Origin of the sequence: Streptomyces sp. NPDC014894 (assembly GCF_043080985.1) — a bacterium.
In the GTDB taxonomy this organism is placed as follows: domain Bacteria; phylum Actinomycetota; class Actinomycetes; order Streptomycetales; family Streptomycetaceae; genus Streptomyces.
The window spans coordinates 1-40,686 of the sequence record NZ_JBIBWD010000026.1; the positions used below are offsets into that span (position 1 = coordinate 1).

Here is a 40,686-nt window from a genome sequence, read left to right on the forward strand (position 1 = left end):
CCTTCCCGCCCGCACCCCGCCGCCCGGCCCCCGGGCCCGCGCCTTCCCGCCCGCACCCCGCCGCCCGGCCCCCGGGCCCGCGCCTTCCCGCCCGCACCCCGCCGCCCGGCCCCCGGGCCCGCGCCTTCCCGCCCGCACCCCGCCGCCCGGCCCCCGGGCCCGCGCCTTCCCGCCCGCGCCCGCCCCCGGCCTCCGGCGGCGCCCCGGCCGCGCGCTCTCGCCCCACGGCCCCAGGAGCCCGGATCGCGGCGCGGGCCCACCGGCGGTCCTGGCGGAGAATCAATTCTGGCGAACTCGGCGCGCGGGCCGCGCCACGGGCTCCTCGCACCCCACGGGCCTTGTCCCGACCGGGGCGACGGGCCCCGAGGAGCGGCGACCGGCCCCGGAAACGACGGAGCGCCCACCAGGGAAAAGCGGCCTTTGTCGTGTTGATACGGATTCCCCGAGGGCTGCGCGGCACGACGGCTCGTACGCCGCGAGCCGCGCGCGGGCCGGAGCCGATTGGCCGTGCGGCGGCGGCGCGCGATAGGCATGGACCCGGTCCCGCACCCCGCCGCGAGCGCGCCGGGACCTCCCCGTACCCGGATCCGCTGGAGGAAGACCGTGCGAGCCCGCGCCGCCCGAAGCCGTACCCCCCGGGATCTCTCCCGGCTGCCCTACGCCCACCGGCTGGAGCCGTTCACCGGGGAGATCGAACGCGAGGGAAGCCATGAATGGCTGCGTTTCGACGGTGGGGAGCTGGCGGAGGCGGACGGCGGCGGGAGCGACTTCACCCAGTGCGCGTTCTCCGGGGTGACCTTCACCGGGGGCCGCTACCGGCGCGCGCGCTTCGACGAGGTGTGGCTGCACTCGGTCCGGGTGGTGGGCGCGGATCTCGCGGACAGCTCCTGGCTGGACGGCGAGTGGGCGGAGAGCGTGCTCGCGGGCGCGGAGCTGTCCGGGGCGCAGCTGCGCCGCGTCGTCTTCCACCACTGCAAGTTCGACTCGGTGAACGCCCGGACGGCCCGGTTCCGGGAGGTCTCCTTCGTCGGCTGTCTGCTGCGGGACGTCGATTTCGGCGGGGCCGCGCTGACCGATGTCGACTTCCCCGGCTCGACGCTGGACCGGGTCCGTCTCGACCGGGCGACGCTGACCGGGGTCGATCTGCGCGGGGCGGCCGGGCTGGGCATCGCCTCCGGGATCGAGGCGCTGCGGGGCGCGACGGTGAGCACCCCCCAGATCCTGGATCTCGCGCCCGCGCTGGCCGGGGTCATCGGCCTGACCGTGCGGGACGACGACTGAGCGCCGTCCCGCACCGTGACGGCGCTCAGCCGCCGTCCGTCCCGCACCGTCCGGCGCACGGATTCACGGATTCACGGACTCGCCCGGAGTCGCGGACTCGCGGACTCGCGGATGCAGCGGGTCACCGGGTCACCGCAGCGCGGGCTCCTCCAGGGTGAGCGTGCCCGCGTCGGCGTCGAGGACGGCCGTGACGCCCAGCGGCACCGTCAGATTGACGTCCCCGTGGCCGAAGCCCAGCTCCTCCACCACCGGCACGCCGAGGCCGCCGAGGCGGTCCCGCAGCACCTCCCGCACCCGCTCGTACGGACCGCACTCGGCCCAGGAGCCGAGCGCGACGCCGGTGACGCCCGCCAGCAGGCCGCCGCGCAGCAGCTGGGTGAGGACGCGGTCGAGACGGTAGTCGCTCTCCCCCACGTCCTCCAGGATCAGCAGTCCGCCCTCGGCCGAGGCGCGGGCGTGCGGGGTGCCGGCGTCGGCGGCGAGCAGGCTGGCGCAGCCGCCGAAGGTGACGCCCCGGGCCCGGCCGGGGACCAGGGCGCGGGCCGTCGGCCGGCCGATGACGCGGGCCGTCCCGGGCTCGAAGAGGGTGGCCCGCAGCGACTCCCGGGTGGTCTCGTCCTTGAGGAAGGTGAGCGTGCCGACCATCGGTCCGTGCAGGGTGGCCAGCCCCGCGCGGAGGGCGAACGCCTCGTGGAGGGCGGTCACATCGCTGTAGCCGACGAACGGCTTGGGTCCGGCGGCGCGGATCGCCGTCCAGTCGAGACGGTCGGTCATCCGCTGGACGCCGTAGCCGCCCCGGGCGCAGAGCACGGCGGCCACCGAGGGATCGCACCACGCCTCGGTGAGATCGCGGGCGCGGTCCCCGTCGTACGCGGAGAGATAGCCGAACTGCCGGTGCCGGCCCCGGACATGGGGCATGACGACGGGGTCGAGGCCCCAGGAGCGCAGGATCTCCAGGCCCTCGTCGAGCCGGTCGTCGGGGACGGGTCCGCTGGGGGCGACGACGGCGACCCGGTCCCCGTGGCGCAGCCGCCGGGGACGGGTGAGCGGGGCGAGGGTCACGAGGTCAGCTCCAGGGGCGGGACGTCGGTGCGCGGGACGCCGAAGGTCCGCGCGTACAGGGCGAGTTCGGCCTCCAGGGCGCGGATCATGGTCTCCGCCCTGCGGAAGCCGTGGCTCTCCCCCTCGAAGGCGAGGTACGCGTGCGGAATCCCGCGCCCCGCGACCCGGGCGAGGAAGCGCTCGCTCTGCGCGGGCGGGCAGATCACGTCGTCCAGCCCCTGGAGGAGCAGGAAGGGGGCGGTGACCCGGTCGGCGTGGAGCAGCGGCGAGCGGGTGCGGTAGCGGTCGGGGAACTCCCCGGCCGGTCCCAGCAGCGAATCGAGATAGCGCGACTCGAAGTCGTGGGTCTCGTCGGTCGCCCAGCTCTCCGGGTCGAGGACGGGGTAGAGGATGGTGCCGCAGGCGTAGACGTCGTTCGCGATCAGCGAGGCGGCGGTGGTCCAGCCGCCCGCGCTGCCGCCGCGGACGGCGATCCGGTCCGGGTCGGCGGCTCCCTCGGCGGCCAGCGCGCGGGCGACGGCGGCGCAGTCCTCGACGTCCACGACGCCCCACTGTCCGCGCAGCCGGTCGCGGTACTCCCGGCCGTAGCCGGTGGATCCGCCGTAGTTGACCTCGGCGACGCCGATGCCGCGGGAGGTGAAGTAGGCGATCTCCAGATCGAGGACGAGCGGGGCGCGGCTGGTGGGCCCGCCGTGCGCCCACACCACGTACGGCGGCAGCTCCTCCTCGGGCGCGGTCCACTCGGGGTGGCTCGGCGGATGGATGTGGGCGTGGATCTCGCGGCCGTCGGGTCCGGTGAAGACGCGCGCCTCGGGCTCGGGGTAGTGAGCGGGGTCCACCGGGTCGGTGTGGGCCGCGCCGACGACCCGGGTGTGGCCGGTGCGGGTGTCCAGCTCCACGATCTCGTAGCCGCTGCGCGGGGAGGCCGCGACGCCGATCACCCGGTCGCCCTGGACGGCGAGGGCGGGCGCCCACTCCGTCCAGGGGCCCACGGCGTCGGCCACCTCGCCGCTCTTGGGGTCGAGGATGCCGAGCGCGGTGGTCCCCGTGCCGTGGATCACGGCGATCAGTCCGTTCTCCAGGGGGTGGCACCACTGGAGGCCGATCTTCCAGAGGGGGCCGCCGAACTCCTCCTCGCGGCCGGGGCAGAGCGGGGTCCCGAACGCGCGGCGGGCTGCGGGGCCGGCCGGCCGGTCCGGGTCCGCCGGGGCCCCGGCGGACAGCCGGTCCGCGTCGACCCGGTGCGGCGCCCACCAGCCGTCGGCGTCGGTGAGCAGGAGCAGGGAGCCGTCGGGGGCCCACTCGACCTGGCAGACGGACTCGTCGGGGCCGCCGGGGACGGACCGGACGCCGGCGAACGTCCCGTGCTCCGTCACATCGGCGAGCATGACCTCGGTGCCGTCCCACGGCATCGCGGGGTGGTCCCAGGCGATCCAGGCGGCGTGCCGGCCGTCCGGGGAGAGCCGGGGGCCGGTGACGAAACGGCGCCGGTCGTCGCAGAGTTCGCGTACCGCGCCCCGGTGGTCGGCGGCCGAGCCGTCCAGGGGGACGGCGGCGATCACCCGGCGCACATCGGTGGGGCGGGGGCCGGTGAACTCCTCCAGTACGCCCCAGACCTCGCCCCGCTCCGGGTGGATCCGCAGATCGGCCCAGCGCAGCCCGTCGCCGACCGGCGAGAGGGGGGTGAGGGGGCGGGGCGCGGACCCGGGCCGGTCGGGTTCCACCGCGTACAGCCGCTGGTCGGGGAAGTGGACGAAGACGACGAGCGGGCCGCCGTCGGCGCGGTCCGCGGCGGCCCAGGGGTGTCCCCCGTACTCGATGACGCGGCTGCGCACATTCCAGGGCTCGGGGAGCACGGACTCCTCCGTGCCGTCGGCCCGGCCGCGGATCAGCGCCCGGCGGCCGCCCTCGGCGGGGCGGGGCGCGGTCCACCAGACCTCCGCGCCGACCGTGCCGAGGTATTCGGGCCGGCCGTCGTGCGAGGCGGCGAGCGCCGCGTCGATCGGCGACGGCCAGCTGCCGTACGCGCCGGTGGATGCCATGTCCGTCCTCCCGTGTGACGCCCTCATGCCGAGCGCAGATAGTGGTCGAGCACCTCGACGCCGAAGTGGAGCGCTTCCACGGGGACGCGTTCGTCGACTCCGTGGAACATCGCGGCGTAGTCGTAGCCGACGGGCAGCTTCAGCGGCGAGAAGCCGTAGCCGGTGATCCCGAGGCGGGAGAACTGCTTGGCGTCGGTGCCGCCGGACATGCAGTACGGCACGACGTGCCCGTCCGGGTCGAAGCGCTCGATCGCGGCGCGCAGTTTGTCGTACGTGGGCGAGTCGACGGGCGCCTGGAGGGGCCTCTCGCGGTGGTGGAACTCCCACTCCACGTCGGGTCCGGTGAGCCGGTCCATGGTGTCGTGGAACTCGTCCTCGGCGCCGGGCAGCATCCGTCCGTCGACATAGGCCGTGGCGTGCTCGGGGATCACATTGACCTTGTATCCGGCGTCCAGCATCGTCGGGTTGGCGCTGTTGCGCAGGACCGGTTCGACGAGGGAGGCGGCCGGGCCCAGCTTGGCGACGAGCGCGTCGGCGTCGAAGTCCTCGGCGTGGACGTCGGCGTCGATGCCGTGCAGCGCGGCCATCTCGGCGAGGGCGGCGCGGACGGTGGGGGTGAGCCGCAGGGGCCAGCGGTGGTCGCCGATCCGGGCGACGGCGGCGGCGAGCCTGCTGACCGCGTTGGCCCGGTTGACCTTGGAGCCGTGGCCGGCCCTGCCGCGGGCGGTGAGCTTGATCCAGGCGGTGCCGCGCTCCCCGGCGGCGACCGGGTAGAGGGTCATCCCGCCGCCGGCGTGGAAGGAGAAGGCCCCGGACTCGCTGATGCCCTCGGTACAGCCCTCGAAGAGGCCGGCGTGCTCGGCGGCGAGGAAGCCGGCTCCGTCGGCGGCGCTGTCCTCCTCGTCGGCGGTGTAGGCGATCACGATGTCCCGGCGCGGCCGGACGCCCGCGCGGGCCCAGGCCCGGACCACGGAGAGGATCATCGCGTCCATGTTCTTCATGTCGACCGCGCCGCGTCCCCAGACGACTCCGTCGCGGACCTCCCCGGAGAAGGGGTCGACGCTCCAGTCGGCGGGGTCGGCGGGCACCACGTCCAGATGGCCGTGGACCAGCAGCGCGTCCGCCGTGGGGTCGGCGCCCGCGATCCGGGCCACTACATTGGCGCGCCCGGGGGTGCGCTCCAGCAGGACGGGTTCGAGGCCGGCGGCGGCCAGTCGCTCCGCCGTGTACTCGGCCGCCGGGCGCTCCCGGCAGTCCCCGCCGCCCCGGTTGGTCGTGTCGATGCGGATCAGCTCGGAGGTGAAGGTCACCACCTCGTCCAGCGCCCGGGCGTCGATGGGACTCGTACCGCCGTCGTGTCGGCTCACCTCAGCCATACTGCTCCTCCACCGCTGCCGAGACGATCGTGGTGACCGCCTTGAAGGTACGAATCGCCTCGTACATGGTCTCGCTGGTGTAGCCGACCCGCCGTTCGCCGCTGCCCGCGACTCCGGGCACGACGGTGGCGGCGGCCGCGAGATGCTCCGCGTCGAACTCCAGCTCCATCGCGAACGGCCCGCCCCGCACCGGCTCGTGCCGGACGGCGAGCGCCGCGGCCTCCCGGGCCGCGGACCGGATGTCGGCGGCGGTACGGGTGGGGGTGCGGCACACGGCGGCGTAGCGGGAGACATGGTCCTTGACCGCGACCATCCGGGCGTCCGGGGCGTACCCCCGGGCGTCCACGCAGGTCAGATCGTCTCCGGTGACGAGGATGACGGGGACGCCGTACTCGGCGACCACATGGGCGTTCAACAGCCCCTCGGACGCCCGGACCCCGTTGAGCCAGACGCCCGTGAGCTGGTTGGCGAGATAGGTGTGGGCGAGGACGCCCTCGGCGCCCGCGCCGGTGTGGTAGCCGATGAAGGCGATGCCGTCCACGTCCCCGTGCTGGACGCCTTCCACCATCGAGAGCGATTTGTGCCGTCCGGTCAGCATCTGAACACGTTCGTCCAGGTGTTCCAGCAGCAGATTGCGCATGCTCCAGTGGGCCTCGTTGATGAGGACGTCGTCCGCGCCGCCGTCGAAGAAGCCGAGCGCCGCCGCGTTCACGTCCGAGGTGAACATGGACCGGCACCGCTCCCACTGAGGGTGGCCGGGCAGCACATCCGCCGGCCAGGTCACTCCGGTCGCGCCTTCCATGTCGGCGCTGATCAGGATCTTCATGATTCACCCTAACCCTCCCGGTTCGACCGTCGCCGGGGCACCCCGCCACACCGGCCGGTACGGCGCTGACCTGCGGGGGCAAGGTTTCGCCACGGTTCGCCGCAGAGCGGGGGCCGAGGCCGGTCCCGTTCCCCGGCCACGGGGCATCGAGCGGGACGGGAGCGGCGCGGCGGCGTCCGCGCGCCGCGCGGGCCGGGCGTTCGACGTCGATGCGGGCCGAGTCCGCCCGCGACCTCGCCGGACAGGCCCGGGGGCACGATGCGCCGACCCGGGCGTGGGCCCGGCGGGACGAGGACCGGCAGGCGCTGACCCGTGTACGCCACACCCTGCGGCTCCAGCGGCTGGGCGGGGACCGTCTCGCGGAGGCTGACGCGCTCGACGCCGTCGGCCGGTACGGGGCCCGGCTCGGCGGGCACGGGCGGGCGCCGGCCCACCGCGGGGAGGCGCTCGCGCCGCACCGGGCGAGCGGTTTCCGTGACGGCGAGGCGTGCGCACCGGCCGGTCCGGGCTTCGTCGCCGGTCCGGCGGGCAGGCCGACCGAGGCGCTCGGCCACTACCGAAGGGCCCGCGCCCTCTTCCAGGAGCTGGGCGACATCTCCGAGAAGGCGAACACGCCGGAGCGCGTCGGGGAGGCCCTGCCGCGGCTCGGCCGGGACGAGGGGGCGCGGTCGAGCCGGCGGCGGGCCGCCGTCCTCTTCCGCGCGCAGCACCGCGAGGAGAAGGCGCAGCGGCTCGACGCGCTCTGAGCCGCTGTTGGACGGTCCGAGGGGTACGAGGGCTCGCGGGCCGGGCGGCGGTACGGGCGGGTCATCCGTCCCGGCCGACCACCAGCCACCGCGACGGGAGTTCGACGCGGGAGCCGTCGGGCTCGTACTCCGTGGTCGTCAGCGGCAGCTCCCCGGAGGCCAGCACGGAGAGCCCGGCGGCGGTGAAGAGGCAGGGCGGATCGCACTCGGCCGGCGCGCCGGGGACCAGTCCGTGCCGGAGGAGCGGGCGCAGCTTGGGCGGCGGTCCGGAGGGCTGTCGCGCGAGGTCGGCCAGCCGGCGCGCGGCGGCCTCGGCCGGTTCGACGGCGAAGGCCCGGCCGCGCGTGCCGACCAGCGCGGCGACCGCGTCGGCGAAGGGCTGCCGGTCCTTGGGGTCGAGGTGGTGCAGCACCCCCCGTACGTAGATGTTGCAGTCGTCGCCCAGTTCCTCGCGGAGCTGGGCGACCATCGCGGGGTCGACGATGTCCAGCCGCCGGAACCGGGGGGTGCCCGAGGGGGCGTCGCCGTACCGCCGGGGCCGGACCTGTCGGCGGGCGAGCGCGAGCGCGGCGGGCGAGAGGTCGGCCCCCAGCACCCGGGGGAAGCGGTCGGCGAGGAACCAGGTCTGGGTGCCGTTGCCGCAGCCGAGGTCGACCAGGGTGAGTCCGGGGTGGTCCACATGGGGTTCGTACAGCGCCAGATGGAGTCCGGCGGTGAGTTCGGGCTCCGCGTCCCAGAAGATCTCTCCGGGGACGCCGGTGGCCTCGGCCCAGAACCCTTCCCAGGCGGCCGCGTAGCGTTTCGTCACGCTCATGACTTACTCTCCATATGATATGACACAGCGTCATGAGCGGTCTATCGTCTGACCGTTGAATCGGCAAGCAGTTCGGTCGACCCGGCCGTTCTTTCCACGGCGGCGCCTCGAACCGGACGGTCTTCCCGCCCGCCGTCCCCGCGCCCCGGCACTTCGCCGTCGCCGGTCGGGCCGTACGCGTCCGTCTCCCCGAACCGGGCGGCGTCGGCGGCGAGCACGAGCAGCCGTGCGGGGCCGGGCCCGGCCATCGGACACGCCCACCAGATCACATCGATCCGCTCGCGTCCCGGCGTGAAGAGCCGGGCCCGGCCCGCCGCGAGGGACAGCCGGGCGTCGAACCCGGGGCCGCCGTCGTACGCCGCGTACTCCCCCTCCGGCGCGAGCGCGCCCGCGACCGGGAGGAGGTCGAGCGCGGGCCTGCCGACGGCGTCCTCGCGGGCGGGGCCGAAGAGCCGTCGCGCGCCGGCCGACCAGTGCGACACCAGACCGTCACCGTCCACGACCACCGCGGCGAGGGGGATCGGGCCGGGCGCGGGAGACCGCTGGGCCCTGGGCGGCGGAACACCACGGTGCATGGGTGGAAGGCTCCTTCCCCGCCGCCGGTACGCGCGGTCTCGCACCACGGTACGGCGCTGCGGAGGTCATGCGCCGGGCAACGGCGGAACAGGTCGCGCGCGCCCGCGCACAAGCCGCGCGCGACCCGGTCTCCGCGCCCCCCGCCGCACTCCCCCGTCACCCGGACGACCCGTCGGCCGGACGACCGGTCGGCCGGACCGCCCGCCGGCCGACCGTGCGACCCTCGCCGGACGCCGCCGCTCCGCCTACTTGCCGGCGTTCTCCCCGGCCGCCTTCTCGGTCTCGGCCGCGAGGTTCGCGAGCACGACGTCGTAGATACGGGCGAGCCCCTTGGGGGCGAAGGTGCGCTCGAAGAATCCGCCGATGCCGGTCGCGCCCTTCCAGACGGAGGTGACGACGGCCTTGGACCTGCCCTCGCCCGCCGGGGTGACGGTCCAGGTGGTGACCATGGACGAGTTGCGGTCCTTCTCGACCAGCTGGCCGTCGACGGGCTCGGTGACCTCCAGCAGGCAGTCGCGGACCCGCTTGCTGGTCGCCTGGAGCTTCCAGTGGACGAGGGTTCCCTCGCCGTCGCCGCCCTCGCGCACCTCGTACTCGCTGAACTGGCCGGGAAGGAGCGACGCGCGCGTGTTCGCGTAGTCGGCCAGTGTGTCGATCACGGTCTCCGCGTCCGCCGCGATGATCCGTTCCGTCGTGGCCTCGACCTGCGCCATAGCTGTTCCTCCAGCACTCGGTTGTTCGGGGGTGCCGCTTGGGCCTGGCTTAGCCAACCACCTCGGGTGCGGGGGCCCAAATCCGGGGCCCCGGAGCCCGGGACCGAGACGATCATGGGAACAAGTGTTCTAATCTGTGCTCAGTCCTGTTCGAGGAGGCGACCATGCGCTGGGACCATCTGGCCGAGAACCCGTCGACGCCGCAGTCCACCGGGGACGCCGCGCTCTTCGGTGCGTCCGCCGTGACCACGAGAACGTTCGACACTCCTGAATTCCGAGGCATCACCTTCCACGAGGTACGGGCGCGTTCGATTCTCAACCGGGTGCCCGGAGCCTCCCGTATGCCGTTCGAATGGACGGTCAATCCCTACCGGGGCTGCACCCACGCCTGTGTGTACTGCTTCGCGCGCAAGAGCCACAGCTATCTGGACCTCGACACCGGCCTCGGCTTCGACTCCCAGATCGTGGTGAAGGTCAACGCGCCCGAGCTGCTCCGCCGCCGGCTGGCCGCCCGGAGCTGGCAGGGCGCGCATGTCGCGATGGGCACCAATGTGGACTGCTACCAGCGGGCGGAGGGACGCTACCGCCTCATGCCCGGGATCATCGCGGCGCTGCGCGACCGGGCCAATCCGTTCTCCATCCTCACCAAGGGCACCCTGATCCTGCGCGATCTCGATCTGCTGGTCCAGGCGGCCGAGGTGACGGACGTCGGCGTCTCGGTCTCGGTCGGCTTCACCGACGAGACCCTGTGGCGCACGGTGGAACCGGGCACTCCGGCGCCCGAGCGGCGGCTCGACGTCGTCCGCACGCTCACCGGCCACGGCATCGGCTGCGGCGTGCTGATGGCGCCGGTGATCCCCTTCCTCGGCGACAGCCCCGACCAGCTGCGCGCCACGGTCCGCGCGGTGGCCGCCGCCGGCGCGACCTCGGTGACGCCGCTGGTGCTGCATCTGCGGCCCGGCGCCCGCGAATGGTTCATGGCCTGGCTCCGCGAGCACCACCCCTCGCTCGTCCGGCGGTACGAGCGGCTCTACGCGGCCGGGGCGTACGCGCCCACGTGGTACCAGCGCCGGATCACCCGCCAGGTGCACGAGCTGGCGACCGAGTTCGGGATCGGCCCGTCGGGTCCCGGGCTGCCCCGCCGGATCGGACGGCCGGGCGCCGGCGGGCCGGGCGGTGAGCGGCCCGAGCAGCCGGAACAGCCGGAACAGACCCAGCTGACCCTGCTCTGAGCACGGCCGCCCCGGGGGCGCGGGCGGCTCAGGGGCCCTCCGGAGCCCCGGACCCGGACTCCACGGCCCGCGCCGCGTACGTGCCGGTCCCGTCGGCCCCGCCGGCCCCACCAGTCCTACCGGCCCCGCCGCCGTCGGGGCTCCCGGTGCTTCGGGGATCCGCGCCCTCGCCCTCCGCCGACGAGGCCTCGACCCAGCGGCGGGTGACGAGGTCGTACTCGTGCGCGGTCGCGTCCCGGATCCCGCTGGTGCGGAAGGGCCGTCCGCCGTCGTCGACGCGCACCGCGCCCGAGCGGTCCCCGCTGCTCCACTCCAGCTCCAGGTACCAGTCGCAGTCGCAGCCGGCCGTGCGGCCGGTGACCAGCAGGACCTCCGGGTCCGTGGCGGAGACCCGGTAGGGGAAGGAGACGGCGGGGATCTCCACCCCGGAGTCGCTGCCCGCCACCGGCCGGGCGACCGGGCGCGGGCTGTCGAGACCGACGTCGAACATCCGGGGGGTGAGGGAGCCTCCGCAGCCCAGACTCATCCGGTAGGCGTTCCACCGGACCGGCGCACGCCGGGCGACCACGCGCACCCGCAGCGCCTGGAGGACGACGGCGCGCTCGCTCCGGCCCTGCACGGTGAGCCGCACCCTCGTGTCGCCGCCGTGCACCGCGCCGAGCGAAGCGGCCCACGGCCGGGCGTCGGACTCGGCGGGCGGCGGCGGGACGGCTCCGGGGGCGCGGCCGACGAGATAGGTGTGGTCGCAGGCGTTCTGCCAGACGTGCTGATCGGTCGTCACGGTGAACGGCGGCGTCCGGCCGTCCCCGGCCTTGGCACCGGGTTCGGTCTTGGGCTTGGTCTTGGGCTTGGGCTCGGGCTCGGCCTTCGCGGTGGCCGACGGCCCGGCCGGGGCGGCGGCCCGGGACTCCGAACCCCCCGCGCGGGCGGACGACTCCGGCGTACCGAGCCCGGGCGCGGAGGACCCGCGTTCCGTCGGTACGGAGGGGGACGCGCCGGCCGAGGGCGTGCCGGCGTCCCGCCCGGACGCGGAGGGCATCGCGCCGCGGCCGTCGGGGGTGAGCCCGGCCGAGGTCCGCCGGCCGTCCACGCCGGACGGCGGCGGTTCGTACGACAGCAGCGCGACCAGGGCGGCCAGCGCGGTCACGGCCGCGCCGACCGCCGCCCCGGCCCGCCGTCGACGCCGCCGCGGCGTTCCCGTACCTCCGGCCGCCCTTCCGAGCACGACCGCGCCGTGGGTCCCTTCCGGCGCGGGGGCATCGCCGCCCGCCCTCCCGGAACCGTCCGACACGGGGTCGCCACCGGGCCCGCCGGACACGGCCGTGACGCCCGGCCCGCCGTCCGGGGCCGCGAGGCCGGCACGCGGGGCGCCGGAGTCCGCCGCGCCGGGCCCGGTCACAGCAGCCCCTTCCGGCGCACCGGTCTCGCCGCCCCTGCCCTCTCCCTCCGCGCCGGAGGCCATCGCGTCCGGCCCCTCCGGGACCCCGGGCCCACCCGAAGCGGCCGCGTCGGACCCCGGGGAGACCGCCGGAGGACCCGAGCCCGGTACCGGCACAGGGGAAGGGGAAGGGGAAGGGGAAGGGGCTCCGGCCGCCTCCTGGCGTCTGCCGCGTTCCGCGTCGGCGAGCAGCCAGAGGCGGTGCAGCGCGACGAGTTCCTCGCCCCGGCAGCCGCAGAGCCGGGCGAAACGCTCCACGGGAGCGAACTCCACCGGGACGGTGCGACCCGAGCAGTAGCGGTGCAGCGTCGAGGCGCTCACCCCGACCCGGCGCGCCAGCGCGCCATAGCTGCGCCCCGAGCCCTCGCGCAGCTCGCGCAGCCGTCGCGCGAACGCCTCGGTGTCGGACTCTCGCGTGCTCAACCGCCCCAGCTCCCCCGCCCGTTCCGGGGCGGCGTTCCACCCCTCCCGAAGAACCCCACGTCAGCGGGGGTGGAATGGTTCCACCGTTCCATCGGCGCCCGGATCGCTTGTCCCGGGCCCGCCGCCCCGCCCAGGCTGTGGATCGTTCGGCGGACGTCCGAACGACACGATCCAGCAGGGGGAAGCACCACCATGAACACACTCCGCGCCGCCGCCGCGACCGCCGCGGCCGCCGCCATGGCCCTGGCCCCGCTCTCCGCGGCGGGCGCCGCTCCCGCCCCGGCGCCGCCGAAGCCGGCGTTCCTCGCGGCGAAGGAGCTGCCCGGCTCCCTCACTCCGTGGACGGCCCAGAAGGTGCGGCCCGGCCGGGCCGACGACCACTGCGTCGGCACGGTGCTGCCGAAGTCCTCCAGCTCGTACCGGGTCTTCCGGACCGAGCTGGACACCTCGGCGCACCAGACGGTCACGGTCGCCGCGTCCGAGGCCGGGGCGAAGCGGCTGGTCACCAAGGTCCGTGCCGCGCTGGACAGCTGCCTGGACCGGCTCAAGGAGCGGTACCCGACGCTGGAGGGCACCGCCGGGTACCACGGAAGGATCGATGTGGAGGAGGGCGCGCACGTCTACAGCGTCGACACCGCCGATCCGGCGGTCGGGTCGAGCGATGTCTCCCTGCACTCCGTCGGCCGGGACGGCAGGACGGTCACCGTCGTCGGATGGGGGCAGCTGGGCGATCTCGGGGGCGCGCCGCTGAAGGGCTTCCAGAAGACCGCCCGTACCTCGGTGGCGAAGCTGTACTGAGCCGGGGAGGGGCGGGGCGGGAGAGGCGGTGGCGTCCGGGGGCGGGTCCCCCGGACGCCACCGCCCCCGTTCACGCCCCGCGCGCCCGTGCGGTGACCGCCGCCGTGCGGTGACCGCCGCCCGGGCCGAACCGCGCCGCGGCCCCCGCCCGAAAGCACACCCCCGCAGCACGCCCCCGCAGCGCGACCTCGCAGCACGTCCCCGCAGCACAGCCCCGCAGCGCGGCCGGGACCGGCCGCCCCCGCTCACCCCAGCCGCGCCCGGGCCGCCTCCGCCGCCGCCGCGAGCCGGGGGTGGTCCCGGGCCGCCGTCAGCACCTCCTCCGCCCGCCGGTCGCCGAGCGCGCCCAGCCCCTCCACACAGGCCAGCGCCACCCGCCCGTGCGGGTCCCCCGGCGCGAGCCGCCGGCGCAGGACGGTGATCAGCGCCGGTACGGACTCGGGCGCGCGCAGCCGGATGAGCAGCCGGACCGGCACGAGGGCGTAGGCGACGCGGAGTTCGTTGGTGGCGAGGGCGGCGGCGGCGCGCGCGGTGCGGTGGTCGGCCAGCTCGAAGAGGGCGTGGGCGGCGGAGACGCAGCGCTGGGGATCGCGGTGGTTGAGCAGCAGGACCAGGGATTCGAAAGCACGGGAGTCCCCGGCGCGGCCGAGCCGGAAGGCGGCCAGCTCCCGGGCCCAGAGGGGGCGTTCGGGCGCGGTGAGGACGGCTGCCAGCTCCTCGTGGTCGGCCGTCGCCAGCAGTCGTTCGTACGCCGGGGAACCGCCGGACTCGCCGCGCAGCCGCTGGGCCAGTGACCGTAACTCCTCGTCCATGTGAATCAGCGTAACGAGGCGGACGGGCCCTGGAACCCCGGCGATTCAGATCACACTCACACGGGTCTGGCGCGCTCGTTACTCGCGAGTTAACCTCACATGAGCGGGTTACCCCCGCACAGCTCGCGGCGGCCTGGTGACGCAGCCTCCGTGGGCGCGCCGTCGGTTCGGCGAACAGTTCGGTGCGCGGATCGCTCGCGTACCGCGTACCGCTCGCGGTGCGGCCCCGGGACAGGGTCCGCCGCCCCCGCACCACGTCTTCCGCCGCGACGCGCGGTCGCCGTCCGGGCGTTCCGCGCTTCCCGGCCCGTACGCACCTCGGCGCCTCCGTATCTCGGCGTCCCCCTGTACCGCGCCAGCACTCCCCCCATGCTCCCGCTGCACTCCCGTGCCCTCTTCGCCCCCGCGCGCCGAGGCGCGTCCGCCTCGCGCGGCCGTGCCGCCGAGGGGCCCTCTTCCTCCGTCGTCACTCACCCTGGAGTCCCCGATGGACACTCCGCTCCACACCATCGCCGTCGTCGGCCTCGGCACCATGGGCGCCGGTGTCGCCGAAGTCCTCGCCCGTGCCGGGCGCGAGGTCGTCGGCATCGACATCAGCGAGCCGGCCGCCCGCCGGGCGGTCCTCTCGCTGGAAGCCTCCACCGCCCGCGCCGTGGAGCGCGGCCGGATGACCGGGGAGGAGCGCCGCGAGACCCTCGCCCGGTTCCGGGTCTCCGGCGATCCGGGCGCCGCCGCCGAGGCCGATCTCGTGGTGGAGCTGGTCCCCGAGTCGTACGAGGTCAAGCAGCGGGTGATCGCCGCGCTGGACGGCGTCGTCCGGCCCACCGCGATCCTGGCCACCGGGACCAACGCGCTGTCGGTGACCCGGCTGGCCGCCGGTTCGGCCCATCCCGGGCGGGTGCTCGGCCTGCACTTCTTCAACCCGGCCCCGGCGATGCGACTGGTCGAGGTGGCCTCCTCGGTGCTGACCGACCCGGCCGCCGTGGCGGCGGTCACCGCGCTCGCGCGCGAGCTGGGCAAGGAGCCGGTGGCGGTGGGCGACCGGCCGGGGTTCGTCGCGGACGGTCTGCTGTTCGGCTATCTCAACCGGGCGGCCGCGATGTACGAGTCCAAGTACGCGTCCCGCGAGGACATCGACGCGGCGATGCGGCTGGGCTGCGGGCTGCCGATGGGACCGCTCGCCCTGCTCGACCTGATCGGGATCGACACCGCGCGGACCGTGCTGGAGGCGATGTACGCCGAGTCCGGGAACCGGCTGCACGCGCCGGCCCCGGTGCTGGGACAGCTCGGCGACGCGGGGCTGACCGGCCGCAAGGCGGGGCGCGGTTTCTACACCTACGCGGCGCCGGGGACGGCGGCCGTGGTGACGGACTCCCTCACCCCGCTCCCCGCCGGGCGCTCCTCGTCCGGCCGGGAGGTCCGCTCGGTCGGAGTGGTGGGCTCCGGGACCATGGCGAGCGGGATCGCCGAGGTCTTCGCCAAGGCCGGGTACGAGGTGGTGCTCGCGGCCCGGTCGCAGCCGAAGGCGGAGGCCGCCCGGGACCGGATCGCCGCCTCGCTGGCGCGCTCGGTCGACAAGGGGCGGATGACGGCGGAGGCGAGGCGGCGGACGCTGGACCGGATCTCCCCGGCCGGCTCGCTCGACGCCCTCTTCGACGTGGATCTCGCGCTGGAGGCGGTCGCCGAGGACCTGGCCGTCAAGCGGCGGCTGTTCGCCGCGCTGGACACGGTCTGCAAGAAGGGGGCGGTGCTCGCCACCACCACCTCCTCGCTGCCGGTGGTGGCGTGCGCCCGCGCCACCTCGCGCCCGCAGGACGTCATCGGGATGCACTTCTTCAACCCGGCCCCGGCGATGAGGCTGGTGGAGATCGTCCGTACGGTGCTGACCGCCGACGACGTCCACGCCACCGTCCGGGCGGTGACCGCGACCATCAAGAAGCACCCGGTGGACTGCGGGGACCGGGCCGGATTCATCGTGAACGCGCTGCTCTTCCCGTATCTGAACGACGCGGTCAAGATGGTCGGGGAGCACTACGCCTCGCTGGACGAGATCGACACGGCGATGCGGCTGGGCGGCGGATATCCGATGGGGCCGTTCGAGCTGCTGGACACCGTCGGGCTGGATGTCTCGCTGGCGATCGAGACAGTGCTGCACCGTGAGTTCCGCGATCCCGGGCTCGCGCCCGCGCCGCTGCTGGAGCAGCTGGTGGCGGCCGGCTGCCTCGGCCGGAAGTCCGGGCGCGGATTCCGCGAGCACACCCGGCGCTGAGGGCGGCCGAGGGGGTGCGCGCACGGCCCGGACGCGCGCCCCCTCCATGATCGCCCCGGGTGCGGCCGACGCCCCCAAGGGCGCGCTCTCCTGCGCGAATGCAGTACGTTCAGGGCATGCCGCAGCCCGCAAAGGCCCCCCGCCAGAAGACGACCGCAGGCGCTCCCGCGAGCGCCGCGGGCACCCGTGCCGCCGCCCAGCGGCTCAAGATGCGCCGGGAACTCGCGGCGGCGGCCATGGAGCTGTTCGCGACCAAGGGGTACGAGGCGACGACCGTGGACGAGATCGCGGCCACCGCCGGGGTCGCGCGGCGCACCTTCTTCCGCCACTTCCGGTCCAAGGAAGAGGCGATCTTCCCGGACCACGACGACACGCTGGTGCGCGCCGAGGCGGTGCTGAACGCGGCTCCGGCGCACGAACAGCCGCTGGACACGGTGTGCCGGGGCATCAAGGAGGTCATGCGGATGTACGCGGCCTCCCCCGCGGTCTCGGTGGAGCGCTATCGGCTGACCCGCGAGGTGCCGACGCTGCGGGAGCGGGAGATCGCCTCGGTGGCCCGCTACGAGCGGCTGTTCACCCGCTATCTGCTGGGTCACTTCGACGAGCGCGACCACCACGACGGCTATGACGATCCGCTGCTGGCGGAGGTGGCCGCGTCCGCCGTGGTCACCGCGCACAATCATGTGCTGCGGCGCTGGCTGCGGGCCGGCGGCGAGGGCGATGTGGAGGCCCAGCTCGACCACGCCTTCGCGATCGTCCGGGACACCTTCGGCGGCGGCATCGGCATGGGCGGCCCCGGGCCCTCGGGCGAGCCGTCCGAGGCGGTCCGGGAGAGCGCGGCCCCGGCCCCGGCGGCCGTGCGGGCCCCGGCGGTCTCGGTGGACGGCGACGACGGGGTGCTGGTGGCCGTGGCCCGGACGGACGCGCCGCTGGACGAGGTGATGCGCACCATCGAGCGCGCGCTCAAGGAGCGCCGGGGCTGACGCCCAGCTGAGATCCGCCGCGAAGGGCCGCCCCGCCACGGGGCGGCCCTTCGCGCTCATGCGTGCCCCGCCCCGGACGGATGAGACAACTTCTGGCACGCAGTGTCTTGTCAGCTGACACGCAGTGCCATACGTTGAAGCTGTCCGGGCGGCCGGCGTGCAGAGACCTCTCGTACGCCGGCTGTCCCCGCAAGCCATCGCGCTCGTGCGCCCGGACGCCTGCGTCACAGGCTCTCCACCCGCGCCCACCGGCGCCGCAGTGAGCACCACCGCCGAACCGACGGCACACCTCCACAGCAGCAAGCCCGACCGTCATCCAGCGCGGGCGCCCGCAGGGGCCCCGACGCGCTTCGCCGGAGGCAACACCGTGAAGGAAATCCTGGACGCGATCCAATCGGCGGACAGCACGTCCGCCGACTTCGCCGCGCTGCCCGTCCCCGAGTCCTACCGCGCCGTCACCGTGCACAAGGACGAGGCCACGATCTTCGACGGCCTGGAGAGCCGGGAGAAGGACCCCCGCCGCTCCCTGCACATCGAGGACGTCGCGGTGCCCGAACTCGGCCCCGGCGAGGCGCTGGTGGCCGTGATGGCCAGCTCCGTGAACTACAACTCCGTCTGGACCTCGATCTTCGAGCCGGTGTCCACCTTCGGCTTCCTGGAGCGCTACGGCAGGCTCTCCGACCTGGCCCGACGGCATGACCTCCCGTACCACGTCATCGGCTCCGACCTGGCGGGCGTGGTGCTGCGCACCGGCCCCGGGGTCAACGCCTGGCGGCCCGGGGACGAGGTGGTCGCCCACTGTCTGTCGGTCGAGCTGGAGTCGTCCGACGGGCACAACGACACCATGCTCGACCCGGAGCAGCGGATCTGGGGCTTCGAGACGAACTTCGGCGGTCTGGCGGAGCTGGCGCTGGTCAAGTCCAATCAGCTGATGCCCAAGCCGGACCATCTGAGCTGGGAGGAGGCGGCCGCGCCGGGGCTGGTGAACTCCACCGCCTACCGCCAGCTCGTCTCGCGCAACGGCGCGGGGATGAAGCAGGGCGACAATGTGCTGATCTGGGGGGCGAGCGGCGGGCTCGGCTCGTACGCCACCCAGTTCGCGCTGGCCGGCGGCGCCCAGCCGATCTGCGTCGTCTCCAGCGAGCGGAAGGCGGCGATCTGCCGGGCCATGGGCGCCGAGGCGGTCATCGACCGGGGGGCCGAGGACTACCGCTTCTGGAAGGACGAGCGCACCCAGGACCCGCGCGAGTGGAAGCGGTTCGGCAAGCACATCCGCGAGCTGACCGGCGGGGAGGACGTGGACATCGTCTTCGAGCACCCGGGCCGGGAGACCTTCGGCGCGTCCGTCTATGTCACCCGCAAGGGCGGCACCGTCGTCACCTGCGCGTCCACCTCGGGCTACACCCATGAGTACGACAACCGCTATCTCTGGATGTCGCTGAAGCGGATCATCGGCTCCCACTTCGCCAACTACCGGGAGGCGTGGGAGGCCAACCGGCTGGTCGCCAAGGGAAGGATCCACCCCACGCTCTCCCGGGTCTACCCGCTGGAGCAGACCGGCCAGGCCGCCTACGACGTGCACCGCAATGTCCACCAGGGCAAGGTCGGCGTGCTCGCGCTCGCCCCCCGCGAGGGACTCGGCGTGCGCGACGAGGAGACGCGCGCCCGGCATCTCGACAAGATCAATCTGTTCCGCGACGACCGTGACGTCTGAGGAGCCGCGCCGATCATGACGGAACGCCAGAAGGACCGGCCGTGGCTCATGAGGACCTACGCCGGCCACTCCACCGCCGAGGCCTCCAACGCGCTCTACCGGCGCAATCTCGACAAGGGACAGACCGGCCTGTCGGTCGCCTTCGATCTGCCGACCCAGACCGGGTACGACCCCGACCACGTCCTCGCCCGGGGGGAGGTCGGCCGGGTCGGCGTCCCCGTCGCCCATCTCGGCGACATGCGGCGGCTCTTCCGGGACATCCCGCTGGAGCGGATGAACACCTCGATGACGATCAACGCCACCGCGATGTGGCTGCTGGCGCTCTACCAGGTCGTCGCCGAGGAACAGGGCGCGGACCCCGACCGGCTCCAGGGCACCACGCAGAACGACATCGTGAAGGAGTACCTGTCGCGCGGCACGCACGTCTTCCCGCCCGGCCCGTCGCTGCGGCTGACCACCGACATGATCGCGTACACGGTGAACCGCATCCCCCGGTGGAACCCGATCAACATCTGCAGCTACCACCTCCAGGAGGCCGGGGCCACCCCCGTCCAGGAGGTCGCGTACGCGATGTCCACCGCGATCGCCGTGCTCGACGCGGTGTTCGCCTCGGGACAGGTCCCCGAGGAGCGCAGGGGCGAGGTGGTCGGCCGGATCTCCTTCTTCGTGAACGCGGGCGTCCGCTTCATCGAGGAGATGTGCAAGATGCGGGCGTTCTCCCGGATCTGGGACCAGGTCGCCCGTGAGCGGTACGGGGTGACCGACGCCAAGCAGCGGCGCTTCCGCTACGGGGTCCAGGTCAACTCGCTCGGGCTGACCGAGGCGCAGCCCGAGAACAACGTCCAGCGGATCGTCCTGGAGATGCTGGCCGTCACCCTCTCCAAGGACGCGCGGGCCCGCGCCGTACAGCTTCCGGCGTGGAACGAGGCGCTGGGGCTGCCCCGCCCCTGGGACCAGCAGTGGTCGCTGCGGATCCAGCAGGTGCTGGCGCACGAGTCGGATCTGCTGGAGTACGAGGACATCTTCGCGGGCTCCCACGTCGTCGGGGCGAAGGTGGACGCGCTGGTCGCCGAGTGCCTGACGGAGATGGAGCGGATCGAGGGGATGGGCGGCGCGATGGCCGCCGTGGAGTCCGGCTATCTCAAGTCGCGGCTGGTCTCCTCGCACGCCGAGCGGCGGGCCAGGATCGAGAGCGGCGAGGAGAAGATCGTCGGGGTCAATGTCCACGAGTCGACCGAGGAGAGCCCGCTGACTGCGGACCTCGACGCGGCGATCATGACGGTCGACCCGGCCGACGAGGCCCGGGTGGTGGCCGCCCTGCACGCCTGGCGCGAGGAGCGCGACGAGGCCCGGTCGACCGCCGCGCTGCTCGAACTGAAGCGGACGGCGGCCGGCGACGGCAATCTGATGGCCGCCACCGTGGAGTGCGCGCGGGCGGGCGTCACCACCGGGGAGTGGTCGTGGGCGCTGCGCGAGGTGTTCGGCGAGTTCCGCGCCCCGACCGGGGTCTCCGGGGTGCCGCTCGCGGTCGCCGCCGAGCCGGGCACCCCGCTGGCCCTGGTCCGGGAGAAGGCCGCCAGGACCGCCCGCGAGCTGGGCTGCGGCCGGCTGCGGCTGCTGGTCGGCAAGCCGGGGCTCGACGGGCACTCCAACGGCGCGGAGCAGATCGCCGTACGGGCCCGGGACGCCGGGTTCGAGGTGGTGTACCAGGGCATTCGGCTCACTCCCCGGCAGATCGTCTCCGCCGCCCTCGCGGAGGATGTGCACTGCGTGGGTCTCTCCATCCTCTCCGGCTCGCACGCGGAGCTGGTGCCCGAGGTGCTGGAGCGGCTGCGCGCGGCCGGGGCGGGAGCCTCCGGCGGCCCCGGCGACCGGGCGGACCCGCCCATTCCGGTGATCGTCGGCGGGATCATCCCGCCCGCCGACGGGGCCGCGCTGCGGGCGGCCGGGGTGGCCGCCGTCTTCACCCCGAAGGACTTCGGCATCACGGAGATCATCGGCCGTATCGTCGACGAGATCCGGAAAGCGAACAAGCTCGACCCTCTGGAGGTTTCCGTATGACCCGCCCCGCAAGCCGTCCCCGCCGCTCCTGCCTGGCGGTGCCCGGCTCCAACCCCCGGTTCCTGGAGAAGGCCCAGGGGCTCGCCGCCGACCAGGTCTTCCTCGATCTGGAGGACGCCTGCGCGCCGCTCGCCAAGCCGGAGGCCCGGCACACCGTGGTGAAGTTCCTCAACGAGGGCGACTGGACCGGCAAGACCCGGGTCGTGCGGGTCAACGACTGGACCACCGAGTGGACCTATCGCGACGTGGTCACCGTCGTGGAGGGCGCGGGCCAGAATCTGGACTGTGTGATGCTGCCGAAGGTCCAGGACGCGCAGCAGATCCAGGCGCTGGATCTGCTGCTGACCCAGATCGAGAAGACGATGGGCTTCGAGGTCGGCCGGATCGGCATCGAGGCGCAGATCGAGAACGCGCGCGGGCTGGTGAACGTCGACGCCATCGCCGGGGCCTCGCCCCGGCTGGAGACGATCGTCTTCGGCCCGGCGGACTTCATGGCGTCCATCAATATGAAGTCGCTGGTCGTGGGCGAGCAGCCGCCCGGCTATCCGGCCGACGCCTACCACTACATCCTGATGCGGATCCTGATGGCCGCGCGGATGCACGACCTCCAGGCCATCGACGGCCCCTATCTCCAGATCCGGAACGTCGACGGCTTCCGCGAGGTCGCCGGGCGGGCCGCCGCCCTGGGCTACGACGGCAAGTGGGTGCTGCACCCGGGGCAGGTGGAGGCGGCCAACGAGGTCTTCTCGCCCTCCCAGGAGGACTTCGACCACGCCGAGCTGATCCTCGACGCGTACGACCACTGCACCTCGGAGGCGGGCGGCAGGAAGGGCTCGGCGATGCTCGGGGACGAGATGATCGACGAGGCCAGCCGGAAGATGGCGCTGGTCGTCTCCGGCAAGGGCCGGGCCGCCGGCCTGAGCCGCACCTCCTCCTTCACCCCGCCGGAGGCGTGAGATGCAGTTCGGCCGCACCTACGAGGAATTCACCGTCGGGGACGTCTACAAGCACTGGCCCGGGAAGACGGTCACCGAGTACGACGACCATCTCTTCTGTCTGCTGACGATGAACCACCACCCGCTGCACCTGGACGCCCACTACGCCGGGTCGGGCACCGACTTCGGGCGGAACGTGGTGGTCGGGAACTATGTGTACTCCCTGCTGCTGGGGATGTCGGTGCCCGACGTCTCCGGCAAGGCGATCGCCAATCTGGAGATCGCGTCGCTGCGGCACACCGCGCCGACCTTCCACGGGGACACGATCTACGGCGAGACGACCGTGCTCGGCAAGACGCCGTCCCGGTCCAAGTCCGACCGGGGGATCGTCGAGGTGGAGACCAGGGGGCACAAGCAGGACGGGACGCTGGTCTGCGTCTTCCGGCGCAAGGTGATGGTCCCGACCCGGGTGTACATCGAGGAGCGCGGCGGCGAGCAGCCCGGCCGCCCGGACGTCGCGGAGCGCTCGGCGGCGAGCGCGCCCGCGCGGAAGACGGAGAAGTAGCCATGGCGCGACTCGCCCAGACCGACGGACTGACGGACGTTCAGCGGGAGATCCTGGCCACGGTCAGGGATTTCGTCGACAAAGAGATCATCCCGGTGGCCACCGAGCTGGAGCACCGGGACGAGTACCCGGCGCGGATCGTGGAGGGCCTGAAGGAGCTGGGCGTCTTCGGGCTGATGATTCCGGAGGAGTACGGCGGACTCGGCGAGTCGCTGCTGACCTACGCGCTCTGCGTGGAGGAGATCGCCCGGGGATGGATGTCCGTGTCGGGCATCATCAACACGCATTTCATCGTCGCGTACATGCTCAAGCAGCACGGCACCCGGGAGCAGCGGGAGACCTTCCTGCCGAGGATGGCGCTGGGCGAGACGCGGGGCGCGTTCTCGATGTCGGAGCCGGGGCTCGGCTCGGATGTGTCGGCGATCACATCCAAGGCCGTGCGCGACGGTGACGACCATCTCCTGCACGGCCAGAAGATGTGGCTCACCAACGGCGGCACGTCGAATCTGGTGGCCGTTCTGGTGCGCAGTGACGAAGGACACCCGGAGGGGACGGCTCCGCACCGCTCGATGACGACCTTCCTCATCGAGAAGGAGCCCGGGTTCGGCGAGGTCCGGCCGGGGCTCACCATCCCGGGGAAGATCGACAAGATGGGGTACAAGGGTGTCGACACCACCGAGATGATCATGGACGGGGTGCGCATTCCGGGAAATCGGGTGCTCGGCGGGGTCACCGGCCGAGGGTTTTACCAAATGATGGACGGCGTCGAGGTCGGCCGGGTCAATGTGGCCGCACGGGGCTGCGGGGTCGCCCAGCGCGCCTTCGAGCTGGGCGTCTCCTACGCTCAGCAGCGACACGCCTTCGGCCGCGCGATAGCCGGTCACCAGGCCATTCAGTTCAAGCTGGCGGAAATGGCCACCAAGGTCGAGGCCGCTCATGCGATGATGGTGAATGCGGCACGCAAAAAGGACTCCGGGGAACGAAATGACCTGGAGGCAGGGATGGCGAAGTACCTCGCCTCCGAATACTGCAAGGAAGTCGTCGAGGACGCCTTCCGGATCCACGGCGGCTACGGCTTCTCCAAGGAGTACGAGATCGAGCGCCTCTACCGGGAGGCCCCGATGCTGCTGATCGGTGAAGGTACCGCCGAGATCCAGAAAATGATCATCGGCCGGCGACTGTTGGAGGAGTACCGGATCCAGGGCTGATTGTCGTATTTAAGGTGTTTTCATCGCGAAGAAGATCACACCCTGTCATCCGCTTCCGGCCGCCGACTCGGTTCCTGGCTTTCCCAGTTGCGGCCCGCACCCGATAGCATCGACGGAAAGCCGCCAGTCCCCGTCAACCAGCGCGGCATCGTCCGCTACGAAGGTCATCCATGCCCCACAGCCAAACCTCTGCACCTCGCGGCCGTGTCCGCCTCGCGCGCGGAGCATCGCCGTGGCTCCTGCCGACCGTCGCCACCGCCGCACTCAGCCTGGCCGGGGCGCGCCGTTCCCGCCGGGCTGCGGTCATCGCCGTACCCGCCACCGCGCTCGCGGCGGGCATGCTGTGGTTCTTCCGCGACCCCGAGCGCGAGATCACCCAGGGAAGGGTCATCTCGCCCGCCGACGGAGTGGTGCAGAGCATCATGCCGTGGAAGGACGGGCGCACTCGCGTCGCGATCTTCATGAGCCCGCTGAACGTCCATGTCAACCGCGCCCCCCTGGCGGGCACCGTGACATCGGTCGAGCACGTCCCCGGCGGCTTCGTGCCGGCGTTCAACAAGGAGAGCGAGAACAACGAGCGCGTTGTCTGGCACTTCGACACCGAGCTCGGTGACATCGAGATGGTGCAGATCGCGGGTGCCGTCGCCCGGCGCATCGTCCCGTACCTGCCCCAGGGCACCAAGGTCGAGCAGGGAGATCGCATCGGTCTGATCCGCTTCGGCTCGCGCGTCGACATCTACCTGCCGGAGGGTGTCGAGGTCGCGGTCGAGGTCGGTCAGACCACGACCGCGGGGGTGACTCGCATTGACCGTGATTGATCCTGAAACACAGGCCGGCTGGGCAGCCGAGGCGGTGGCGGAGACCGAGGACGAAGCCGAGGAGATGCCCCTCTCCCTGCGGCTGTCGATAGCGGACACGCTCACGCTGGGTAACGCGACCTGCGGATTCATGGCGGTGTACTTCACCACCACCGGAATCCTCATCCCGCACCTGGAGAGCACCCAGGAGTCCGGCATGGCGCGGCAGAGCGCCGCGACCGCCGTGATCCTGATGCTTCTCGCGGCGATCTTCGACCTCTTCGACGGACTGGTGGCGCGGAAGCTGCGCAGCTCGCCGATGGGCGCGGAGCTGGACAATCTCTCCGATCTGATCAGCTTCGGGCTGGCTCCGGCGTACTTCGTGCTGGTGTACGGCATGGTCGCGGCCGACGCGGTGGAACAGGTGTCGGCACTCGCCGCCATCGTGGTGCTGCTGGCGGTGGTGCTGCGGCTCGCGCGGTTCTCGTGCGTGACGATGAAGGACGGCATGTTCCAGGGCATGCCGAGCCCCTTCGGCGCGCTCACGGTCGTCTCGATCGTGCTGCTGGAGCTTCCCTTCGTCCCGACCCTGCTGGCGATCATCGGCACGGCGTGGCTGATGGTGAGCCGGGTCGAGTACCCGAAGCCGCGCGGCATCCTCGCGGTGGCGATGCTGGGCTGGATCGTCTCGGCGATGGGGCTGCTGGCGGCCTGGGCCTTCGACGCGCCCGGCGGGCATCTGCTGCTGCAGACCGGCTGTGCGCTCCAGGTGGTGCTGGGCGCGGTGATCCCGCTCTTCGCCACAGCGCGGCGCGTGAACACGTTCCGTGACAATCGCCGAGAGGCGCGGGCGGCACAGCTTCCCTGAGGATCTTTTCGTACGAGGGCCCGGACGCGCATGGCGTCCGGGCCCTCGCGCGTTCCCGGCCGTGTGCGGGCCGGTCCCGCCCGGTCCTGCCCGGCCCGTCCCGGCTTCCACGCGGCCCGCCCCTCGGCGCCCGCGCGGCCCGTCCCGGGTCCGTGCGGGGCAGAGCGCCGCTCCGCGCCCGGCGCACACGGCGCGTCCCCCGGTCGAACAGACCGCCGCCCCGTCAGGGCCCTCTCCGTCGAGTTGGCGGACGGACCACCCCTCGCCGGGGTAAACCAGAACGTATGGGTCTACATCACTCGGAGCTGACCGACCGGATCCTCGGCGGCTGGCTGGGCAGGGTCGCGGGCAACATGCTCGGCAAACCCGTGGAGCGCGGCGGGTACTGGACGCGTGAGCGCATCGACCGCTATCTGCGCCGTACGGGAGCGCTCCCGCTCACCGACTATCTGCCCGCTCCCCCGCCCGACGCCCAGCCCGGCGAATTCGAACTGCGGCCGGAGTGGCCCCAGTGCGTACGCGGCCGGATCCACGGCAGCTGCCGCGACGACGATGTCGACTACGCGATCCTGGGGCTGCATCTGCTGGAGGCGCACGGCTTCGCGTTCACCACCGAGCAGGTGGGCGAGATGTGGCTGCGTCGGCTGCCCTATCTCCAGACCTTCACCGCCGAGCGGGCCGCGTACCGCAATCTGGCCAACGGTCTGAAGCCGCCGCGCACCGCGCTGTACGACAATCCGTACCAGGAGTGGATCGGCGCGCTGATCCGCGCGGACGTCTTCGGCTGGACCTCCCCCGGCGATCCGCACCGCGCCGCCGCGCTCGCCCGCCGTGACGCGGTCCTCTCCCACCAGGGCAACGGCGTCTACGGGGCGATGTGGGCCGCCGCCCTGATCGCCGCCGCGTTCACCGCGCGGGGCCCGCGCGAGGCCGTCGACACGGCCCTGGAGCACATCCCGGCCAACAGTCGGCTGGCCAGGACCGTACGGCACACCACGGCGCTGCACGAGGCGGGCACGGACTGGTCCGGCACGCTGACCGAGCTGGAGTCCCGCACCGCGTCGCTGCACTGGATCCACACCGTGCCCAACGCCGCCGTGATCACCGCCGGGCTGCTGTACGGCGCGGGCGACTTCACCCGCACCATCACCCTGACCGTCCGGGGCGGTCTGGACACCGACTCCAACGGCGCGACCGCGGGCTCGGTCGCGGGCGTGCTGTACGGGGCGCGCGCCATCCCGGCCGTGTGGACGGATCCGCTGCACGACCGGGTGCGCAGCGCGGTGTTCGGCTTCGACGGGGCGCGCATCAGCGAACTGGCCGAGCGCACGGTGCGTCTGGCGGCCACCTCCTGAGCCTTCCGGCGCTCGGTAGGCTGCCGGTGTGACCATGGAATACACCGCGTACATCGCCTCCCTGCCCAGAATCCTCGCGGGCGCCGCCATGCTCTTCCGCGACCGTGAGGGACGGGTCCTGGTGGTGGAGCCCAACTACCGCGAGGGCTGGACGCTGCCCGGCGGGACGGTGGAGTCGGACGCCGGGGAGACGCCCCGGGAGGCGGCCCGGCGGGAGACCCTGGAGGAGATCGGACTGGATGTGGAGCCCGGCGCGCTGCTGGCGCTGGAGTGGAAGCGCGGCGACCAGCGGCCCCCGATCTCCCTGTTCCTGTACGACGGCGGGGTGCTGACCGGGAGCGAGCTGGAGTCGATCCGGCTCCAGGAGGAGGAGCTGCTGTCCTGGCGGCTGGTCTCCCGGGAGGAGCTGCCGGGGCTGGCGCCCGAGGGGTTCGGGACCCGGATCGTCGCGGCGCTGGACGCGCTGGCGGCCGGGACGGGTCCGGCCGAGCTGGTGGACGGCCGGCCGGTCGGGTGAGCCGGGCGGTCGGGTGAGCCGGCGGGCGGTCCCGCCGGGCGGGTGAGGCCGGCGCGCTCCGGCCGGCGGGTCCGAAAGCGTTCGCGGGGACGGGGCGGCCGTGCCTAGGCTCGCCGTATGACTCTCGTCGCGATCCTCAGCGGCGCCGGCGTCTCGACGGACTCCGGCATCCCCGACTACCGCGGGCCGAACGGTGTGTGGCGGCGCGATCCGGAGGCCGAGAAGCTCGCCACGTACGACTTCTACATGGCGGACCCGGAGATCCGGCGGCGCGCCTGGCAGGTGCGCCGCACCGCCGTGACCTGGCGGGCCGAGCCGAACGCGGCGCACCGCGCGATCGCGGAGCTGGAGCGCCGGCCGGGGGTGTCGGTGCGGGTGATCACCCAGAATGTGGACGGTCTGCACCAGCTCGCGGGGACGCCGCCGCGCAAGGTGCTCGAACTCCACGGCACGGCCCGGTCGGTCGTCTGCGTCTCCTGCGGGGCGCGCTCGTCGATGGCGGAGGCGGTCGCGCGGGTGGAGGCGGGCGAGGAGGATCCGCCGTGCCGGGTGTGCGGGGGGATTCTGAAGTCGGCGACGGTCATGTTCGGGCAGCCGCTGGACCCGGCGGTGCTGGCGGAGGCGACGGCGATCGCGCGGGCGAGCGAGGTGTTCATCGCGGTGGGCACCAGTCTGCTGGTGCAGCCCGCGGCCTCGCTGGCGGGGATCGCGGCCGAGCACGGCGCCCGGCTGTCGATCGTGAACGCCGAGCCGACGCCGTACGACGGACTGGCCTCGGAGATCGTCCGGGAGCCGATCGGGACGGCGCTGCCGGCGCTGCTGGCGGCCCTGGGCTGAGGGACGCGGGGGCCGCGGGGGCGGTCGCCGCCGCGCCCGGGGCGCGGTCGCGGGGCGGTCCGGGGAGCCGGGCACGGCCGGGGAGCCGGGCAGGGTCTAGAAGAGCGCGGCCTCGGGTTCGCCGGACGCGCCGGACTCGAAGGCGAGCAGCCGCTGTTTGCGGGTGAGCCCTCCCCCGTACCCCACCAGACTTCCCGTGGAGCCGATCACCCGGTGGCAGGGGACGATGATCGACACCGGGTTCTTGCCGTTCGCCAGGCCCACCGCCCGGGAAGCGTTCGGACTGCCCAGCTCGTGGGCGAGTTCGCCGTACGTGCGGGTCTCGCCGTACGGGATGGCGAGCAGCCGCTCCCAGACACGGCGCTGGAAGGGGGTGCCCGTCAGCCGCATCGGCACATCGAAGTCGGTGAGTTCGCGGGCGAAGTAGGCGTCGAGCTGACGGATCGTCTCGCCGAACGGCGCGGCGTCCGGCTCACCGAAGGTCTCCTCGTCGGGGCGGTGGCGCTGGTCGGTCATGTACAGGCCGCTGAGGACCCCGTCGTCGGCGACGAGGGTGAGCGCGCCGTAGGGGCTGTCGACGACCGTGTGCTGCCTGGTCATGGCTGGACTTCCTCATTCCGGGAGGTGGTTGATCGGGTGGGTGTCGGTGGCCCAGAGGTACTGGACCGCGTACGCGCGCCAGGGCCGCCAGGCCGCCGCCCGCTCGGTGAGGGCGGCCGGGGTCGCGGGCAGTCCGAGTCCGGCCGCCGCGCGGCGGACGCCGAGGTCGGTGGGGAGAAAGGCGTCGGGGTCGCCCAGGGCGCGCATCGCGATCACCTCGACGGTCCAGGGCCCGAAGCCGGGCAGGGCGGCGAGCGCGGCGCGGGACTCGTCCCAGTCGCTGTCGTCGCCGATCCGCAGGGAGCCGTCGGCGAGCGCCGTGACCAGGGTGGTGAGGGTGGTGCGGCGGCTGCGCGGCAGGGCGAGCGAGCCGGGGTCCAGCGCGGCCAGCGCGGCCAGCGCGGCGGGCGACGGGAAGAGGTGGGTGAGTCCTCCCCCGGGGTCCTCGACGGGCTCGCCGTGGGCCAGGACCAGCCGGGCCGCGTGGGTGCGGGCGGCGGCGGTCGAGACCTGCTGGCCGAGGACGGCCCGCACGGCGAACTCGGCCGCGTCCACCGTGCGCGGCACCCTGCGGCCCGGCGCGCCGTCCACCAGCGGGCGCAGCCGCGGGTCGTCGCGCAGCCGGTCGTCGATGGCGACCGGGTCGGCGTCCAGGTCCAGCAGCCGGCGGCACCGGCTGATCGCGATGGTCAGATCGCGCGGATCGGTGAGGGAGAGCCGGCAGGCGATGTGCCCGTCGGCCGGGGCGAGGGCGACGACGCCGTGTCCGTACGGCAGCCGCAGCGTGCGCCGGTAGGAGCCGTCGCGCCACTCCTCGACTCCGGGCACGCCGGTGGCGGCGAGATGGCCGAAGAGATTGCTCGGGTCGAGCGGTTCGCGGTACGGGAGCCTCAGGGCGATCGCCCCGGGGGCCGGGGAGGGTCCGGCGGGGCCCCGGGCGGCGCGCACGCGCAGTTCGCCCGGGGAGAGCGCGAAGACCTCGCGGACCGTGTCGTTGAAGGTGCGCACGGAGGAGAATCCGGCGGCGAAGGCGATCTCCGCCATGGGCAGGCCGGTGGTCTCCACGAGCAGACGGGCGGTCTGGGCGCGCTGGGCGCGGGCCAGCGCGAGCGGGCCGGCGCCCAGCTCGGCGCGGAGCTGGCGTTCGATCTGCCGCGTGGAGTAGCCCAGCCGGGCCGCCAGCCCGGGGACGCCCTCGCGGTCCACGACTCCGTCGCCGATCAGCCGCATGGCGCGGGCGACGGTGTCCGCGCGGGCGTTCCACTCCGGCGATCCGGGGCTGGTGTCGGGCCGGCAGCGCTTGCACGCCCGGAATCCGGCCTGCTGGCAGGCGGCGGCGCTCGGGTAGAAGGTCATGTTCTGGGGCTTCGGGGGGACCACCGGGCAGCTCGGGCGGCAGTAGATGCCCGTCGTCAGGACAGCGGTGAAGAACCATCCGTCGAACCGGGCGTCCTTGGACTGGACGGCGCGTACACAGCGCTCGGTGTCGGCGTGCATGGCTCAAGCATCGAGCATCCCGACCCGCGATGCTGGCGAAAAAACGACATCGCCCTCCCCCGGCCAGCCCCGCCCCGGCTCCCGGCCGACGGTCCGGTCCCGCTCCGTGTCCCGACGACCACGGGGAGCGGGGCCGCCCGGAGCGGCGCGCCACGGCCTCCGGGGAGCCGCGGGGGCTCCCGGCCCAGCGGGTGACAGCGGCCGAGGGTCCGCCGGGCCGCGAAGGCCCGTCTCCGCCCCGGCGACGCCCGCGCCCCGGCCCTCCGGCGGCCGGCAGTCTCCCGGGGGCGGCGGGGGCGCGCTCGGCGGCGGTCCGTCGGGGCCGTGAGCGGCGCGGGTCGTGGCGGGTGCTCGGAGAGGGGTGAGGCGGCGGCCGCCAGGGTGCTGGAGGCCGCGGGGCGGGGCGGGGGCGGTTCGCGCGGAGGTGGGGAGGCTGACCGGTTCTCGTCTAGGGAGGAGTCGTGGAGAACGTGAAGAATCCGCAGCGGTGAAGCACATTCTGTGTGTCACGCGAGTGAGGAGACCCCTTGCGCAGGATCACATCCGGCATCGCCGTCGTCGCCGCGGCCATGGCCGCGCTGGCGACGGCCGTGTCCCCCGTGTCCGCCGCACCGCCCGCCCCCGCCGCCGCTTCGGCGATGACCTGGACGCTGCTCGGAGACGGTCCGAGCGGCACGGTCCATGTCGGCGGCGGGCCCCTGAGCAATCCGTACACCGGTGACACCTCGACGACCGCCTCGCTCCCCCTGCTCTGTCTGAAGATCGACAACAGCCCGGTCCCGGCGGGCATCACCCCCGGCTTCTACGCGGGCTGGGCGCGGGGCGCGGTCGCCGCGACCAGCCCCGTCCGGGGGAACCGGCTGACCAGCCGCGCCCTCGCCGACCAGGTGTGCGCGAACAGCCTGGGCGCGGGCTGGCGGATGGCCGAGTTCCACGACGGCCGGTACGGGCCGAATCTGGCGAGCGCGGGCGGCTGGAGCTTCTACGCCCACGGCGATGTGCCGCTGGGGACCCGCTTCTGGACGGCGATCAACGACCAGCCGTCGAACCCCTGGAGCTGAGCGCGCCCGGGTCCCGGTCATGGCCGCCCGCCGTGACCGGGGCCCCCGGCGGCCGGGCCGAGGCGGCCCGGAAGGCGGTGGGGCTGACGCCCCTGGTCCGTTTGAAGGCGGCGCTGAAGCCGAAGGCGTCCGCGTAGCCGACCCGGCGCGCGACGGAGCCGACCGTCGCCGACGACCGCGTCAGCAGATCGGCGGCGAGCGCCATCCGCCACCCCGTCAGATAGCTCATCGGCGACTCCCCCAGCAGCTCGGGGAAGCGCTTGGCCAGCGTGGTGCGCGAGACCCCGGACTCGGCCGCGAGGGCGGCCAGCGTCCAGCTCTCGGCGGGCCGTTCGTGCATCGCCCGCAGCGCCGGGCCCACCACCTCGTCGCCCAGTGCGCGGTACCAGGCCGGGGGCTGGGCGTCCGGCCGGTCGAACCACTGCCGCAGCGTGCAGACGAGCAGCCAGTCGAGCAGCCGGTCCAGCACGACCCGGCCCAGGGGCCCGGTGGCGGCCAGCTCGGCCTCCAGATGGTCCCGGGTGACGGTCCAGTCGTACTCCTCGCGCAGCAACAGGAAGTCCGGCAGCATCCGCAGCAGCCGGCGCGGCACCTCGGAGCGCGTCCGGTACACACCGGTCATCAGCGCGGTGTCCGCGCCGGGCTCCGCCGCGGCGGACGCGGTGAACGGCTCGGGTCCGCGCACCATCGCCACATCGCCCGTCCGCAGTCGCCGCCGGTCCCCGCCGTGCTCGACGAGCACCTCTCCGCGCAGCGGCAGACAGAGCGTCAGCGACGCCCCCTCGCCCAGCCGGAGGGGCCGGTGCGAGGTGAGCACGGAGTGGCCGAGCAGCGCGCCGTCCGCCCGCACCCCCCGTAACAGGTCGTCCAAGGGATCCATCCGACCACCGTACGTTCACACATGGGCGGCGGACCGACGGCCATGGCCGTCGGCGGCCGCCGGGACCAGACTGACCGTATGACTGATCACAAGACGGACCAGATCCTGGTGCTCGGAGCGACGGGCAAGACCGGACGGCGGCTGGTGCCGCTGCTGCGCGCCGCGGGCCGCGAGGTGCGCGCCGCCTCCCGCTCCGGCGAGGTGACCTTCGACTGGGGGCTCCCGGCGACCTGGGCCCCGGCGCTCGGCGGCGCGAAGACCGTCTATCTGGTGCCCCCGGACGATCCGGGCCCCATCGGCGCGCTGGTGCGGCAGGCCGTCGCCGGGGGCGTCGCCCGTTTCGTGGTGCTGTCCGGCCGGGGCGTCCAGTACGCGGACGGCTTCGGCGCGGGCATGGCCGAGGCGGAGCTGGCGGTCCGCGATTCGGGGGCCGCGTGGACGGTGCTCCGCCCCAACAACTTCAACCAGAACTTCGACGAGGACCTGTGGCGGCGGCCGCTGCGCTCCGGCCGGCTGGCGCTGCCCACCGGGTCGGTGCCGGAGGCTTTCGTGGATGTGGACGATGTCGCCGAGGCGGCGGCGGCGCTTCTCGTCTCGGCGGGCGACGAGCACCACGGCCAGGTGTACGAGCTGTCGGGCCCGCGCGCGCTCCCCTTCGGCGAGGCGGTCGGGATCATGGCGCGGGCGGCCGGGCGGCCCATCGCCTTCGAGGAGCTGACCCCGGACGCCTACGTCGCCGAACTGCTGGCCGCGGGGGAGCCGAAGCCGGTCGCGGTGGCGCTGAACGCGATGTTCACCCTGTTCCGGGCGGGGCACACCAGCACGCCCGTGGACGGGGTGCGCAGGCTGCTCGGCCGTGAGCCCCGGCCGTTCGAGGAGTACGCGGCCCGGGCGGCGGCGGCCGGGGCCTGGTCCTGACACCTCGTACACCTCGTACGCCCGGTACGCCCGGGATCCGCCGTGCGGGTCGGCGCGCTCAGCGCGCGTCGGCCTCGCGGAGTGTCCGCCAGACGGCCTTGGCCGCGTTGTGCCCGGACATGCCGTGCACTCCGGGGCCGGGCCAGGCGGCGGAGGAGCAGAGGAAGACCGAGGGGTGCCGGGTCCGGTGCGGGAAGAGCGAGAGCGTGGGGCGGAGCAGCAGCTGCAGCCCGCTCGCCGCTCCGCAGGCGATGTCGCCGCCGACATAGTTGGCGTTGCGGGCCTCCAGCCGCGCGGGGCCGGCGACCGCGCGGGCGAGGACACGGTCGCGGAAGCCGGGCGCGAAGCGCTCGATCTGCCGCTCGATCGCGTCGGTGAGATCGCCGTCCCACCCGTTCGGGACATGGCCGTACGCCCAGAAGACGTGCTTGCCCTCGGGTGCGCGGGAGGGATCGACCAGGCTCGGCTGGGAGGTGATCAGGAAGGGGGTGCGGGGGGCGGAACCGCCGGCCGCGGCGGCGAGCGCGGCCGCGATCTCCCCGCTGGAGGGGCCGATCTGGACGGTGCCGGCCCGGCGGGGCTCCTCCGCCGTCCACGGGACCGGCCCGTCCAGCGCGTAATCGATCTTGAACGCGGCCGCTCCGTACCGGAAGTGCTCGAAGCTGCGGCCCAGGCCCGCGATCCGGGCGAGCGCGGTGGGCGAGGTGTCGAAGAGATAGGCGCGCGCCGGGGGCAGATCGTCCAGTCGCTTGACCTCGAATCCGGTGTGGACGGTGCCGCCGAGGTCGCCGAGATAGCCGGCGAGGGCGTCCGAGATCGACTGGGAGCCGCCGCGCGCCACCGGCCAGCCCTTCTCGTGCGCCGCGAGCGCGAAGAGCAGGCCGATGCCGCTGGTCGCGACGCCGCTGAGCGGGGCGATCACATGGGCGACGAGCCCCGCCATCAGCGCCCGGGCCCGGTCGTCGTGGAAGCGGCGCATCAGCCAGCTGTACGGGGGCAGGCCGGCGAGGGCGAACCGGGCGAGCCCCACCGGATCGCGCGGCAGCGCGGTCAGCGGCAGCGACATGAAGTCCCGGACCAGGACGTCCCAGGAGTTCAGATGGGGGGCGATCAGCCGCCGGTAGACGCCCGCGTCGCGCGGGCCGAGAGAGGCGGCGGTCTCGGCGACCGAGCGGGAGAGCACGGCGGCCGTGCCGTCGTCGAAGGGGTGCGCCATCGGCAGCTCGGGGTGGAGCCATTCGAGGCCGTACCGGTCCAGCGGCATCCGGCTGAAGGCCGGGGAGCCGATGCCGAGCGGGTGCACGGCCGAGCACGGGTCGTGGCGGAAGCCGGGGAGGGTCAGCTCCTCGGTGCGCGCGCCGCCGCCGACGGTCTCCTTGGCTTCAAAGACCTCGACATCACAGCCTCTGCGCGCCAGTTCGACGGCGGCGGTCAGTCCATTGGGGCCCGCCCCCACGACAACGGCGTCGAGCATCGAGGTCACTCACTGGCTCCTTCGGTCGTCGGGCGGCCCGGACGTCCAGGATATTCCGGCCCGGCGCCGGGGCGGCCCCGGGTGCGGTCCGACGCGGTGGGCGGACGGAGCCCTCGGTCACATCCCGGGGGCGCGCGGAGACCCGCCGCGCGCCGCACCGGGAGACCGTCCGCACCGGGAAGACGCCCGTCCCGGCAGTCCCCGCCGGATCGCGGGCGGCCGGGGCGGCCTCAGAACGGATCGGGCTCAGTGCGCATCGGGCTCGAAACGGATCGGGCTCGGAACGGATCGGGCTCAGAACGGGGCGGCCAGCAGCTCGCGGATCCGCTCCGCCGTCTCGGGCGACCGCGCCGCCGTGAACGGCATGGCATTGCCGCCGGCTATGCGGAACGGCTCGCCGGAGAGCGTCAGCTGCGCGCCCGCCGCCTCCGTGACCAGCAGCAGTCCGGCCGCGTGGTCCCAGGCGTTCTCCCAGGAGAAGGCGACCGCCTCCAGCTCGCCGCGCGCGACGGCGAGATACTCCAGACCGGCCGATCCGCAGGGGCGCGCGAGCACCCCTTCCGTGTCGAGGCAGAGCAGGGCCCGCTTCTGGTCGTCGGTGGTGAAGTCGGGGTGGGACATCGCGACCCGCAGCGGCTCCCCGGGCGCGGGCGGGCCCGGCCGCAGCCGCTCGCCGTCCAGCCAGGCGCCCCGGCCCCGGACCGCCGTGGCCATCAGGTCGAGCACCGGCGCGTAGGTCCACGACGCCAGCACCTCGCCCCGGAGCGCGAGCGCGACCAGGGTGCAGAATCCGGCCTCGCCCCGGACGAACTGCCGGGTCCCGTCGACCGGGTCCACTATCCAGACGGGCGCGTCGCCCCGCAGCGCCTCGTACACCGCCGGGTCCGCGTGCACCGCCTCCTCGCCCACCACGACCGAGCCGGGCAGCAGCGCGGTCAGGGAGGCGGTGAGGTGCTCCTCGGCGAGCCGGTCGGCCGTGGTCACCAGGTCGTGCGGGCCGTTCTTCTGCACGATCTCGTGCGCGGCGAGCTGCTGGTACCGCGGCATGATCTCGGCGGCGGCCGCCTTGCGGACCGCCTCTTCGACTGCGGACAGGTCCCCGGCCAGAAAGTCATCGATCATAGGACCAGCTAAGCACGGCCCTACGACACCACGGTGCCGGGGACGCGCCCCGCCGCTTCACCGCGCGTTCCGCCGGGGTTCGCCCGCCGTCGCGCGGGCGCCGGCGAACGGGATGCCCCGCCCGCCGGCGCCCGCGGACCGGGCCGGCGCCCGCCGTGGCCCGTCGGCCGCCGGCCCGGTCTCGTGCCGCCGCGCCCCCGCGACCGCCGTCAGCCCTCAGCCCTCGGCCCTCGGCCCTCAGCGGTCAGCGATCAGCGGTCAGCGGTCAGCCGACGCTGTACAGCTCGACGCCCGGAGCCGTGCGATGGGTCTTGCCGTTGTGATCGAACTCCACCACGTCGCCGTTGGGGCACGCCTTCTCGGTGTAGGTGTAGTTCTGGTGGGCGGGCCACCATATCCTCAGCCGGACGCACTGGCCGTCCGACCGGGTGTCCTTGATCCACCCGGTCACATGGGTGATCGTCGTCCCGCACTTGATCGTGAAGTGGGCCTCGCCCCCGGGGATGCGGATCGGGGGGTTGGCGCCGCACTTGGCCGTCACCCCGTGGTCCGCCGTGACCGCGGGGTCCGAGGTCACCCCGTGGTCCGCCGTCACCCCGTGGTCCGCGGGCGCCGCGCCGGCCACGCCGCCGCCGATGAGCCCGCCGAGCAGCAGCGCCGTACCGGCCGCCGCCGTCAAGGATTTCCCGTACCTCATGTCTGTCTCCTGTCTCCACTGGCGCAAGAACACCGGCCGCACACCGGCCGGATGCGCTCCGGGCCGCGACGGGGGCGCCGTGGCGGCGCGTTCGGAGCGCTGACCCGAGCATTCGCGGCCGGCGGCTTGTCCGGCAGCCCTCTCCGTCACTCCGGACAACGGCCGACACCCCGCTCCCCGTACCCTTTGCGGCCGCCGCCCGCGGGTGGCGACACTGGTGCCGCCCCCGCCGAGGGGCGGATCGGGGGATTCGGCGATGGGACGTCGTGAACGGCCGCTCGACCCGGACGGCGGACCCGCCGCCCGCTTCGCGCACGCGCTGCGGACGCTGCGCGGGGAGGCGGGCGGCCTCACCTACCGGGCGATGGCGCGGCGGACGCACTACTCCACGACGACGCTCGCCCAGGCGGCGGCGGGCGACCGGCTGCCGTCGCTCCCCGTCGCCCTCGCCTACGCGGCCGCCTGCGGGGGCGATCTCGCGGAGTGGGAGCGGCGCTGGCACGAGGCGGACCGGGCGCTGGCCGAGGAGACGCCGGGCCGCGGCCCCGACGCCGTCGCCCCCTACCCCGGTCTCGCCCGGTTCGAGCCCCGGGACGCGGACCGGTTCTTCGGCCGCGACAGCGCGGTGGAGCGGCTCGCGGCGCTGGTGGCGGAGCGGCCGTGCGTCCTGCTCGTGGGAGCGTCCGGATCGGGCAAGTCGTCGCTGCTCCGGGCCGGGCTGATCCCGCGTCTGCGCGACGGGTCCGGCCGCCGCGCGCGTCCGGCGGCCGTACGCGTCCTCACCCCCGGCGACCGCCCGGCCCGCCGTCAGGGCCTGCTGGAGACGGACCGGCCGGACGGTGTGGTGATCGTCGACCAGTTCGAGGAGATCTTCACCCTCTGCTCCGACGAGGGCGAACGGTCCGCCTTCATCGACGCGATGCTGGCCGCGACCGGTCGCGGCGGCCGTCTGGTGATCGCCGTGCGCTCCGACTTCTACGGCCACTGCGCCCGGCACCGGGCCCTCGCCGAGGCGGCGGGCGGCGGCACCCTCCTGCTGCCGCCGATGAGCCGTGACGAACTCCGCGAGGCGATCGTCAAACCCGCCGCCGGAGCCGGTCTCCTCGTCGAACGGTCCCTCACCGCGCGCATCGTGGCCGAGATCGCCGACGAGCCCGGCGGTATGCCGCTGATGTCCCACGCCCTGCGGGAGACCTGGCGGCTCGGCAGGGGCCGCACCCTCACCGAGGAGACCTACGAGACGGCGGGCGGGCTGCACGGCGCGATCGCCCGGACCGCCGAGGAGCTGTACGAAGCGCTCACGCCCCGGCAGCGCCGGATCGGCCGCCATCTGCTGCTGCGCCTGGTCGCCCCCGGGCGGGACGGCGCGCAGGACACCCGCCGGCCCGTGTCCCGGGCCGAGCTGACCGCCGTCGACCCCGGCGAGGCGGACGCCGTCGTCGAACGTCTCGCCCGCGCCCGGCTGATCACCCTCGACGAGGACACCGTCGATCTGGCCCACGAGGCCCTGCTGACCGCCTGGCCCCGGCTGAGCGGCTGGCTGGAGGAGGACCGCGAGCGTCTGCGGCAGCTGCGGCGGCTCACCGAGTCCGCCACGGCCTGGGCCTCGCTCGGCCACGACCCCGGGGCGCTGTACCGGGGCGTACGCCTCACCTCCGCCGAGCGGCACTTCACCGGGGCGGGCGAGCGCCCCGGTGAGCTGACCGACGTCGAGGCCGGGTTCCTCGCCGCCGCGCTGCGGGCGCGCGCCCGGGGGCTGCGCCGCTCGCGGGCGCGTCTCACCGTGCTGTGCTGTCTCCTCGTCCTCGCCCTCGTCGCCGGGCTCTTCGCCTGGCAGCAGCACGGCGACGCCGAACGCCGCCGGATCGAGGACGCGGCCCGCCGTACCGCGGGAGTCGCGGAGAGTCTGCGCCGGTCGGATCCGGCGGCGGCGATGCGGCTGGGCCTCGCCGCCTGGCGGATCGCCGAGCTGCCGGAGACCCGGTCCGCGCTGCTGAGCGCCGCGTTCCAGCCCGAGCTGGGGTCCTTCACCGATCCGGACACGGCGGACACGACGCTGCGTCATCTCAGCGCCGACGGCCGGACGCTGCTCAGCGCGGGCGAGCGCCGGACCGTGGAGTGGGACGTGGCGACGGCGCGGCCCCGGCGTGCGTTCCCCGGTCTGGGCGGCGCGCTGACCGGAGCGGCCGCTCCCCGGGGCGACGCGTCCTGGCTGCCGGCCTTCACCGGCGCCGACACCGCCGAACCCCTCGTCGGCGCGCGGGATCTGGTGACCGGCCGGGCCCGGGGGCCCCTGGTCCGGGCGGCGGGCGGGGCCGAGATGGGCGACAGCGGGCGCACCCTGATCACGTACGAGCGGACCGGGGCCGCCGGAAAGCGCGGGCAGCGGGTCGTCGTACGGGACGCGCGCGACGGCCGGGTGCTGATCGCCCTGCCCGCGCTCCCCTGGCCCGAGCCGCGCCTCGGCGACGTCTTCCCGGGGCCCGGCTCCCTCGCCCAGGAGCTGCGCAGGTCTCGGGAGCGGCGCGGGGCCGACTCCGTCCAGGAGGCCGTCCTCAGCGCGGACGACCGGTATCTCGCCCACTGTGTGCCGGGCGAGGCCGTACAGCTCTGGGACGTGGCCCGCCGGCGCCCGCTGAGGCAGCCCCGGGCCCCGGTCGTCACCGCCCAGCAGTGTCTCGACGAGTCGCTGCACTTCACGCCGGACGCCACCGGACTGGCCGTCGTCGGCCCGGCCGGGGTCCGGATCCTGGATCTGGCCACCGGCCGGGAGCGGACGCGGATCGACTCGCCGGGCGTCACCGGGATCCGGTTCAGCGACGACGGCCGCTTCCTGGTGCTGGTGGACCGCACCGCGCTGTCGGTGGCGCCCGCCGAGGGCTCCGGCCGGCCGGTCTTCCGCCACACGCTCCTGGGCGAGTCGGCGTCGCAGCCGAGGATCGCCGCGTCCGGGCTGCTGACCTATCTCGGCAGCCCCGACGACCACTGGGGCACCACCGTGCGCACGCTCGACATCGCCCATGTCCTGCGGCCCCGCCGGCGCGCCGCGACGACGGCGACCGCCTTCAGCCCGGACGGGTCCCTGCTGGCGACCGCCTTCACGGACGGGGGCCGGGCCCGCTTCCGCGTCCGCGACCTGCGCACGGCCCGCTGGCACGAACTGCCCGGCCGGTCGTGCGCGCCCGGCGGTCCCCCGCCCCACGACCTCTGCCCGGCCTTCGTGGCCTTCCGTCCCGACAGCCGGGTCCTCGCGTACGGGACGACCGGGACGGGCCGGCGGGCCGAGCCGCTCGGCGTCTCCTTCTGGGACACGGAGCGGCGGCGGGTCTCGCACAAACGATTCCGCCCGCCCGACCGGGTCGACTCCTGGGGCGCCGTGGCCTATGCCCCGGACGGCCGTTCCCTGGTGCTGGCCGTCCTCGCGCCCGACGGCCCCGCCTATCTCTGGGACCCGCGCCGCCGGACGCCGACCTCGGTGCTGCGCGGCGCGGGCGGCCACGCGCTGGCCTTCTCCCCCGACGGCGGACTGCTGGTCACCTCGGCCGGACGGAGCCGGCGGCTGCCGTCCGGGCCGGCGGCCGAGGGCGCCCGTGACATCGGCTCCGGCGTCAGCCTGGCCTTCAGCCCGGACGGCCGGTATCTGGCCGCGGGCGAGCTGTCCGGCCGGGTCACCCTCTGGGACGGGCGGCTGCGCCGCCGCCTCGGCGAGCTGACGGCGCAGGGCCCGGGCGCGGCGAGTTCGGTCATGTCCCTCGCCTTCTCGCCGGACGCGCGTCTGCTGGCGGTCGGCTCCGGTGACGGCACCCTGCGGATCTGGGACACCGCCTCCCGGCGGCCGGCCGGATCACCGCTGCCGACGCCCGGCGGGGGCGTGATCGACGTGCGGTTCGGCGAGGACGGCGCCACCCTCTTCGCGGCCGGGAACAATGTGCCCTTCCAGCGGTACGAGATCGGTCCATCTGCCGCCGCCCGGACCGTCTGCCGCCGGGCGGGCGGCCCGCTCTCCCGGTCCGCGTGGAAGCGGCTGATCCCGGACGTGCCCCATCGGGACATCTGCGCCGGCGCCGGGCGCGGGGGGCGGGCGGGGCCCCGGGGCCCCGCCGCGTTGGGGTAGGCCGATACGGCCGGGCAGGCCGCGCCCCAGTAGGGGGGGTGCGGTACGGTCCCCGTAATGGGGTTGGCTGGCACC

34 protein-coding genes are annotated in these 40,686 nt (G+C 74.2%); 19 read left to right on the forward strand and 15 right to left on the reverse strand.

Annotated elements, in window-relative coordinates; all coding sequences use genetic code 11:
- Positions 1-603: 603 nt before the first annotated feature.
- A complete protein-coding gene (locus ACF089_RS34950) occupies positions 604-1,281 on the forward strand; it encodes a pentapeptide repeat-containing protein (protein WP_392035961.1) in 678 nt (225 codons plus the stop codon).
- 129 nt (positions 1,282-1,410) lie between these two features.
- On the opposite strand, the gene ACF089_RS34955 is transcribed toward ACF089_RS34950, so the two are convergent.
- Genes ACF089_RS34955 through ACF089_RS34970 form a run of 4 tightly spaced genes read right to left on the reverse strand, consistent with a single transcriptional unit; the run spans position 1,411 to position 6,587 of the window.
- Positions 1,411-2,343: an LD-carboxypeptidase gene (locus tag ACF089_RS34955; protein ID WP_392035964.1), complete on the reverse strand. Its 933-nt coding sequence runs from the start codon at positions 2,341-2,343 to the stop codon at positions 1,411-1,413.
- On the reverse strand, positions 2,340-4,385 hold the full coding sequence (locus ACF089_RS34960) for a prolyl oligopeptidase family serine peptidase (RefSeq protein WP_392035967.1): 2,046 nt from the start codon (positions 4,383-4,385) through the stop codon (positions 2,340-2,342). The genes ACF089_RS34955 and ACF089_RS34960 overlap by 4 nt, the downstream gene beginning before the upstream one ends.
- Before the next feature lie 23 nt (positions 4,386-4,408).
- Positions 4,409-5,761, reverse strand: coding sequence for a M20/M25/M40 family metallo-hydrolase (locus ACF089_RS34965; RefSeq protein ID WP_392035969.1), 1,353 nt, complete (start codon positions 5,759-5,761; stop codon positions 4,409-4,411).
- Positions 5,754-6,587 (reverse strand): M55 family metallopeptidase, encoded by an 834-nt coding sequence (locus tag ACF089_RS34970; protein WP_392035971.1) that lies wholly within the window; start codon positions 6,585-6,587, stop codon positions 5,754-5,756. The genes ACF089_RS34965 and ACF089_RS34970 overlap by 8 nt, the downstream gene beginning before the upstream one ends.
- Positions 6,588-6,796: 209 nt before the next feature.
- Here ACF089_RS34970 and ACF089_RS34975 point away from each other — a divergent pair, with 209 nt between their 5' ends.
- Positions 6,797-7,333: a hypothetical protein gene (locus ACF089_RS34975; RefSeq protein ID WP_392035974.1), complete on the forward strand. Its 537-nt coding sequence runs from the start codon at positions 6,797-6,799 to the stop codon at positions 7,331-7,333.
- A gap of 61 nt (positions 7,334-7,394) precedes the next feature.
- On the opposite strand, the gene ACF089_RS34980 is transcribed toward ACF089_RS34975, so the two are convergent.
- From ACF089_RS34980 to ACF089_RS34990, 3 genes are all read right to left on the reverse strand, one after another.
- Positions 7,395-8,147 carry a class I SAM-dependent methyltransferase gene (locus ACF089_RS34980; protein ID WP_392035977.1) on the reverse strand — a complete coding sequence of 251 codons (753 nt, stop codon included), beginning with the start codon at positions 8,145-8,147 and terminating at the stop codon, positions 7,395-7,397.
- A 41-nt stretch (positions 8,148-8,188) separates the two neighbouring features.
- Positions 8,189-8,722 carry a PAS domain-containing protein gene (locus tag ACF089_RS34985; protein ID WP_392035980.1) on the reverse strand — a complete coding sequence of 178 codons (534 nt, stop codon included), beginning with the start codon at positions 8,720-8,722 and terminating at the stop codon, positions 8,189-8,191.
- Between the two features lie 246 nt (positions 8,723-8,968).
- Positions 8,969-9,436: an SRPBCC family protein gene (locus ACF089_RS34990; RefSeq protein WP_392035982.1), complete on the reverse strand. Its 468-nt coding sequence runs from the start codon at positions 9,434-9,436 to the stop codon at positions 8,969-8,971.
- A gap of 164 nt (positions 9,437-9,600) precedes the next feature.
- Here ACF089_RS34990 and ACF089_RS34995 point away from each other — a divergent pair, with 164 nt between their 5' ends.
- Positions 9,601-10,668: an Rv2578c family radical SAM protein gene (locus tag ACF089_RS34995; RefSeq protein ID WP_392035985.1), complete on the forward strand. Its 1,068-nt coding sequence runs from the start codon at positions 9,601-9,603 to the stop codon at positions 10,666-10,668.
- Between the two features lie 28 nt (positions 10,669-10,696).
- Here the strand turns inward: ACF089_RS34995 and ACF089_RS35000 are convergent, their stop codons facing one another.
- Positions 10,697-12,529, reverse strand: a complete 1,833-nt coding sequence (locus ACF089_RS35000; RefSeq protein ID WP_392035988.1) for a helix-turn-helix domain-containing protein — start codon at positions 12,527-12,529, stop codon at positions 10,697-10,699.
- 192 nt (positions 12,530-12,721) lie between these two features.
- Here ACF089_RS35000 and ACF089_RS35005 point away from each other — a divergent pair, with 192 nt between their 5' ends.
- Positions 12,722-13,327, forward strand: coding sequence for a hypothetical protein (locus ACF089_RS35005; RefSeq protein WP_392035991.1), 606 nt, complete (start codon positions 12,722-12,724; stop codon positions 13,325-13,327).
- A gap of 245 nt (positions 13,328-13,572) precedes the next feature.
- Here ACF089_RS35005 and ACF089_RS35010 read toward each other — a convergent pair whose 3' ends face one another.
- Complete coding sequence (locus tag ACF089_RS35010; RefSeq protein WP_392035994.1) at positions 13,573-14,139, reverse strand: HEAT repeat domain-containing protein; 567 nt, start codon at positions 14,137-14,139, stop codon at positions 13,573-13,575.
- Positions 14,140-14,626: 487 nt separating this feature from the next.
- Between ACF089_RS35010 and ACF089_RS35015 the strand changes: the two genes are divergently transcribed.
- From ACF089_RS35015 to ACF089_RS35070, 12 genes are all read left to right on the forward strand, one after another.
- Entirely contained in the window at positions 14,627-16,408 is a 1,782-nt protein-coding gene (locus ACF089_RS35015; RefSeq protein WP_392035997.1) for a 3-hydroxyacyl-CoA dehydrogenase family protein, read from the forward strand.
- Between the two features lie 116 nt (positions 16,409-16,524).
- Entirely contained in the window at positions 16,525-17,391 is an 867-nt protein-coding gene (locus ACF089_RS35020) for a TetR family transcriptional regulator (protein WP_392035999.1), read from the forward strand.
- A gap of 367 nt (positions 17,392-17,758) precedes the next feature.
- A complete protein-coding gene (gene ccrA / locus ACF089_RS35025) occupies positions 17,759-19,105 on the forward strand; it encodes a crotonyl-CoA carboxylase/reductase (RefSeq protein ID WP_392036002.1) in 1,347 nt (448 codons plus the stop codon).
- Between the two features lie 15 nt (positions 19,106-19,120).
- On the forward strand, positions 19,121-21,166 hold the full coding sequence (locus ACF089_RS35030; RefSeq protein WP_392036004.1) for a protein meaA: 2,046 nt from the start codon (positions 19,121-19,123) through the stop codon (positions 21,164-21,166).
- Positions 21,163-22,122: an HpcH/HpaI aldolase/citrate lyase family protein gene (locus tag ACF089_RS35035; RefSeq protein WP_392036007.1), complete on the forward strand. Its 960-nt coding sequence runs from the start codon at positions 21,163-21,165 to the stop codon at positions 22,120-22,122. The genes ACF089_RS35030 and ACF089_RS35035 overlap by 4 nt, the downstream gene beginning before the upstream one ends.
- 1 nt (position 22,123) lies before the next feature.
- On the forward strand, positions 22,124-22,666 hold the full coding sequence (locus ACF089_RS35040; protein WP_392036010.1) for a MaoC family dehydratase: 543 nt from the start codon (positions 22,124-22,126) through the stop codon (positions 22,664-22,666).
- A gap of 2 nt (positions 22,667-22,668) precedes the next feature.
- Positions 22,669-23,874: an acyl-CoA dehydrogenase family protein gene (locus ACF089_RS35045; protein ID WP_392036012.1), complete on the forward strand. Its 1,206-nt coding sequence runs from the start codon at positions 22,669-22,671 to the stop codon at positions 23,872-23,874.
- A gap of 170 nt (positions 23,875-24,044) precedes the next feature.
- On the forward strand, positions 24,045-24,692 hold the full coding sequence (locus ACF089_RS35050; protein ID WP_392036015.1) for a phosphatidylserine decarboxylase: 648 nt from the start codon (positions 24,045-24,047) through the stop codon (positions 24,690-24,692).
- Positions 24,685-25,539, forward strand: coding sequence for a CDP-diacylglycerol--serine O-phosphatidyltransferase (gene pssA / locus ACF089_RS35055; RefSeq protein ID WP_392036046.1), 855 nt, complete (start codon positions 24,685-24,687; stop codon positions 25,537-25,539). Before ACF089_RS35050 ends, pssA begins: the two co-directional genes overlap by 8 nt.
- A 284-nt stretch (positions 25,540-25,823) precedes the next feature.
- Positions 25,824-26,894, forward strand: coding sequence for an ADP-ribosylglycohydrolase family protein (locus tag ACF089_RS35060; RefSeq protein ID WP_392036018.1), 1,071 nt, complete (start codon positions 25,824-25,826; stop codon positions 26,892-26,894).
- Between the two features lie 34 nt (positions 26,895-26,928).
- Complete coding sequence (locus tag ACF089_RS35065; RefSeq protein WP_392036049.1) at positions 26,929-27,411, forward strand: NUDIX domain-containing protein; 483 nt, start codon at positions 26,929-26,931, stop codon at positions 27,409-27,411.
- Between the two features lie 117 nt (positions 27,412-27,528).
- Entirely contained in the window at positions 27,529-28,248 is a 720-nt protein-coding gene (locus ACF089_RS35070; RefSeq protein WP_392036021.1) for an NAD-dependent deacetylase, read from the forward strand.
- 96 nt (positions 28,249-28,344) lie between these two features.
- Here the strand turns inward: ACF089_RS35070 and ACF089_RS35075 are convergent, their stop codons facing one another.
- Positions 28,345-28,848: a methylated-DNA--[protein]-cysteine S-methyltransferase gene (locus tag ACF089_RS35075; protein WP_392036023.1), complete on the reverse strand. Its 504-nt coding sequence runs from the start codon at positions 28,846-28,848 to the stop codon at positions 28,345-28,347.
- A 12-nt stretch (positions 28,849-28,860) separates the two neighbouring features.
- Complete coding sequence (locus ACF089_RS35080) at positions 28,861-30,345, reverse strand: DNA-3-methyladenine glycosylase 2 family protein (protein ID WP_392036026.1); 1,485 nt, start codon at positions 30,343-30,345, stop codon at positions 28,861-28,863.
- Between the two features lie 527 nt (positions 30,346-30,872).
- Here ACF089_RS35080 and ACF089_RS35085 point away from each other — a divergent pair.
- Positions 30,873-31,406: a hypothetical protein gene (locus ACF089_RS35085; RefSeq protein ID WP_392036029.1), complete on the forward strand. Its 534-nt coding sequence runs from the start codon at positions 30,873-30,875 to the stop codon at positions 31,404-31,406.
- Here ACF089_RS35085 and ACF089_RS35090 read toward each other — a convergent pair.
- Positions 31,375-32,286, reverse strand: coding sequence for an AraC family transcriptional regulator (locus tag ACF089_RS35090; protein WP_392036032.1), 912 nt, complete (start codon positions 32,284-32,286; stop codon positions 31,375-31,377). The two genes, ACF089_RS35085 and ACF089_RS35090, sit on opposite strands and share 32 nt — an antisense overlap.
- Before the next feature lie 78 nt (positions 32,287-32,364).
- On the opposite strand from ACF089_RS35090, the gene ACF089_RS35095 reads away from it, so the two are divergent.
- A complete protein-coding gene (locus ACF089_RS35095; RefSeq protein WP_392036035.1) occupies positions 32,365-33,204 on the forward strand; it encodes an NAD(P)H-binding protein in 840 nt (279 codons plus the stop codon).
- A 58-nt stretch (positions 33,205-33,262) separates the two neighbouring features.
- Here the strand turns inward: ACF089_RS35095 and ACF089_RS35100 are convergent, their stop codons facing one another.
- From ACF089_RS35100 to ACF089_RS35110, 3 genes are all read right to left on the reverse strand, one after another.
- On the reverse strand, positions 33,263-34,678 hold the full coding sequence (locus ACF089_RS35100; protein WP_392036051.1) for a phytoene desaturase family protein: 1,416 nt from the start codon (positions 34,676-34,678) through the stop codon (positions 33,263-33,265).
- Between the two features lie 294 nt (positions 34,679-34,972).
- Positions 34,973-35,800, reverse strand: a complete 828-nt coding sequence (locus tag ACF089_RS35105; RefSeq protein ID WP_392036038.1) for an inositol monophosphatase family protein — start codon at positions 35,798-35,800, stop codon at positions 34,973-34,975.
- Between the two features lie 265 nt (positions 35,801-36,065).
- Entirely contained in the window at positions 36,066-36,497 is a 432-nt protein-coding gene (locus tag ACF089_RS35110) for a hypothetical protein (protein WP_392036041.1), read from the reverse strand.
- 256 nt (positions 36,498-36,753) lie between these two features.
- On the opposite strand from ACF089_RS35110, the gene ACF089_RS35115 reads away from it, so the two are divergent.
- Positions 36,754-40,611, forward strand: a complete 3,858-nt coding sequence (locus ACF089_RS35115; protein WP_392036043.1) for a hypothetical protein — start codon at positions 36,754-36,756, stop codon at positions 40,609-40,611.
- Positions 40,612-40,686 lie beyond the last annotated feature (75 nt).

Excerpts from the sequence above, each read along its gene's own strand:
- ACF089_RS34980 (WP_392035977.1), bottom strand. The coding sequence starts at position 8,147 with ATGAGCGTGACGAAACGCTACGCGGCCGCCTGGGAAGGGTTCTGGGCC.
- ACF089_RS34965 (WP_392035969.1), bottom strand. The coding sequence starts at position 5,761 with ATGGCTGAGGTGAGCCGACACGACGGCGGTACGAGTCCCATCGACGCC.
- ACF089_RS35080 (WP_392036026.1), bottom strand. The coding sequence starts at position 30,345 with ATGCACGCCGACACCGAGCGCTGTGTACGCGCCGTCCAGTCCAAGGAC.
- ACF089_RS35100 (WP_392036051.1), bottom strand. The coding sequence starts at position 34,678 with ATGCTCGACGCCGTTGTCGTGGGGGCGGGCCCCAATGGACTGACCGCC.
- ACF089_RS35115 (WP_392036043.1), top strand. The coding sequence starts at position 36,754 with ATGGGACGTCGTGAACGGCCGCTCGACCCGGACGGCGGACCCGCCGCC.
- ACF089_RS34995 (WP_392035985.1), top strand. The coding sequence starts at position 9,601 with ATGCGCTGGGACCATCTGGCCGAGAACCCGTCGACGCCGCAGTCCACC.
- ACF089_RS35015 (WP_392035997.1), top strand. The coding sequence starts at position 14,627 with ATGGACACTCCGCTCCACACCATCGCCGTCGTCGGCCTCGGCACCATG.
- ACF089_RS34990 (WP_392035982.1), bottom strand. The coding sequence starts at position 9,436 with ATGGCGCAGGTCGAGGCCACGACGGAACGGATCATCGCGGCGGACGCG.
- ACF089_RS35070 (WP_392036021.1), top strand. The coding sequence starts at position 27,529 with ATGACTCTCGTCGCGATCCTCAGCGGCGCCGGCGTCTCGACGGACTCC.
- ACF089_RS35045 (WP_392036012.1), top strand. The coding sequence starts at position 22,669 with ATGGCGCGACTCGCCCAGACCGACGGACTGACGGACGTTCAGCGGGAG.
- ACF089_RS35075 (WP_392036023.1), bottom strand. The coding sequence starts at position 28,848 with ATGACCAGGCAGCACACGGTCGTCGACAGCCCCTACGGCGCGCTCACC.
- ACF089_RS35030 (WP_392036004.1), top strand. The coding sequence starts at position 19,121 with ATGACGGAACGCCAGAAGGACCGGCCGTGGCTCATGAGGACCTACGCC.
- ACF089_RS35010 (WP_392035994.1), bottom strand. The coding sequence starts at position 14,139 with ATGGACGAGGAGTTACGGTCACTGGCCCAGCGGCTGCGCGGCGAGTCC.
- ACF089_RS35060 (WP_392036018.1), top strand. The coding sequence starts at position 25,824 with ATGGGTCTACATCACTCGGAGCTGACCGACCGGATCCTCGGCGGCTGG.
- ACF089_RS34960 (WP_392035967.1), bottom strand. The coding sequence starts at position 4,385 with ATGGCATCCACCGGCGCGTACGGCAGCTGGCCGTCGCCGATCGACGCG.
- ACF089_RS34975 (WP_392035974.1), top strand. The coding sequence starts at position 6,797 with ATGCGGGCCGAGTCCGCCCGCGACCTCGCCGGACAGGCCCGGGGGCAC.
- ACF089_RS35050 (WP_392036015.1), top strand. The coding sequence starts at position 24,045 with ATGCCCCACAGCCAAACCTCTGCACCTCGCGGCCGTGTCCGCCTCGCG.
- ACF089_RS35110 (WP_392036041.1), bottom strand. The coding sequence starts at position 36,497 with ATGAGGTACGGGAAATCCTTGACGGCGGCGGCCGGTACGGCGCTGCTG.
- ACF089_RS35065 (WP_392036049.1), top strand. The coding sequence starts at position 26,929 with ATGGAATACACCGCGTACATCGCCTCCCTGCCCAGAATCCTCGCGGGC.
- ACF089_RS34985 (WP_392035980.1), bottom strand. The coding sequence starts at position 8,722 with ATGCACCGTGGTGTTCCGCCGCCCAGGGCCCAGCGGTCTCCCGCGCCC.
- ACF089_RS35005 (WP_392035991.1), top strand. The coding sequence starts at position 12,722 with ATGAACACACTCCGCGCCGCCGCCGCGACCGCCGCGGCCGCCGCCATG.
- ACF089_RS35020 (WP_392035999.1), top strand. The coding sequence starts at position 16,525 with ATGCCGCAGCCCGCAAAGGCCCCCCGCCAGAAGACGACCGCAGGCGCT.
- ACF089_RS35105 (WP_392036038.1), bottom strand. The coding sequence starts at position 35,800 with ATGATCGATGACTTTCTGGCCGGGGACCTGTCCGCAGTCGAAGAGGCG.
- ACF089_RS35035 (WP_392036007.1), top strand. The coding sequence starts at position 21,163 with ATGACCCGCCCCGCAAGCCGTCCCCGCCGCTCCTGCCTGGCGGTGCCC.
- ACF089_RS35095 (WP_392036035.1), top strand. The coding sequence starts at position 32,365 with ATGACTGATCACAAGACGGACCAGATCCTGGTGCTCGGAGCGACGGGC.
- ACF089_RS34970 (WP_392035971.1), bottom strand. The coding sequence starts at position 6,587 with ATGAAGATCCTGATCAGCGCCGACATGGAAGGCGCGACCGGAGTGACC.
- ACF089_RS35090 (WP_392036032.1), bottom strand. The coding sequence starts at position 32,286 with ATGGATCCCTTGGACGACCTGTTACGGGGGGTGCGGGCGGACGGCGCG.
- ACF089_RS35040 (WP_392036010.1), top strand. The coding sequence starts at position 22,124 with ATGCAGTTCGGCCGCACCTACGAGGAATTCACCGTCGGGGACGTCTAC.